Here is a 57,671-nt window from a genome sequence, read left to right on the forward strand (position 1 = left end):
ACCGGATAACCGGTCTGCTCCCCGATCACCTCCACCACCACGTCCGACACCGCGGACCGGTCAAGCCCCGCGGCGACCACCCCTGACGCGGGTGTGGCGGCACCGAGCGGCCCGGCGGACTGCCCGCCCGTCTCCGCCGGGGTCCGCCGGGCGACGATCCAGTCGACGATGCCACGCACCGTCTTCACCGCCGCGAGCTCCTCGACGATCTCCTCATCCAGCTCCCCGGAACCGGCATCCACCAGACCGAGACGCCCGGCGAGCTCGCCCAGCACCTCCGTCCGCTTGATCGAGTCGATCGACAGATCAGCCTCGAGATCCAGATCCGGTTCCAGCATCTCCACCGGATAACCGGTCTGCTCCCCGATCACCTCCACCACCACGTCCGACACCGCGGACCGGTCAAGCCCCGCGGCGACCGGCACCGGCTGTGGTGCCGGCCCGGCGGGTCCCCCTGGCAGGACGGCGGGAACGGCGCCGGCGGCCGGTGCGACGCCGCCGGCGGCCGGTTCGGCCTGGGGGGGCGTCGGCGTCGGCACGGGATGCGCGACGCCGTTGCTGGCCACCGCTGCGGCACGACCACCGTGGGTGGGCTGCTCGACCCGCTCGACGACGGTCGGTCGCGCCCGGACCGCGGGCTCCGCCGGCCGGTCGACGGCACCGGACGAGGCCGGGGCGTAACCCAGGTAACCGAGGATGACATCACGCTGCGCGGCGACCAGTTCCCGGGTCGTACGCAGAAAGTCCAGCACTACGGCCTCCACCGGACCGCCACCTCCAAGCTCGGGCAGGCCGGCGGCGAGCGCCGCCGATTCGTCGGTCTGGTCTGTGGTCACGAACAGCTCGCCGGTCACGAACAGCTCGCCGGTCATGGCCTGATCGGCCGGGATGGCCTGCGCTGTGGGCCCGGCCGGCTCCGGTACGGCAGCCGCCGCGCGCGCCGGGCGGGGACCGAGCGGCATCGACGGTCCGCTGCCGTTCGCCGTCGCGGCGACCCCGCCCGCGGCGAACGTCCGGACCGGCGGTGCCCCGCCGGAAGGGGGCTGCGGGAGCTCGGCCGGCAGGCCGGCGGCCGAGCCGCCCGACGCCACCGTGTCGGCCGGCACTCCCGTGTCGATCAGCGCGGCGGCACCGACCAGCGGAGCGATCTCCACCGGCTCACCCACGGCTGTCCGCTCGGCCGGTGCGCCCAGCGTGGTCAGCCGGCGCGGCGGCCGCAGGCCGCCGGGCAGGACGGAGCCGTCGGCCGTGCGGACGTAGGCGCCGTCGAGCAGCCAGCCGGGCTGGCGCGGGACGTCCTGGGCGCTGACCACCTGGGCGTCACGCCCGGTGAACAGCGGTGCCGTGTCGACGGTGATGCCGATCGCGGCGAGCTCCGCGAGCGCGAGCAGCAGCCGGCGCAACCCGAGTTCGCCGGCGACGTCGGTCGCGACGACCCGGTGCGGCCGCGCGCCGAGGATCTTGCCCACCAGCTGGGCGAGGACCCGGCCGGGGCCGGCCTCGACGAAGGTGCGCACGCCGGCGGCGTACATCGCCTCGATCTGCTCGACGAACCGCACCGGCGCGGCGACCTGACCGGCGAGCGTCGCGCGCACCGCGGCGGGCGACATGGGATACGGCGCCGCGGTCGTGTTCGACCACACCGTCAGCTCCGGGGCGGCGACGGGCAGCGCGGCCAACCGCTCGGCCAGCGTGTCCGCTGCGGCGGCCACCACCGGGCTGTGGAACGCGCAGGCCACGGGGATCCGTCGGGCGGTCAGGCCGGCGGCGTCCAGCGTCGCCATCGCCGTGGTGACCGCCTGCGTCGGGCCCGAGATCACGCTCTGGCGGGGGGCGTTGTGGTTGGCGACGACCACGCCGGCCTCCTCGCCGAGCGCCGCGAGTGCCTCCCGCACCCGCTCGATCGGCGCCGACACGGCGGCCATCGCGCCCGGGTCGTCCCCTGCCGCGGCGAGGATCGCGGCGGCCCGTGCCTCGCTGAGCCCGACCAGGTCGGCGCGGTCGAGCGCGCCGGCGGCGCACAGGGCGACCAGCTCGCCGTACGAATGCCCGGCGACGTGGTCGGGCCGCACGCCGAAGGTGGCGAGCAGGTCGTGCATGGCGAGGCCGCCGAGGCCGAGAGTCGGCTGCGCGGCCCGGGTGTCGGTGATCGCCGCCGCCTGCGCGGCCCGGTCCGCGGCGGTGAACGCGGCCGGCGGGAACATCGTGTCGACCCACTGGGGGGCCAGGTCGAGCACGGCCCGCAGCCGCGGGAACGCGACGAACAGGTCGGCCAGCATCCCGGGCCGCTGACTGCCCTGGCCGGGGAACAGGAACGCGGTCGAACCCGCTGCCGTCGCGCCGGCACCGGCACCGGCACCGGCACCGGCGTCGGCGTCGGCGTCGCGGACGAACAGTCCGGCGGGCGGGTTCGGCTGAAAGGTGCGGGCCGCCTCGATCGCGGCGGGCAGACTGTCGAGATCGTCGACGACGAACGCGACCTGCACCGCTCCCCCACCCGCGGCGCAGGTGGTCCGGGCCAGGTCCCGCAGCCGGTACGGCCGCCCGGCGCCGTCGTTCGCGGTGCCGAGCGCGGCGAGCCGGTCCAGCGCCCGCCCGGCGGCCGCCCGGTCGGTGCCGCGCACGGTGAACAACTCGGCCGGCCAGCGGTCGAGGGCGTGCGCCGGCTCCGGACCGCCGTCGTAGGCGGAGAGCACGACGTGGAAGTTCGTGCCGCCGAACCCGAACGCGGAGACGCCGGCGTGCCGCTGGGAGCGCGGCGCCGCCCACGGCTTGGCGCTCTCGTCGAAGTAGAACGGGCTGGTCTCGGCGTCCCAGTATGCGTTCGGGGTGTCGATGTGCAGGGTCGGTGGGCGCACGCCGGTCTCGACCGCCCGGGCCATCTTGATCAGCCCAGCCAGGCCGGCGGCGCACTTGGTGTGGCCGATCTGCGATTTCACGGAGCCCACCGCGCAGGCGCCGGGGTCCGCGCCGTTCGCGGTGAACATCTCGGTGAGGGTGGCGAGCTCGGTGCGGTCACCGACGACGGTCCCGGTGGCGTGCGCCTCCAGCAGGCCGATGTCGGCCGGGGTGACCCCGGCCCGCGCGTAGGCCCGTTCCAGGGCCCGGACCTGGCCCTCCTTGCGCGGCGCGGTCAGCCCGAGGGCGCGGCCGTCGGACGAACCGGCGACGGCGCGGATGACGGCGTGGATGCGGTCGCCGTCGCGCTCGGCGTCGGCGAGCCGCTTGAGCACGACGACGGCGACGCCCTCCCCGAGGCTCGTGCCGTCGGCGCCCGCGTCGAAGCTGCGGCAGCGGCCCTGCGGCGACAACGCGTGCACGGAGGAGAACAGCAGGAAGTCGTGGGCGCCGGCGTGGGTGTCGACTCCGCCGCAGAGCACGAGGTCGGAGTTGCCGGTGAGCAGTTCCTTGCAGCCGGCGTCGAGGGCAGCCAGCGACGACGCACAGGCCGCGTCGACGGTGAAGTTCACCCCGCCGAGGTCGAGGCGGTTCGCGACCCGCCCGGCGATGACGTTCGCGAGCATGCCGGGGAAGGAGTCCTCGTCCAGTTCCGGCAGAAACTCGTCGAGCTCCGCGGGCAGCGATCCGAACAGTCCGGGCCACAACGAGCGCAGGCCGTAGGCGCCGGAGAGGTCTGTGCCGGCCTCGGTGCCGAACACGACGGACGCCCGGGACCGGTCGAACGACCGGCCGTCGTCGCCCTTGCGCGCCGTGTCGTAGCCGGCGTGGCGCAGCGCGCGGGCGGCGACCTCCAGGGCGAGCAGCTGGCTGGTCTCGATGCTGCGCAGCGAGCGCGGCGGGATGCCGTAGGACAGCGCGTCGAACGGGATCCGCGGCAGGTAACCGCCCCACTTCGACGGGGTGAACTTCCCGGCGTCCTTGACCACCGCGTCAGCGCGGTAGTAGATCTCCGGGTCCCACCGGTCGGCCGGCACCTCGCGGATCGCGTCGGTGCCGGCGACGATGTTGGCCCAGAACTCGTCGAGGTCAGGCGCATCCGGGAAGATCGCCGACATCCCGACGATCGCGATGTCGAGGCCGCGCCCGCCGGAGTCCGCCGGGGCCGGTTCGCGCACCGCGGCCGGTCCCGGCGCGGGGGCCGGCCGGGTGCCGGCGGTGGTCGGCCCGGCCGCGAGGCCAAGCTGCCCGGCGCGCTCGGCGAGCCGGTCGGTGGCGCCGGCGGTGACCTCGCCGTGCAGGTCGGCGACCGTGGTGCGGGCGGACCGCAGCGCCGCCACCTGGCCGATCATGAACATGCCGTCGCGCGCCTGCGCCTCGGGCGGGACTGCGACGACCTGCGCACCGTCGCGGCGCAGGCCCTTGCTGGCGACCCGCAGCCGGCCGAGGTTCAGCGACTCCAGCTCCGCCCACATCTGCTTGCGGCCGGTGCCGGCGGCGAGCAGGTCGCGCCGGCGGTCGAGGAACGTGTGGACGTAGGCGGACTCGACGCACCGGGTGGCGTGCCCGGGCGAGGTCTCCAACAGCACGGTGCGCTCGCAGTCCAGCGCGGCCTGCTGGAAACCGGGCTGGATCGCGCCGCTCGCGACGGCCTCGTCGGTGAACAGGTAGGCGGTGCCCATCAGCACGCCGACGTGGGCACCCCGCTCGGCCAGCGGCGCCGCCGCGGCCGCGACCATCGCCGCGGACCGGGCGTCGTGGATGCCGCCGGCGAACAGCAGGTGCAGGCCGGCGAAGAAGTCCGGGCCGGCCGCGGCGGTCGCGCCGTAGGCGAGCAGGCCGTCGATCTGGGCCTGCCACAGCGGGAAGCTGGCCCGCGGCCCGACATGGCCGCCGCACTCGCGGCCCTCGAAGACGAACTTGCGGGCACCGTCGGCGAGGAACCGGCCGAGCAGCCCGGGCGAGGGCACGTGCAGGAACGTGTCGATCCCGGCGTCCTCCAACGGCGCGGCCTGCGCCGGGCGCCCGCCGGCGATGATCGCGCACGGCGGGCCCACCTCCCGCACGGCCGCCATCTGCTCGGCCCGCAGCTCCGGCGGGGCGAAGCCGAGGATGCCGACGCCCCACGGCGCGTCGCCGAGCAGCGCCGCGGTCTCGCGTAGCAGGTCGCGGCTGTCGTCGCCGCTCAGCAGGGCGAGCGCGAGGAACGGCAGGCCGCCGCCGGCCGCGACGGCGTGGGCGAACTCGGCGCGGTCGCTCACCCGCGTCATCGGGCCCTGCGCGACGGGATGGCGCAGGCCTCGGGCGGCGGCAAAGGACGAACCGACCGCGAGCGGTTGGACCTGGGCAGCGGCGGTGATCCCGGCGCGGATTCCCTGGCGCACCGCCCGGACGACGCCGGCGGCGTTGACGTGGCGGTCTGCCAGCTCGGCGGCGAACGCGCCGTCCTGACCGATGGGCAGGAACTGCCGGGTGAGGTCGCGGGCGCCGAGCTGGGCGGCGACGGCGGCGAACGCGCCGGGCGCGCTGTCGGTGGTGGGGGCGTCGAGGCTGCCGTCCGAGGCGATCTCGCCGCCGGTGGCCCGCAGGTCGTCACCGGCGGGCCGGTCGCTCTGCCCGGCGAGGGCGGCGATGGGCAGGTCGGGACGACTGTAGAGCCGGTGGCCCGCGTGCAGGACGGTCTCACTGCCGTCCATGGCCCGGATCGCGGCCGCGACCTGCTCGGGCAGCTCCATCTCCCGGACCAGCGCGAGCTGGGTGTCGAGCACGACCCCGGTCGCTCCACCGGCGACGGCCGCGGCGGCGGTCGCCGGCCCGCTCCCGCCGGCGGCGAACACCGGCCCCAGGTCCCCCGCGCCGGTACGTGGCTCGGCGGCGAGAAGGTGCTGCAGCAGGGTGAACGTGGTCAGGTCGCCGACCGCGCCACCGGACTCGTTGCCGCGCGCGATCAGGCCGACCGCACCGGCCGTGACGGCGTCCCGCGCCTCGGCGACCGAGGTCACCTCCACCCACACCCGCCGGCCAGCGCGGACCAGCTCGGCGGCGGACCATGGCGACCGGACAGCGGGCGACCGGACAGCGGGCGACCGGGCGGCGAGGACGACCAGGTCGACCGACGCGGGCAGCTCGGCGGGGCTCACCGGGCAGCCGGCACCGGCCCGCACGCCGAAGCTCCCGCGGGTCCAGCGGGCCGCGTCGCGCAGCGCCTCCCGGGCCTCGCGCGCCGACCGGCCGAGGTCGAGCACACCCACCCCGCCCGCCCGCACGACCGCCGCGACGAGCGCGGGGGCAGGCTGCGCGAACGGTGTGATCACGACGACCAGCTCAGGGGCGTCGAGCGCTGCGGGCCAGACGGGCCCGTCGGGCCCGATCGACGCGCCGACGGGCGGCGGGCACAGGGCGGTGGTCATGAGCAGGTCCTCCTGGCAGGTCGTGACCCGGGGAAGCGTGGCGAGCAGGGAGTACTGGTCCGGTTCAGTGGGCCTACCGGGATCGGTTTCCTGATCGACCGGCCGGTCGGCCACGCCGCTCGACCCGCCCCTCGGACGTCACACGGCCAGATCCAGAACAAGGGTCTCACCCACCAGACCAACGTGATGAACACGTTTCGAACGACAGGATCGCCCACATCAACAGTGATCTCCTGGCCGGCGCCGCCGGGCGACATGACGTACCGGGGAAGCTGTATCTGCACTGACTACGCGGAAAACGAACGGACCCCCAGCAACTCTCGTAGAATCGACGTGACCAGTCGCGCCGAGGCACTGCCCGGCATAGCCGACTCGACATCGTCAACGTGCGCGGAATTCTAGTCCGCCCGCTTCTGATCACTGCATGGTGGCAGACGATAGACGTGATCGCATAGTCCCCAGAGCACCGTCGCCGACAGGGTGGCCAGGTAGAGACGCCATCCGTCCAACGGATAGCCCACCTCCGGACATCACCGCCGATGTCGCGGATCGGGATTACGCAGAGCCCGCACGGATGCGCACCGGGCGACGTCATCAATCCGGCCACCTATCGCCCGCGTCACGAATTGGCATCGTCCACGAAGCGGTATCCCGGCCTCGCCGGTCGCGACGGTTCCATTCAACTTTCTCGCAATAAAGCGACAATGGACAGCGCAGAATTCTTTCCTCGGCGTCGAACTGGCGCCCGGCCGGCCAGGGAAATCGAGGCCGGATGTCGCGCGCCACAGGGGAGCCAGCCGACGACCGCGGACCGCCCGGAATGTGATCGAGCTACCGCCGGCGGGTCAGTCACCGACGGCCGGGCGGACCTCGCCGGGTCCACCCAGTTGGCAGGGCCGCAGTCAACCTAGTCACAGCATGCCATCGATCGCAAGCAGGTCCGACCGGAAATCCGGGAACGATACCCATCCAAACACCCAGCAGGATTGGCTGGTCACCACGGGCATCGGCCATCGTCGCCGTAGCCAGCAAATTCTTCATTTGTTAGAAACATACCAAAAGGTAAAATTGCATGCAACCGAGACAGGATGCCCGCTGGTCCGACCAGACCAGCAACCACGACGTCGAGTGAGGATCCGCTACTGTTTGTCAACAATCGGGCGTTCCGCGGGGATTCGGGCGCGCGGTAGCCGCGGAGCGGGACGGGTCGGGGCACGAGCCGGGATTTCCCCGGCCTCGCGGCCGAGCTCGACCATCCGGCCAAAGCGGGACGCGCAATGCGGGTGGTGGGCGGGCCGGGCCGCCGTCAACGCGGTTGATCCGCGGACCGGCCCGGCCACGCCGGTAAACACAGAACGAACGCCGGCGCCGGGGGCGCCGGCGTTCGCGAAGGAGCGCGGCCGGGGCGGCGAAACCAGCCTGCGGCTCGCCGCCCGCGGCGAGCCGGCCGGAACGCCGCGGGCGTCGGCCTCGCGGGACGCGAAGGTCCCGACACTGGCGGGCCGACGGCGGAATCGCTTCGACGCCATCGGCGCTCCCCTGGTGGGGGCTTGGCCCGAGACCAGGTCAGATCGATATCTCGTCCGGAGGGGGCGCGCCGATCGCGGGCGCGCGAGGCGTGGGCGCGGCGACCGCGCCCCAGGCAGTCAGGGTCGCGGCGGGCTCGGCGGCGCGAACGCGCTGGTCTCCCGCTGCCATGCGATGGCGAGCTGGGTGCGGTTCGTGCATCCCGTTGCCACGAGGGCGTGGGTCAGATGGTGCTTGACAGTGTCGATACTGATGCACAGCGCCTCGGCGACCTGGCGGTTCGACCGGCCCTCGGCGACGAGTCGGACAACGTCCCGCTCGCGGGCGGACAGCCGGCCCGCGACCGACGGACCCGGGTCGGTCCGGATGTAGAAGCGCAGCAGGTTACCCAGATGCCGACCAAGCACAGCGCCGACGGCGCGGTCACGCGGGCCGAACGCACCCGGACGCGAGTCGAGCAGCGAGATCAGCGCGCCAACGTTCGACGGGCCGAACAGCCGAACGAGCAGCTTGGCGTGGATGCCGTGGGCGCGCAGGAAACGCTCCAGCCGCATCCGCACCTCGGGCCGGTCCGGCACCCCGAGGTCGTCGAGGGTGGCCAGGCCGCGCTCGCGGACCGAACGCAGGCTCTCCGGGTTGCTCAGCGCCTCAAGCTCCCGGTAACGCTCCATGTACGGACCGGCGAGGCGCAGCGCCAGGCCCCGGCCGGTGGGACGGGCGTCCTGGAACGCCGTCTCGATGGAGGAGCCCAGGAAGAAGGCCGAGTGCCGGTAGCCGAGGTGGCGAGCCATGCCGTCGAGGGCCAGTTCGCGGAAGGATGCCAGCGAGCTGGCCCGCTCACAGTCCTCCACCACGCGCAGGATGCCGCGCAGTTCGGCGGCGCCCAGCGCGAGGTCGCGCGGCATCGGCGCGCCGACCCGGCCCGCCTGCTGCAGGGCGGGCCTCGCGGCGCCGGGCACCGTGCGGGCGCCGCCGGGAACCTCGCCTCGACCCACCGGCGGTCCCGCGAGGGGCGCCGCGGCGCGGCCGTGGGAGAGCTGGCGCGCGGCGGCGCTGCCCATTCCGGTGCTCGGTGCGGGGTGCCGTGGGGCCGCGTGGTGCGGTGTGTTCGGCGGTGCTGGGGAACTTGCCGAGGCGCGCCTGGCCATCCCACCGACCACACCCAGGTCCGTGGATGTGTCCACGGTCACGCCGATTCGCGGCCGATGGGGTATCTCCTCGCCGATAGCATCGGTCGAGCGGGGAACTCGGTCGGTCACGCGTGCCTCCGGGGGGTCAGACTCAGAATCGCACCGGACGGTGGCCCGGTTGCGACTACATCACCGGGTGAATTTCCGGTGAAGCTGGACATGTTCGGCAAGCGTAGGGCCCGCCTACCTTGCTACGCCAGCGCTAGCTCACGCCCCTCACTCCCTCGCCCAGCAAACCCACCTTGTTTCGGGAGAAACAGGCCCCCAACCGGCCATATCTTCCGCAACTGGGCGTTCTGGCACGCGGTTCATGCACTCGGAGTGACCTTTACCTCTCGAATCGCTACCCCCTACGGGCTACCTCCTGGGGAGAGGTCAGACCGTCCCTGGCGCGCTCGCGCCACCGTCCACGGCCGTCGGCGCCATTCCACGACCACGGACGTGACACCCGCGAGCCGGTTCCGGAACAGTCACTCATCCACCAAGAGTGAGCAAAACGCCACGAACGTGCATCCCAGCATGGACAGCCATCACCGAGGGTATTAACCAGCGAGACCTTCCGCATCGAGCAGGGCCGCACCCACCGGCGCCCGGAGGCCCGCCGGATCCACGGGTGCATGTCCGGTCTCGCGCCACCGATGTCCTCTCCCCCGGCCGGCCGGCCATCGCGCCACTGGCCACGGGACGAACGAGGTGAAGCAACGATGACTCTGGGACTGTCGGTCTTTCTCGTCGTTCTCGGCGCAACCCTCCGGTACGCCCTCACCTGGCGGGTGGCCGGGGTGGATCTCCCCGTCCTCGGGCTGATCCTGATCGTCGCCGGGATCGTCACCTCGGTGATCTGCGTGCTGCGGGCGGTGCTCCCGTTCTCGCCGACGGGCCGGGGATCGTCCCGCGCGGGAGTGGTCTGGCCCCCGGCCGCGCCGCGCGCACCCGCCTCGGAACCCGCACGGCGGCCGACCGTGCCGCTGGGCGGTCCACCGGATCCGGCGGACCATCCCTACGCCGCACTCGAGAAGCAGGTGTTCGGCGAGCCGGCGAGCGCCGGAAGCCCACCGGGCGGCGGTCCCGATCCCGGCGATCCCGAGCTCGACGCCGGCCGGGACGGCTGGGACGGTTGATCCGCCGCCTCCGGCCGGCGTCGCACTCCCGGTCAGAGCAGATGAAGTTCCCGGGCGCGGTGCACGGCGTCGCGGCGGCGCGGCACGTCGAGCTTGCGGTAGATGCTCTTCAGATGCGTCTTGACGGTGTTCACGGAGACATAGAGCTCCGCGGCGATCTCCGCGGTCGTCAGCATCGTCGGGAGGTAGCTGAGCACCGCGAGTTCCCGGTCGCTGAGCCGGTCGCCCGCGGCCGCCCCGCCGCGGCGCCGCCGCGCGGGCGCCGCGCCCGCCGCACGCGACGCCGGAGGGGACGGGAAGGCATCGGACGCCGGAGGAGACCGGAAGGCGTCGTCGGCCGCCCGCGCCGGCAGCCCGGGCACCTGCCCAGGGCGGCCACCCGGCGCGGCCGGCACCCGGGCCCGGTGACGCCAGTCGACCGACCCACCGGGTCCACCCGTCCCCGGGCCGCCGCGCCGGCGCACGTCCAGCGGGCCGCCCGGCCTTCCTGCCGCGACCGGTCTCGATAGCCAGGCCCCCGCAGCCTGCGCGCCGGCGGGCTGCGCGCCGGCGGGCTGCGCGCCGGTGGACGGTGGCCGGGTGGGCGCCGGCACTCTGACCCCGGCGCCAAACCCCCCGTTCCCGGGACCGGGACCGGCACCGGCACCGGCACCGGCTGCCGGGACAAGGCCAGGACCACGGGCGGCCGTCGCCGGTTCCGGCCGCACAGCCCGGCCGGCGCCGGCGGCGGCGCGCAGGTCGGCGATGAACCGCGGATGCGCGGCCCTCAGGCCGGGATGCGCGTCGAGCAGGGCCATCACCTCGTCGCCGAGGTCAAGGAAAGGACTGGCCAGCCCCTCTTCCTCGGCCAGCGCGAGGGCGCGCGCCAGCAGACCGGTCGCCCGCGCATGATCGTCGCGGCGCGCCGCGACGATCGCCGCGAGCGCGCACGCGGCCCCCCCCGGACCGCGGCCACCGTCGGCGCGCCGCAGCGCCGCCCCCGCGGATTCCGCCGCGTCGGGATCGGCGCAGGCAAGCGCGGCCCGCGCCGCGGCGAGGGTGACGATGTGATCCAGTCGGCGGGCGTCGGTGGGGCGGGCGTCGGTGGGGCGGGCGAGCGCCTGCCGGGCCGCCTGCGCGTTTCCCGCGGCCAGCAGCAGGTCGACCTCGGCCGCCTGCCACAGCGACAGGCACAGGGGTGGTCCGGCGGGCCGGCCGTGGGCGCCGAGCAGCCGCCGGGCGGCGCGCACGTCGTCCGCGGCGCCCCGTCGGGCGCGCACGCGGGCCTGGCCCACCGTGACGAGGTCGAGGAGGTAGGGCGGTTGCCCGTCGCCGCAGCCGGCACGGGCCGCCCGCAACTGCTCCGCGGCCAGGTCGCCGTCGGCGCGGCCGAACGCGACCAGCGCAAGGGCAAGGCGCGCCTCGACCGGTCCGGCCGGAGTCGGCGACGCCGCCGCGCCCCCGGCGGCCAGCACGGCCGAGGCGGTCGACTCGGCCAGCCGCAGCCGCCCCCGCAGGGCCTGGACCAGGGCAAGTGCGCCACCTGCCGCCATCTCGATCGTCGCGGAGCGGGCCACTCGCGCCGCATCGAGGGAGGTGATCAGCGCCTCCACCGCCGCCTCGTACCGGCCCAGCAGCAGCTCCCCGCGCCCCCGGCCGCACCAGGCCAGTGCGGCGACGAGGTCGCCATCCGGCGCGTCGGTGACGGGTCGCCGGCCATCGATCTCACCCGGCGCCGCGCGGAGGTCCCGCCGCAGCCCGGCCGCCGCCTCGGGCGCCGCCCGGAGCAGTCGCCGGGCGACGGTCAGCATCTCCTCGGCCGCGCCGCGCAGCTCCGCCCGGCGCAGCTCCAACAGATCGGCCTGCACGGTCAGTGACCGGCGCCGAGTGGCGGCGGCCGCCGGGATCGCGGCCCGCGCCGCCTCCAGACATCTGGTCGCCTTCGCCACCCGGCCGTGTCGCAGATGCCCGGCGGCGGCGGCGAGCGAGCACTCCGGCGCCCCGGCGGTCGGGGACGTCGGCATCGCTGCCAGCATCGAGTCGACCCGCGACCCGCCGCCGAACAGCGTGTCGAGCATCCCCACCCCCGCGGCGAGCAGGCAGGACGCGTACCACCAGTCGCCGGCGGAGGCGGCGTGGCGCACCGCGTCCGCGGGCCGGCTGTGCGCGGCGAACCACAGGGCGGCGCGCAGGTGCAGCTCGTCGACGTCCTCGGCGCGGTCCCGGGCGAGATCCGCCCGCAGCATCGCGGCGAACGGACGGTGGTAACGGAACCAGCGGCCGTCGTCGAGCGGGATCACGGATCCGTCCCGTTCCGCGAACGCCGTGAGCAGGTCGGCACCGCTGGTGGCCACCGGCCCGACTTCCCGGCCTGCCGGGGACGACCGGTCGCGACCGCCGGGCGCAGGCCCGCCAAGCTGGACGGGCTCACCGACCACCGCGTCGGCCAGCGAGCCGGTGACCCGGTCCAGCAGGCTCGTGCGCAGCAGGAACCGGCGGACGACGGGAGGGTGGCGGCTCAGCAGCTCAGCCCGCAGGAAGTCGGTGATCTCGGGCACGGCGACGAGCGCCGAGGCCGGCACCGCGGGGCTCGCGCCGTCCGCCGCCGGTTCCACCTGCGTGCCACGGGCCGCCGCGGCCACCGCGAGCCGCACACCGGTCGGCCAGCCCTCCGTCACGTGCAGCAGGTCGTCGGCCAGCGACCGGGCGGCGGGCACCGTGTGCGCCCGCAGGAGCTCCGCGATCTCGGGGCCGGTGAACGCCAGCGCCCCCGGGCCGATCTCGGTAAGCCGGCCGCCGGCCCGCAGCCGGTGCAGCGCCACCGGCACCGCCCGGCCCGCGAGGATCGTGCTCAGCCGGTCACCGGCCTCGTTGACCAGCAGCTCCAGGCCGTCGAGGTCGGCGCGTCGGCGGAGCAGGTGCACGTCGTCGAGGATGAGGGCGACCGGGCCGGCCAGGTCGGCGAGCAGGTTGGCGAGCTGCCGGTAGGAATGGTCGGGAGGCGCGGTGCGCTCGGCCGGGCCCGCGTGGGGCGGCTCGGCCGGGTCGGGCACGCCGGGTTCCGCGGGGATCTGGCGACCGTCGGGAGCGCTGTCCGCGAGCAGGATCCCGGCGTGAACCAGGCTGTGGACCAGCTGTGGCCACAGTGGCAGTGCCGGGTCGACCCGGATCCAGCCGAGGGAGCCGGCGGGCCGACTGCCCGCCCAGGCCGCGAGCAGCGCGGTCTTGCCCCAGCCGGCCGGGGCCCGCAGGACGGTGAGCGGTCGGGTGGCCGCGTCGTCGAGGGCCGCCCGCAACCGGGGCCGGTCGAGGAACCCGGACGGGACCGGCGGAACGACGAAACGTCCGCGCACCAGCGGGAGGTCCGCGGCCCCGCCCGGCGCGTGCGGCGGCGGGGGCTCGACCAGGTGGGAACGAGACGGGACAGCCCCGGACACCGGCGACTGTTCGTCGAGCATTCCACACCACCCCCACGGCACGCTTGCCTTCGGTAGTGGTACAGCTACTCAGGCGTACGAGCAACCCGGGGAGGCCTGGCGGCGCGAGCCGTCGTGACCGGTCACCGGGCCAGCCGGGCGGATCCGGACGACTTGCCGAGGCCCCCGGCAGGGCAGCGCCGGACAGCGGGCCGCGACGATCAGCCCGGTTCGCCCCGGCGGCTGGGCCTGGAGGCCCGCAGCACGGATCCGGCGGTCGCGATGAACAACACGTCAAAGCCCATCTGCACGGTGACGACCACCCGGGCGGCCTGCCCCACCGCATGGACGTCGCCGAACCCGACGGTCGTCAGCACCGCCATCGTGAAGTACAGGGCGTCGGTCCGGGTGCGGATGCCCGATATCTCACCGCCGTAGTGCCCCAGCGAGTAATAGGTGGTGGCAAACAGCAGCACAGTCAGGCAGACACCGACGAACAGCCGGGCGCTGGCGTTGCGGTAGGGCGTGCCATGCCGGCTGGCGCCCACCTGACGGGCGAACAGCCAGCCGAGCAGAGCAAGGCCCACGACCAGCAGGACGAGCCGGGCGGCCAGCGCCACTCCCCAGCTGCCCTCGTAAATCGGCAGGCAGTAGAACACGGCGATGGTGGCGGCGATCGTCGCCAGCACGGCGGCGATTCCATGGCCTGGACCGGGTTGCTGGTCGGCCCGCGCCCGCGACGGAGACGAGGCGCCGGGCGGTCCCGGGGGGTGCGCCCCGGGAGGCTGGTCCGGCGGCGGGCCGACCGGTGGCGTCACACCGGTCATGGCAGCCTCCCGGCCCGGCCCGGCCTCAGGCCGCGCAGTCCGAGCAGACCACGCGCCGTTGGTCCGCCAGCTGACTGCGGTGCTGTACCAGGAAGCACCGGGTGCAGGTGAACTCGTCCGCCTGCCGCGGAAGCACCCGCAACGCCAGTTCCTCGTCCCTGACCTCCGCGTCGGGCAGGTCGAGTTCGGCCTCGAGAGCGTCCATGTCGTCGCCGAGATCCGCTGCCGCGCCCGCGCGCTGCGCCTTCAGCGTCTCGAGACTCTGCTCCTGAAGCTCGTCCTCCTCGACATCCGCGCTTCGCCGAGCGTCGAAGTCCCGCGCCACGTGTCTCCTTCCCTTTCTCTACCGTCGCTCGCCCATTGGCTGTGTCAGCCGACGGGTACCTGTGTCAACCGATGGGTACCTGCCCACCGCTGAACGTGGGGAGCCATTCGGTTCAGCACCCCAGGACATCGGTCGGCTACGTTACGCATTACCCCGGGGATGAGGATGGAACGTCCTATGTCCGCATTCCCCGGTGTCTCCGCCACTTCCAAGGGTCCGGCCGTAACGCGGATCTCCAAAGCCGAGCGAAGGATACGGGTCTCAACCCCGTCAGGCCAGGCAGGGGACTGGTCGGCGCGGTGTCTCTCCCACCACATTCACGACCGGATGCCACGACCCGGGCGGGTCACCCGTATCTCGATCGATGCGGCACCGTACACCATTCGGTGACAGGGCGACACCGGGTGGTCGGCCGAGCCGATCCTTGCCGGGCGCGCTCGCGGAAGGGGGGCGCCCGGACCCGGGCGCGCAGCTCAGAGGTAGAGGCCGGTGAGACCGTCGTCCAGCCGCTCGGCCGCGACGGCGTGCACGTCCCGCTCGCGGAGCAGGACGTAGGTGGTCGAGTGCAGCTCGACCTCGGCGCGTTCCTCCGGGTCGAACAACACCCGGTCACCGATCTGGATCGTCCGCACGGCGGTGCCGACTGCCACCACGTCCGCCCAGGACAGCCGTTTGCCCATGTGAGCGGTCGGCGGGATGACGATGCCCGCCTTCGACCGGCGATCCACGGCGTCCTCACACGGTTCGACCAGCACCCGGTCGTGCAGAAGCCTGATCGGTAGCCCGCCGGTCTGGGTGACACCCACACGCGTGTCCGCCCCAACCGCGCTGCCGACTCCCTGGACACCGTCGGACACAACACTCACAGGGCGGACCCTACCCGGCCCGGCACCGCACCGGGCTCCCCTGGGGGGAGGTCCCTCGCCGCCGGCCGCTGCGGCCACCGGGCGGCGTCGGGCGTTTTCCCGCATCCGATCGCCACGGTCAGTCAGGTCGGCGGAGTGGGTTGCCACAACCGTCTCGGGTTGACCTCGCCGGATGATTGACCACTGGTAGCGAGGCAACCTCGAATCCAGTCGTAGTCGCTATCCCCACAGACCGCACTGAACCCTCCCGGAGGGGGAATGGTCTCCCAACGGGGTATAAGCTGCCGCCCATCGCCGCCCGGGCTGGCGCTGACGGGCGGCGCGAGGTGGCACCTCTCGTTCGTCCGTTGGCGCCGAGGAAACCGTAGGCACGTAACGAACTCAGGGATGGGGCGCCACCATGGCATTGCGCATCAGTGTCGATCTCGATGGTCTGCGATGGGCCGATCTGTTCCGCTTCGTCGATCTTGCCCGCAACGGTGGGATCAGCGCCGACGATCAGGTCGACGTCATCACCTACGGCAGCGACCCGATGTCGGTCAGCCTCTCCGCCCGTATCTACCCGGCGTCCGAGGGCCTGCTGTCCGCAGAGCAGCCGGACCCGTCCGGCAGCGCGCCGCTCTCGCTCGCTCCCGGCGTCAGCTCCGCGAACGGCGCGGGCTACGGCTACGACGCGGGCGCCGCCGAGCGCAGCCAGTCCGCCAACGGCGCGCACTACCCTTCCTTCGACAACGGCCAGGACCGCGCCCCCGCGTCCGGCGCCCCCGGCATGCCGCCCTACGGCCCGGGACCGGGTTACGACAGCCCGGGCGATCGCGGCGTCCCGCCGGCCGCGGGCGGCCACTACCCGCCGTTCGACGGCCAGCCCGACCGGATGCCACCGAACGGCGGGGGGCAGTTCGCCGGCTTCGAGCCGTTCGACCGCCCCGCGCCCGGCAAGGACCCCGGCGGCGCCGCCGGGGGGGTCGAAAGTCCTTACATCGAGGAGTTCGCCCGCCTTCAGGAGGGTCTGATGCGTCAGGTGCGCCGCACCGACGAAGTCCGGCCGGACCGCGCCTGAACAGCGATTCGCGTCACCCCCGGGTGCAGGGTCTGTCAGTGCGAAGAGGCGGGGTCATCCGGCCGGCGACCAGCCCCTGGGCCCGCACGCTCACCGCAGGTGAGAGGTACGGGACCCTCGGCGCCAGCAGCGGGCTTACCCCGGACGCGGAACGTGAGATCGCCGTGACGAGCTCCTCCTTCGTTCTACGCCGTTCCCCCCTTCTCGGCCGCTATGGTGCATGCTGCCTGTGATGGACAATCCGCGCCTTGCCGGCGTCGAGCAATATCACGGGCGACTGTGCTCGGAGCTCGACGTCATCGCGCGTGGGCCGGTACTGGTCGGCCCGAAGATCATCGAGCATATTCATTCACTGATCTCACTCATTGATCTGCATCAGCCGAACGAGTTTGATCTCTGCCTGGGCTGCGACCGTCTCTGGCCGTGCGCCTCGATCATCGCGATCACCGGAATCTCCGCGGATGCCGCCGACGAGATCGCCCACGCGGACGAGATCGGCCACGCGGACCCGGAGGCCGACCTCGCCGAGGATCCCCTCAGCGGCGCCCTGGCCGTCCCCACCGGCCAGCTCCCGCCCGCGACCGCGCCAGTCCAGCCCCTGCCGGCTGACCAGCCCCCGCCGCTCAGCCAGCCCCCGCCGCTCAGCCAGCCCCCGCCGCTCAGCCAGCCCCCGCCGCTCAGCCAGCCGATGGCGGCACCTCGGCAGGCCCAGCCCACGTACGCCGAGCAGCGCGGCTCGGATCAGCACCGCGGCGAGCTCCAGCGGCACCCGGCTCAGGCGTACCAGGACCAGACCTACGCAGCGGACCGGGCCTACCAGGACGAGGACAGCCAGCGTTTCCAGGAGCGGGCGTTCCAGGACCGCGGGTACCAGGCTGGCGAGGACCAGCGCCTGCAGGAGCGGGAGCGGGCCCGCCCGGACCGCTCCCGGCAGGAGCAGGCGTACCGCGAGCAGGCCTACCGGGAGCAGGCATTCCGGGATCAGGCGTATGCCGACCACGGGACCGAGAGTCGCGACGCCGAGGATCGCCCTCGCCGCGACCAGCCCGCGCGCGACCAGCCGTCCCGGGACGAGCACTACGTCGACCCCCGCCACGAGGCGCGCCGGCTCCGGCCGGAGGCACCGCGCTCCGGCGGCCAGGACCAGGCCGACCACCGGCCGGCGCGCGAGACCGGACGCCACGCGCCACGACCCGCCTTCCCCCCGCCGGGTGTCCCCCGGCATGCTCCCGCACGCCCGGCGTCGACGCCCGAACGCGACGCGGGCTATCCGCCCGCCGCGCAGGCTCCGGCATCGCCCGGCGGCGGCCCGCGGCCCGGCAGGCCGGTTCCGCAGCTGCCCGGGGTCGCGCCGCCCGCCCCCCGGCCGGCGGCGAACGGCCGGGACGACCGCCACGCCGACCGGCGACCCGTGGGCAACACGCCGGCGGAGTCGGACGGCCCCCGGCAGAACGGCAGACCGCCGGCATACCCGCCGCCGCACCCGGTGAGCGCGGGCCTGCCCGGTGTCGGGCCGGTGAACCGGACGCCGCTGCCCCAGTCCCAGTACCCACCCGGGGTCTCGGTGCCGGTCTCACGACCGGCGCCGCCGGTTTCCGGACCGGTCGAGCTGACCGGCCCGGCGGAGCTGGCCGCCGCGCGGGTCGGTGACACCTGGCCGGGGCAGCAGCGGGCGACCCAGGCCCGCGCCGGCGACGGCCGCCCAGCGGCTGGCGGCCCGCCCTCGGCGAACGATCGGTCGCGGGACCGAGAGGGCGTGCCTCCGCGTGTCCCGGCCGCCGAACGCGGCGGCCGGGACTGGCCCGGGCCCGGCGGTTCGGGTGCCGACGGACCGGATGCCGACGGACCGAGGCGGCCCGCGGACGGCGCCGGCAGGGCGCCCGATCGGCCCGCCCCGCGCCCACAGGGATGGCCTGACCCCCGCGCGCCCCGCGGCCGGGCGGACAGCCCGCCGCCCGGGGGGCGTGGCGATGGCGGCGAGCGGCCAGCGGCGAATCCCGGGCGGGGTTCGTATGGCCCGATCGGGGCAGGCGGAACGGGAATTCCGAATGTTCCGCACCGGGCGGCGGACCCCCGCGGGGTGCGCCCCGCGGGGCCCGCGAGACCCGGTAACGGGCTCTCCGCCGAGGCCGCGTCGATCGACCAGGAGCAGGTCGACGAGGTCACTCGGGCGTGGCTGGAGCGCCGCGGCTCCGTCCTCGACGGCATTGATGTCATCTGACCGGTCGGCGTCAGCTGATCGGTTGACCGCGTCGGGTCAGCACTGATCAGCACGCACCGGTCGGCCGGCGCTGGTCGGCCGCTGCCCGGCTGCCCGCCCGCAACGTGCCGACGCGGCCGCCGCGACCGCGCCACGCCGATCGGTGTGGGGTCCGCCCGGCGCGCCGCGGCCACGGTCGGCGCCCCGGCGCGGTATCCAGAGGCCGCGCGTCGTGGCAGAGGGACGACCCGCGGCCACGCAGGGTGCAGGTTTGAGGTGGCGGGCGGGGTGGCAGGTACGCGTCGCCGGGCAGCTCGCTCGGCGCGGGGACGCCGGACCTCCGAGGGCGCCCCGCTGGAGCCCACGGAAGGTGAGGCGTGGCAGGAGTACTGACCGCACGCTTCGACCTGCCCGCCGATGCCCGCACCGCCGGACGGGCCCGCCGCCTGGTCGCCGAACTGCTCGCCGCGTGGCACCGTCCGGAGACCGTCGAGGTGGCGAAGCTGCTCGTCAGCGAGGTCGTGACGAACGCCGTGAGATTCGTCGGCGACCGCGGCGCGCTGTGCCTGAGCGTCGCCCTGAACGTCGACCGCATCCGCATCGCCGTCGACGACGGCAGTTCGTTGCGTCCGGCGCTGCGGCCCGCGGGTGAGGACGACGAGTCGGGCCGGGGCATGCACCTCGTCGCCGCCCTGGCACTGCAGTGGGGCGTCGTCGACATCAAGGACGAGCAGGGACCGGGCAAGCAGGTCTGGTTCGACCTGCCCCGCCAGCCAGACCCACCCCGACAGGAGGGTTCCCTGGAAGCCACCTACGGTATCTGACCGGTCAACGCCCGATGTTCCCCGACCCGAGCCGACCCCCGTGGGAGGCCGCCGACATGTCGGAAAGGCAGGTCAGCCGCGTGCGGCGCGGTCTGGCCGCCGCCGTGGGCCGCCGCGACCGAGCCGGGCGGCGCACTTGGTTTGTCCGGAACACCGCGCCTGGACCGACGACGGACAGCTCACCCCACCGGAGCCTTCATACGCCGTTCAGGCAACTCGCGTACCGTGACGGACGTCTCTCCCACCATGAGTGGGACCACGGCTCCGGCCCAACGGGGGTTGTCATCGAGATCCCGGTCCTGCTCGGCCCGGACGACGCCATCCCATCCACGATCGGGGCGGCGCCCAGGCAGGCGGCCGTGACGGCGCCTGCGGCGCGGCTCGTCGACGAGGCCGATCCGCATCGTCACGTCTTCGTCGAACCACTGTCCCTCGCGCCCGGGCGGTCGCGCCCGCAGCGGCGGTCGATCGCCTGCGCCATCGTCGTCGCCGTCCTGCTCGCCGCGCTGGCGGTGCGTTTCCGCGGGGACGCGGCCTCCCGGCTGTCCGGGGTGCCCGCTCCCCGCTGGCACTGGCTGGCCGCCTGCGCGGGCTGCGCGGTGGTGTTCTACATCGCCAACGGGGTGTCCATGCGGGCGGCCAGCGGGCTGCGGCTGGAGCTGCGCACGGTGACGAGTGTCCAGGTCGCGGCGGCCGCCACGAACCGGATCGTCCCCATCGGTCTCGGCGCGATCGCGGTCCATCTCCGGTTCCTCCAGAAGCGCGGCCTGACCCGCCCGGCGGCGCTCGCGGCCATCGCGTCGATCAAGGGCGCCGGCGCCGTGAGCCATCTGCTCGGCCTGGTCATCGTGGCAGGCACCCTCAGCGACACCGGGATCGGCGCCGCCGTGATCAGCCCGATGCGGTCCACCGTCCACGACCTCGGCGCGGGGCCGGTCGTGCTCGGCTGCGTGGTCGTCGGGGCACTCGGCACCGGCACCCTTGCGCATCCGCGGGTGCGGGCGGTGACCCGGCCGGCGACGCGGGTGTTCCGCGCCCACCTGTCGGTCCTCGCGCACTCGCCGGCCCGCACGGCGGTCCTGCTGCTGTCCCAGGCGGGTACCCGGCTGTGCCAGATCCTCGCGCTCGCCTGCTCGGTGTGGGCGTTCGGCGCCAGCATGACGCTGATGTCCGTGGCGACCGTCTACCTGGTCGGCTCGATGGTGGCCGGCGCGGCGCCCACCGCCGGTGGCGTCGGCGCGCTGGAACCGGCGCTGGCGTTCGGCCTGGCGGCCGCCGGCGGCAGTGCCGCGGCCATGCTCGCCGCCGTGCTGGTCTACCGGGTGATCAGCTTCTGGCTGCCCGTCGTCCCGGGCGTGTTCTTCCTGGCCAACCTCCGCCGCACCGGCAACCTGTGACGTCCGGCCGGCCGCTCAGGCCGGCAGGTTGAGGGCCTCGATCACCGCGGCCTCGTGTTCGTGGCCGAGCACCGACACGCTGCCGGCCGCGAGGGTGACGTGGACGCCGGCGCGCGGCGCCAGCCCGAGCCAGCGGGCGATGAGCACCCGCAACAAGTGGCCGTGCCCGACGAGGGCCACGTCGCCACGTTCCAGCGCCGGACGCAGCCGCGCGAGCACCGCGTCGGCGCGGGCCCCGACCTGCTCGGCGCTCTCGCCGCCGGGAACCGGCGCGGTCCACACCGTCCAGCCGGGCATCGTCTCGCGGATCGTTGCCGTGGTGATGCCCTCGTAGTCGCCGTAGTCCCATTCGGCAAGATCGTCCCAGACAACCCGTTCGACCGCCGGCGGGGCGGCCAGCCCGGCCAGGTCGGCGGTATGCGTGGCGCGGCGCCGCGGGCTGGTCGCCACCAGCTCGAACGACCATTTCGCCAGCCGTTCGGCCTGACCGGCGGCCTGCCGCTCGCCCTCGGCCGTCAGCGGGACGTCGGTGCGACCGGTGTGCCGGCCGTCGCGGCTCCACTCCGTCTCGCCGTGCCGCAGGAGCACCAGCCGACCGGGCGGGACGGCCCCGCTCATCCGCGCGACCGCTCAGCCACGGCGCGATGCCCGGCGCCGCCGGCGCACCCCGCCGGCGAGGAGCAGCAGCCCACCGCCGACGATGGCGACCCGGTCCCAGCGGACGACGCGCACGAGCGCGGAGGTCGCCCCGCCGGCGCCGGCGGGCAGGGCCGGTGGCAGGACGCCATCGCGGAGCGCCGGCCCGCCGCCCTCGCCCGCCGTCAGTTCCCCCAGGCCTGGTCCGGGCCCGAGGCCGAGTGCCGGGCCGTAGCGCGCGCGCAGTTCGGCGGCACGGACGCGGAGCTGGACCTGGGTCCGTTCGGCGATCCGGCGCGGGGAGACGATCTCCGAGATGGCGTCGATCGTCTCGGCGAGCTCGGCGCGGGTCTCCTCGATCTGCCGCTGGATCACGGCCGGGTCCTGCGGCACGGATGTCGCCCTCTCGTCCGGTGCGGACGCCGCGCCGCGGACATCCCACGTAGGGTGCGGCCGGCCTGCTCCGATCGTGCCAGACCGGCCACCGCCCGGCGAGGCAATACCACCGGTGGGGCGGGGGGACGTACCTCTCATCCCGCCGGATCGGGCCGGTATCCGCGCCGGCGCCGGGTCGCCACGGCCGCGACGACGGGCCCGCGGGGCCGGCCGTTAGGCTGAAGGCTGTGCATGGCGGCCGGCGCGGGTCCGTCCTGGGCGTGCCCCGTCCCGGGCTGGCCGGTCGTGCGCCGCCGCACCGCGGCGCCCGTCCGGGCCCCCCCGCGAGGATGACGCGAGCGGCGTCGGCACGCCGGGCCGGCTGGCGCGGCGCCGGTGCTGGCGCGGCCTTCGCCGTGCCGGCCGTCGCTCTCGCCCTGCTGGCCCATCTGCCCTTCGCCGGCCGGCTTCCCCCGGCGCCCTGGCTGCTCGGTGTCGCGCTCGCCGCCGTGGTGCTGGCCGCGGCCGCCGATGGTCTGCGCGCGGCCCTCGTGACCCGCCGCGGCGGCCGGACGCCCGCCTGGGGTGTCGGTGGCCCGCGCTCGTTCGCCGGGCTGCTCGCCACGCAGGGGCTGCTGCACGGCGCCCTCGCCGCCCAGGGGGCCGTGGCGGGCCGACGCCAGGCCGCCAGCGGCGACGGCGCGCGCCTCGACGCCCTGGTCAATGCGCTGCTCTGCCACAGCCGTCCGGCCCGGCTTCCCGGCGGGCTCGACCCGGCGCTGGTGGCGGCGGCGCGCCGTGCCGTCACCCGCACGGCACCCGGCTCCGGCTCGGGCGGTCGGACCGCCGGAGCGCACGGTGCGCTCGGCGGGTTCGCCGTCGTACTCCCCTCCGGGCCTGCCTCCTCCACCGTTGCCGTGGCGGTTGCGATGCCGCTGGCCCACGCCGTGGCCGCCGCGCTGACCTTCTGGTGGACGCGGCGCGGCGCCTCACTGCTGGCCGGCGCCGTTCGGCTGCTGGCCGCCCGCCGCCGCCGACACCCGGCACGACCGCCGACCCGCGCGGTGGCGCCGCCGGCCCGTCCGGGGCGGCACGAGCCGGCCGCCGCCCGGCTGCGGCTGACGATGCTGCGCCACGCCGTCGCCCGCCGCGGGCCGCCCGGTGCCGGGCCCGGCACCACCCGGCACCAGGCCGCGGCCCGTCAGCTCGCCGTGGCCCGACTCTCCATCACGACTTCGTCACTCCTCGACCATGCCTGGTGAGGGGTGCTCCCGCGCGCCCCGCCGCGCCTGCTCCCGGAGCGTCATGTCCTCGACCCGATCCTGCCGCGGGCGGACCGCCCGATCACGGCGGTTCCCCGCCCCACGCCAGCCCATGGCGTACACCGCCGACCTCGCCGCCGGGCCCGTCCCGTCCGCTCCGCCCACGTTCCGGTTTCCGACCCCCGCGACCATCGCCGAGTGGCGTCGGCAGTCCCGGCTGTCCGCCGTCCGCCGACGCGCCGGCCGGCTGGTCACCCTCGCCGGCTCGGCCCTGGCCGCGTCGTCCCTTGTCCTGCTCAGCGCCTGCGCGGGCACGGGGACGAACAACAGCGGCGTGGGGGTGGTCGACGCCGGCGAGTCCGACGACGGCGGCCTGCACGGCACCGTCCCGGCCAAGCGGACGGTCAAGCCCGCGCTGAACCTCACCGACGTCAACGGTGCCCCGTTCGACCTGCGAGCCCGCACCAAGGGCAAGATCACCCTGGTGTTCTTCGGGTACACGACGTGCCCGGATGTCTGCCCGACGACGATGGCCGATCTCGCGGCCGCCCTGAGCGAGGTCAAACCGGACGTCCGCTCCCAGATCGCCGTCGTCTTCGTGACGACCGACCCAGATCGGGATACCGGGCCGGTTCTCACTCGTTGGCTCGGACAGTTCGACTCCAGCTTCATCGGGGTCCGCGGCACCTTCGACCGGATCCAGGCCGACGCCGACGCCCTCGGTGTCCCCCTGTCCAGGCCGGAGGTCCAGGCCGACGGCTCCGTCCTGGTCACCCACGGTTCCCAGGTGATTGCCTTCTCCCGGGACGACCGGGTCCGCGCGCTGTACCTCGCGGGCACGAGCGTCCAGGACTACATCGATGACCTGCCCAAACTGACCGCCGAGCGGTCCGGAGAACAGCCGACATGAACACGATCGCCCACCGCCTGAGCACGCCGACGCAGCCGACGAGCCGCGTCGTGTCCACCGTGCTCCGGCTCGTGCTCGGCGCGGTGTGGCTCGCCGCCGGGCTGCTGAAGGTCAACGATCCCGACGGCATGCTCAGGTCGGCGCGGGCGTTCCGGATCCTGCCCGAGGCGCTGGTGCAGCCGGTCGCCTATGCCGTCCCGTTCCTGGAGATCGCCCTCGGCCTACTGCTGATCGTCGGGCTCGCCGTGCGGGTCACCGCGATCGTGTCGGCGCTGATGTTCGCGACCTACATCGCCGCCATCGCCTCGGCGGCGGCCCGCGGGCTGCGCATCGACTGCGGCTGCTTCTCCTCCGGCGGCGACCTCACGGCCGACGCGCCCACGCATTACACCTCCGAGCTGATCCGCGACAGCCTCCTGCTGGCCGCGGCAGCTCTGCTCGCCTGGCGGCCCGCCGGCTACCTCAGCGCGGACCGCCTCCTCGACCGCCCGGGCGACCACGAGTCACCGGCGGACGACCGTTTCGGGAGTGACACAGATGGCCTCGAAGACTAAGTCAGGCGCCGGGAACGGCGCCGGGCGCGGGAACGGAACCGGTGGCCGCGCCGGCAGCGGTGGGTCCGGCGCCACCGGCGGCGGGGGCCGCCCACCCGAGCGCCGCACCAGCAGCGCCGACGAGCGCCGGGCCAGGGCGGCGGCCGCCCGGGCCACCGCGGCGGCCCAGGAACGGCGTCGGCGCAACCTCGTCATCGCCGGGGTCGTGGTCGTCGTGCTCGTCATCGCGGGTGTGATCGGCTTCGTCGTGCAGAACTCCCGCGAGGACTCGACGCCGGTCGTCCTGCCGGCCACGGCAACCGGCACCGACCACGGCATCGTGGTCGGCAAGGCGTCCGCCCCCGTCACCGTGGACATGTACGAGGACTTTCAGTGCCCGATCTGCGGCGAGTTGGAGAAGACCACCGGGCCGACCATCAACACGCTCCTCGACCAGGGCAAGATTAAGATCACCTATCATATGATGATCTTCCTGGGCCCGGAGTCGAAGCGCGCCGCCAACGCCGCCGCCGCCGCGGCGAACGAGGGCAGGTTCCGCGAGCTGCATTCCGTCCTCTACGCCAACCAGCCCGAGGAGAAGACCGGCGGGTACACCAACGCCCAGCTGATCACGTTCGGCGCCAAGGCCGGCCTGACCTCCCAGGCGTACAAGGACGCCGTGAACAACGGCACCTACGACGGCTACGCCACCAAGGTCGACAGCGACGCGTCGAAGGCCGGCGTGACCGGCACGCCGACGGTGTTCGTCGACGGCAGGCAGCTCTCCCAGGACCAGCTCACCCCGGCCGGCTTCACCGCCGCCGTCAACGCCGCGAGCTGACCCCGACGCGAGCTGACCCCGCCGCGCGGGACGGCCGACCACGCACCCAGGTTTGCCGTCCCGCGACGGTCAGGACTAGCTTGTCAGCCCATGACTGAGACTGCCGGCGCCGCCCGTCTCGCCCCCGGCGACCCCGCGCCCACGTTCACCCTGCCCGACGCCGACGGCAACGAGATCTCGCTGGCGTCGTTCAAGGGCCGCCGCGTGGTCGTGTACTTCTACCCGGCCGCGTCCACGCCCGGCTGCACCAAGCAGGCCTGCGACTTCCGCGACAGCCTCGCGCAGCTGAACGACGCCGGTATCGACGTGCTCGGCATCTCCCCCGACAAGCCGGCGAAGCTGGCGAAGTTCCGGGACTCCGAGGCGCTGACGTTCCCGCTGCTGTCCGACCCGGACCGCGCGGTGCTGCGGGCGTACGGCGCGTTCGGCGAGAAGACGATGTACGGCAAGAAGACCGTCGGCGTGATCCGCTCGACGTTCGTGATCGACGCGGACGGCGCGATCGAGGTCGCCCAGTACAACGTGCGCGCCACCGGCCACGTCGCCAAGCTCCTGCGCGACCTGGATCTCGCCACCGCCTGACCCGCCGGGGCCGCGCCTGGCTGTCGAGGCACGGCCAGGCCGTTGGCGACCACGGCGATCAGCTCGCGGGGCGCAGGTCCCAGCGCAGCAGCACGTTCCCCGGCTGGCCCGGGTCGACGAGCACCGGGATGCGCCGCGGCCGGCCCGACGAGCTGACGGCCACCGTTTCGAGGTCGACGTTCGAGTCGGGCACCACCGCGCTGCGGACCACCAGGTACGTGTCCCCGCTCGCCCGGCGAACGAGCAGGCGCATCTCGGCGACGGCCCGCCCGTTCACCCGCGCCCCGGTGTCCCGCAGCGCGTCGACGGTGGCGGTGGTCGCCAGACCACCGTGGATGAGCGTCAGCGCCTCGTTCCGTTCGAGCAACGCCCGCTCGGCGGCGGTGGCGTCCTCGGTGGAGCCGTCTCGCTCAGTGGGGATGGCGCGGCCGGTGGAAGCAGCGGGCCCGGTGGGGGTGACAGCGCCCGCGGGCTTGTCCGGCTCCCGGACCTCCAGGTTTGTCATGTGCGTCGTCTCCAAGTCGTCCTCGCGCGTTTCGGCGCGGGCACCAGCCTGCCGCCGGCGGCCCGTCCGTGCGGGTCGGGCTGCCGACAACGGAACCGCCATGCCTGTCGGTTGGGCGACCGCCGGGTCGACGAGGCGGCGCGGCACGAACACTGCGACGCGTTCCTACGTGTCCGGTTCCCGACTCCTCAAACCCCAAGGGACAAACTAGAACACATATGACCAATCCGACGTCACAGCGTCACCACCGCTCAACGCTTCGGAGAACCTCCCAGCCCCGCCCACCGCACCCCTCGCTACGCTGGAGGCCACGCGGGAGTGGCGGAATGGCAGACGCAGCAGGTTTAGGTCCTGCCGCCCTAGGGCGTGGGGGTTCAAATCCCCCCTCCCGCACCCCCTGCAATTCGGCCCGTTTCCCTTGTGTCGCAGTGGGTTTCGCCCCCTGATGGCCCGGTCGTGGGCGGCCAGCGACGGCCATGTGCGGCCATCGTTGACCAGGGTCCGTGACCGAGTCGTGTCCGAGGACTGCCTCATGATCATCTTTTCGGCGTAGCCAGGAACCTGGCGCGGTCGTGCGCATACCGGCCGCCTACACACTCCGCGTACTCCGTCATCAACATGTGAACCGGCGCGAGACCGCAGCCGGCGCGCCGGGCCGCCGTCGAGATCCGTCCAGACGTACTGCTCGGGATCAGAGCAGCCGGAGCCGAACCCGCAACTGCATGGCGGCCTGCCCAGCTCGGCGGAACTACAGGACGGCGCGCGCCCGGCGCCGCGAACCGTCAACGCACCGTGCCGAGGCGCAGCAGCCGGATCGAGTCGGCGGTCACCGGGGTGTGGCAGTGCGCGCAGGCGAGCTCCGGGTGCAGCTCGGCGCCGCAGTCGTGGACCCACCTCGTCGGTCCGGGACCCTCGGTGACGTACCGGTCGCCCCACTCCATCAGCGCGAGCAGGACCGGGGCCAGCGCCCGGCCGGCCTCGGTGGGGACGTACTCGTGGCGCGGCGGGCGCTGTTCGTACTGCTCCCGGGTGAGCACGCCATGGTCGACGAGGGCGCGCAGGCGCGCCGCGAGGATGTCGCGGCTGGCGCCGGTGTTGCGGGCGATCTGGTCGAACCGGCGCTCGCCGAGCAGCACTTCGCGCAGCACGAGCAGACTCCACCGCTCGCCGATGACGGCCAGCGCGTTCGCGATCGAGCATTCCCGCCCGGCACCCGCCATGGCTCGCACCTCCTCCGCCACGCGCTGCCGCGCAGGTTAGTCCGGATATCCAACCTACGGTTGACCCTGCTACGGCGGCACCTCGATAGTCAGTTGGATATTCCAACTAACTGAGTCTCCGACGGGAGCAGGCGCATGGACAAGCGGGGCGAGCAGAACGACGGAAACGAGCGGGACGAGCAGGACGGCCCGGGCGGGCGAGGCGGGCGAGGCGGGCGAGGCGGGCGAGGCGGGCGTCGAGGGTCGGGGCCGTTGCCGGCGCGACTGTCCGCCCATCCGTCGGTCCGCGCGGTGCTGGCCCGCCGGTCCCCAGACGCCGGCGACGACGCGGCGAAGCGGCGGCCCGAGGTGATCGACGCCGGCTGGTTGCGGGAGGTCGCGCTGCGCGCCGGCGCGGACGACGTGGCCGCGGTGCCACTGGACCGCCCCGGGCTCGAGTCCGAGCGGCCGCACGTCGAGCGGGCGCTACCCGGGACGCGCAGCCTCGTCTGCCTGGTCGTGCGGATGAACCGGGACAACGTGCGCTCCCCGGAACGCAGCGTCGCCAACCAGGAGTTCCACCAGAGCGGCGAGCTCCTCAACGCGGCCGCGCGCCGGATCGTCCGGGCACTGCAGGACGCCGGCCACCGGGCGATCAACCCGTCGGCGACCTTCCCCATGGAGATGGACCGCTACCCGGGCCGGATCTGGGTCGTCGCGCACAAGACCGTCGCCGTCGCCGCCGGGCTCGGCGCGATCGGCCTGCACCGCAACGTCATCCACCCGCGGTTCGGCAACTTCGTCCTGCTCGCCACCCTTCTCGTCGATGCCGAGGTCAGCGAGCACGGCGAGCCGATCGATTACAACCCGTGCGTGGAGTGCAAGCTGTGCGTCGCGGCCTGCCCGGTCGGCGCGATCGCCAAGGACGGCGCCTTCGACCACCTGGCCTGCTTCACGCACAACTACCGCGAGTTCATGGGCGGCTTCACCGACTGGGCCGAGACCATCGCGGACAGCGCGGACGGCGCGGACTTCCGGGCGCGGGTCAGCGACGCGGAGAACTCGTCGATGTGGCAGAGCCTGTCGTTCCGGGCCAACTACAAGGCCGCGTACTGCATGGCGGTGTGCCCGGCCGGCGAGGACGTCCTCGAGCCGTACCTCACCGATCGCCAGGAGTTCATGGCCCAGGTGCTGCGCCCGCTGCAGGACAAGGTCGAGCCGCTCTACGTCACCGCCGGCTCGCCGGCCGCCGCCTACGCCCGCCGCCGCTTCCCGCACAAGGAGCTCCGGCTCGTGGGCGACGCCGGCCGCTCGCGCCGCCCGGGCGACCACGGCGACCAGGACACCTGGCACCTTCGTGGGTGAACACGATGCAACCCTTACCCAGAATTAGTACGGACAGATACGTACATATCGCATCGCAAGGGAATATGGGATGTACCCGACCAGCACGGTGATGCTGGCCTGAAATCGAGGAGCAAATTTCCCCGTGAAGGTTCTCGACACCTGGCGAAAGCGCGCCATCGCCGCCACGACGGCCGCTTTGGCCTGCCTCGGCGGCGGCCTCTTCGTCACCGCCGGAACGGCATATGCGGCGACCTGTTCGGACGCCGACGTGGCTTTCGTCCGCGGCAGCACGGAGCTTCCCGGCCCGGGGCTCGTGGGCACCCCGTTCACCAACGCGGTGATGCAGAACCTGCCCGGAAGGACCGTGACCACCTACGGGGTTGACCACGCCGCGAACATCCAGCAGACCTCGGCCGGACCTGGCGCCACGGACATGACCCGCCACGTGACATCGGTGGCCGCCACCTGCCCCAACACCAAGTTCATGCTGGGCGGACACACCCAGGGCGCCAGCGTCACCGACATCTCGATCGGCATTCCCACCTTCCTCGGCACCGGCGCGAGGATCCCGACCAACCTGGCATCGCGCGTCTCGGCGGTCGTGGTTTTCGGACATCCGCTGGCGCTCACCGGCGGAAAAATCACCTCAGCCAGCCAGCTTTACGGTCCGAAGGCCAAGGAGTTCTGCGAGCCGGGTGACCCGGTGTGCGCCAACCGATTCAACGGCATCGCACATCTGCTGCACGCCTTCGACGGCAGCGCCACGGACGGCGGCAGGTTCGCGGCGAGCAAGGTGCTCGGCCAGTGACGAACGCCGAGTGACTCTCACCCAGTGACGGCCGCACCTCCGGCGCACTGAAGGCAACCCGGATAGTTCGAGAACGGACGAGCTACCCGGGTTTGGCGTGCCGCAAGTAAAAAGCCCTAGAATGCGCGCATGAGCACCGAGAACGCGGAGAACGCGGACCGCCGCCCGGTCCGCAAGGGCTCCGGCAGCGGCCGACTCACCTGTCTCGGGCCGGTACCGGACCCGCCGATCGATCGGGTGACCAGCGCGGCGGCGGTAGTGATCACCGACTACGGCCGGCTTGTCCTCGCGGAGCTCGACCGCGGCCCGGACATCCCCGGCGGCCATGTGCGGCGCGACGAGAACTCGGTGGACGAGACGGTCCGGCGGGAGGCATGGGAGGAGATCCGCGCCCGGCTCGGTGAGCTGCGCCCCGTCGAGGTCATCGAGTCGGACCACTTCGGCCCGGACGACCTCACCTACATGGTGATCCGGGCCGCCCGGGTCACCGAGCTCGCCCCGTGGGTGACAACCCACGAGTCCGCCGGTCGGCTGGTCATCCCGCCGGAGGACTTCCTCCGGCGTTACCGCGGGAACGACCCCGCGCTGATGCGCCACCTCGTCACCGCCGCCCTCGCCGTCGTGGCGGCCCGTCCCTGATCAGCGGTGCGCCTACGATAGGTAATCGTATGATCGCTTGGCGACGATTCCCTGGCTGCGACGGGAGCACCACCATGACGATCGGATTCATCGGCCTGGGTGGGATGGGCGCGGCGATCGCCCGCAACCTGTTGGACGCCGGCCACGAGCTGCTGGTCTGGAACCGCTCCCCCGAGCCCATCGCCCGGCTGGCCGACCTCGGCGCCGTCCCGGCCAGCATCGGCGAGGCGTTCGCCACCGGTGTCGTGCTCAGCATGCTCGCCGACGACAACGCCGTGACCGAGCGTCTGCTGGACCCCGCGGTGCTCGAGGCAGCGCCAGCCGGTGCCCTGCACGTGAACATGGCGACGATCAGCCCCGCCCTCGCCGCGCGGGCCGCCGCCGCGCACGCCGACCATGGCCTGCGCTACCTCGCCGCGCCGGTCTTCGGCCGCACCGACGCGGCCGCCGCCGGCAACCTCACCATCGTCACCGCCGGCGACGCCGCCGCCATCGCCGAGGTGCGGCCGCTGTTCGACGTGGCCGGCCGGCGCACCTGGACCGTCGGCGACCGGCCCGAGCAGGCGAACCTGGTGAAGATCTTCGGCAACTACCTCATCGCGTGTTCCATCGAGGCGATGGCCGAGGCGACCACGGTGATCGAGGCCGACGGGCTCGATCCGACGATGTTCATCGAGGTGCTGACGGAGGGCCTGTTCACCGGCCCCGTCTTCGCCGGCTACGGCGGCATGATCGGGCGGCGGAACTACGAGCCGGTGAACTTCCGGCTGCCCCTGGGCTTCAAGGACGTCCAGCTGGCGCTCAGCGCCGGGCAGGAACGCAACGTGCCGCTGCCGTTCGGCTCGGTCCTGCGCGATGCCTTCGTCGACGCCCTGGCCCACGGGCAGGCGGAGCAGGACTGGGCGGCGGTGGCCGAGACCGCGCGGCGCCGCGCCGGCCTCGCCTGAGCAGAAGCCGTCCCAGGATGCGGTGTCCCACCGCACCGCGCCGCAGGCTGATCGCATGACCCATCCCGTCGGCCTGACCGTGGCCGTGACGTTCGCGGTGTTGGTGGTGACCCTGAGCCTGGGCCACAAGCTCGCCGACCACGTGCTGGGTCAGACCGACGCCCAGGCCCGGCTGAAGGCCGCGCCGGGGCGGGCGGGCTGGGCGGCGCTGGCGCGGCATCTGGTCGCGTACCACGCGGTGCTCGTCACCATGGTCGCGGTCGCGCTGGGCGCACTGGGTCTGTCACTGTCCGTCCTCGGCGCCGCCGCGGGGCTGACCGTGTCGGTGTTCAGCCACGCGCTGTGGGACCGGCGCCGGGCCGTGCGCTGGTTGCTGGTCCGCACGGGCAGTGGGGACTTCGCCGACCTCGCCGATCACGGACTCAACGGCATGTACCTGGCCGACCAGTCCCTGCACGGCGCCTCGCTGTGGCTCGCGGCGCTGGTGGCCGTGCTGCTCTGAACCGGCCGTGCTGCTCTGCACCGGCCGTGCTGCTCTGCACCGGCCTGTCGTGCGGTGCTGAACTAGCCGTGCCGTGCCGTGCCTGGCCAGGAGAGCTGGCGGCGAACTACCTGCTCGGCCGGGCGCGCGACCACTGGGGGCCGCGGCCGCGGGGAGCGACGCTCCACGAGATGTTGTCGTCGCCGCCGGAGCCCTCCCAGCGGTCGTCGTCGGCGCTGTCCGCACCGTCGGGACCGGCATAGTCCCAACTCGAGGACCATTCGTCCGCATTCGGATCGGCGGGCGCATCGGCACCCGACCAGTCAGTCCCGCTCCGGACGAAGCCGATCGGGCGGCCAACCTGCGGATTCACGAGCCAGGCAGTGATGGTTACCCCCACGAGGACGGGATGGACGTGGACCGGCATCGGGCCGCGGTGCCCGGGGCCACCCGGGTACCAGGCGGCCCACTCTCCAATAGCGCCGGTACCTTCATACCGCCGACGCCCCGCCGACAACCTCGATCGACGCCAACCTGACAGTGGGCGAGACCGGTTTGGCGGCCCTCATCCCGCTTGTCGACCCGCCTGCGCGTCCGTGACTAGCCCGGACGCGCCGCCGACGGCCTGGCAGCCGGCTGCGGCCCCCTGGCCCGACGGTGCCAGCCGGGACACCCGCATGGATGACCCGACCGGACGCCGCCGAGACCGAGGAGCGACTGGGCATCGCGAGTCGGGGACGGATGGCGACCCGGACACCACAGCCGCATCTTCAACCTACCTGTTCGATAGCTTGTAGTCACTGATCGATTACAGGCAGTTCTAGCGTACACCCTGTTTGCGCGCCCTGAGCCTGTATGCCGCCGCTCTCAGTTCGGCCACTTCGTGGACACCACGGGATCTTCGTGAGCCTTCGGTCGGCGATGGCCCGACCACACATCGTCCGGACCCGGCGCATCCCGCGACGACCAACACGTGACGACCGGCGGTCGAGCCGGCCAGGTACTACGCAAAGCAGGCAGATCGGTAGTACTGGCGACTTGTGGCCAGTGTCCGGCATTGGACAAAGGTTTCGTGATGACAGCCACAGGGTGAGCAGCGGGTTTCCGGCTTAGTCTGATCGCTCATGAGCGGCGCGCCAGTAGGGGTGTTCGACAGCGGAGTAGGCGGACTGACGGTCGCCCGCGCGATTCTCGACCAGCTTCCGCACGAACCCCTCCTCTATCTCGGTGACACCGGGCGAGCACCATACGGACCGCGCCCGATCGCCGAAGTGCGGCGTTTTGCTCTTGAATGCCTCGATCGTCTGGTCGCGGAGGGGGTGAAACTGCTCGTCATCGCCTGCAACACCGCCAGCGCCGCGTGCCTGCGCGATGCCCGGGAGCGCTACGACGTCCCCGTCGTCGAAGTGATCATGCCGGCCACCCGGCGCGCGGCGGCCGCCACCCGCAGTGGCCGCGTCGGCGTCATCGGGACGGTGGCCACGATCGGCAGCCGCGCCTACGAGGACGCCTTCACCGCCGCCTCCGGAGTGAGTCTCACCACCGTGGCCTGTCCGGCGTTCGTGGACTTCGTGGAGCGGGGTATCACCTCGGGACGCCAGCTGTTGGGACTGGCAGAGGCCTACCTCGCACCGTTGCAGGAAGCCGGGGTTGACACGGTCATTCTTGGATGTACGCATTATCCTCTGTTGACCGGCGTCATCGGCCTCGTGATGGGAGAGGGCGTGACGCTGGTGAGCAGCGCTGAGGAGACCGCGAAGGACACCTACCGGGTACTGGCGCGGGACAGCCTGTTCCGGGACCCCGCGCTCGCGCCACCCAGCCACCAGTTCCTGATAACGGGTGATCCCGCTCTGTTCACTCGGGTGGGGCGCAGGTTCCTCGGCCCCGAACTTGCCCGGGTCTCGCCGGTGGCGGCCCACGCGGCGCCGGCCGGTTCCCCGACCCCAGCCGTCTGGCCCGCTCGATCCGCGGCGGACCCTGTCCCTCACCCGCAAGATCCCGACCAGCAGAGCCCGGTGGTGCCACGGTGAAACTGACGATTCTCGGCTGTTCCGGCACATACCCCGGCCCGGCCTCCGCCTGCTCGTCCTACCTGGTGGAGTCCGAGGGTTTCCGGCTCGTCGTCGACGCGGGCAACGGTTCGATGGGTGAGCTGCAGCGCCACTGCGACCTGCGCGACATCGACGCAGTCCTGCTCAGTCACCTGCACGGCGACCACTGCCTGGACCTGGTGGCGAACTCCTACGCGCGGCGCTACCACCCCGAGGGCATGCCGCCCAAGCTCCCGGTCTACGGGCCGATCAACACCCAGGAGCGGCTGTGCGGCGCCTTCGAGAAGTGGCCGGAGGACAGCCTGGCGGACATCTACGACTTCCGTACCATCGGCGCCGGCTGCCTGCACCTGGGACCGTTCCGCATCGACCTGACCCGGGTCGCCCATCCCATCGAGGCCTACGGCGCGCGTATCACCGCTGGCGACCGGGTGCTCACGTACTCGGGTGACACCGGGGCGTGCGAACGGCTTGTCCGGCTCGCCCAGGACAGCGACCTGTTCCTCTGCGAAGCGTCCTTCCTCGACTACGAGGACAATCCCCCCGATCTGCACCTCACCGGCCGGGAGGCCGGCGAGCACGCGCGCCGCGCCGACGTCGGCCACCTCGTCCTGACCCATCTCGTCCCCTGGGGCAACGCCGTCCGCTCGGAGGAGGAGGCCGCCGGCGCGTTCGACAGCCAGCTGACCATCGCCACCCCGGGCGCGGTCTTCGAGGTGTGACTCTGCCAGCCGGACGTGGACCAGCCGGACGTGGACCAGCCGGACGTGGACCAGCCGGACGTGGACCAGCCGTCGGGGACGGCCGATAGGGTCGCGGGGTGACACGAGTCGATGGCAGAAAGCCGGACGAACTGCGGCCGGTGACGATCCAGCGGGGCTGGCAGGAGCACGCCGAGGGATCCGCGCTGATCAGCGCGGGGCGGACCAGGGTGCTGTGCGCCGCGTCCGTGACCACCGGGGTCCCGCGTTGGCGCAAGGGCAGCGGCCTCGGGTGGGTGACCGCCGAGTACTCCATGCTGCCGCGGGCCACGAACACCCGCAACGACCGCGAGTCCGTGCGCGGCAAGGTCGGCGGGCGCACCCACGAGATCTCCCGGCTGATCGGGCGCAGCCTGCGGGCCTGCATCGACCTCAAGGCGCTCGGTGAGAACACCATCGCCATCGACTGCGACGTGCTGCTCGCCGACGGCGGCACCCGCACCGCCGCGATCACCGGCGCCTACGTCGCGCTCGTCGACGCCACCCGCTGGCTGAACCGGCCCGCCGCGATCACCACCAGCATCGCCGCGGTCAGCGTCGGCGTCGTCGGTGGCGAGCCGATGCTCGACCTCGCCTACACCGAGGACTCCACCGCCGACACCGACATGAACGTCGTGTGCACCGGCGCGGACGGCTTCGTGGAGGTGCAGGGCACCGCCGAGGGCGCCCCGTTCGACCGGATGATGCTCGAGCGCCTGCTCGACCTCGCCGTGCACGGCTGTGCCCAGCTCACCGCCATCCAGGTCGAGGCCCTGCGCGGCCCGGCACCGGCCGGCCCGCCCCGCGCGGAGGGGGCCCGGTGAGCACGGCGAAGATCGTCCTCGCCACCCGCAACGAGGCCAAGCTCACCGAGCTGCGCCGCATCCTGGCCGCCAGCGACCTCGCGATCGAGCTGGTCGGCCTGCCGGACGGCGAGGAGGTGGCCGAGACCGGCACCACCTTCGCGGAGAACGCCCTGATCAAGGCGCGGGCGGCCGTCGAGGCGACCGGGCTGCCCGCGGTGGCCGACGACTCCGGCCTCGCCGTCGACGAGCTCGCCGGGATGCCCGGCATCCGCTCGGCGCGCTGGTCGGGCCGCCGCGACGGCACCCGCGAGCAGCGCGACGAGGCGAACAACGCCCTACTGCTCGCCCAGCTCGACGACGTGCCCGCCGAGCGCCGGGGCGCGGCGTTCGTCTGCGCCGTCGCCCTGGTCACCCCGGAAGGGGTCGAACGGGTCGCCCATGGCAAGCTGCGCGGCGCGCTGCTGAACGCGCCGCGCGGGCAGAACGGCTTCGGCTACGACCCGCTGTTCCTCGCGGACGGCCAGACCGGCACCAACGCGGAACTGACCGCGGCCGAGAAGGACGCGATCAGCCACCGCGGCCGCGCCTTCCGCGAGCTCGCCGTCGTCATCGGCCAGGTCCTCGTCCCCTGAGAACCTGGCCGGCGCCCCGGCCGGCAGCCGGCGAACTGTGCCCCCGGGAAGCTGTACCCCGGGAAACCGCCCCCCGGGAAGCTATGCCCAGAGCTGGCCTTCGAGGGCGGCCTCCGCCTCCTCGAGGGTGCCCGCGTAGGCGCCGGTGGACAGGTACTTCCAGCCACCGTCGCAGACGATGAGGGCGATCTCCGCCGGCCGCCCGTCGCGGACGGCCCGCTCCGCCAGCCCCATCGCGGCGTGCAGGATCGCGCCGGTGGAGATCCCCGCGAAGATGCCCTCCTCCTGGACAAGCTCGCGGGTGCGCCGCAGCGCCTCCCGCGGGCCGACCGAGTAGCGCGACGTCAGCACCGCCGGGTCGTACAGCTCGGGCACGAAGCCCTCGTCGATGTTGCGCAGGCCGTAGACGAGCTCGCCGTAACGCGGCTCGGCGGCGACGATCGAGATCCCGGGCACCCGCTCCCGCAGGAAGCGGCCGGTGCCCATGAGCGTCCCGGTGGTGCCGAGGCCGGCGACGAAGTGGGTGATGTTCGGCAGGTCGTCGAGAATCTCCGGGCCGGTGGTCTCGTAATGGGCCTGGGCGTTGGCCGGGTTGCCGTACTGGTAGAGCATCACCCAGTCCGGGTTCTCGGCGGCCAGGCGCTTCGCGACGGCGACCGCCTCGTTCGACCCCCCGGCCGCCGGCGAGTACCTGATCTCGGCGCCCCACATCTGCAGGAGCTGGCGGCGCTCGATCGAGGTGTTCTCCGGCATCACGCAGACCAGCCGGTAGCCCCGCTGGCGGCACACCATCGCCAGCGAGATCCCGGTGTTGCCCGAGGTGGGCTCGAGCACGGTCGCCCCGGGGGTGAGCACGCCCCGCTTCTCGCCGTCAGCGATCATCCACAGCGCCGCCCGGTCCTTGATGGAACCGGTCGGGTTGTCCTGTTCGAGTTTCGCCCACAGCCGGACCTCCGGCGACGGGGACAGCCGCGGAAGCCCGACCAGCGGGGTCCGGCCGACCGAGTCGGCCAGGGAGTCGAATCGCATGCGTCGGACCTGCCGCTTCTTTCAGACCCGGGCGTCGGCGCTACCACCGGCGACCGCGGGCAGGATGGTGACCTCGTCGCCGTCGCCCAGCTTGGCGTCGAGGCCGCCGAGGAAACGCACATCTTCGTCGTTGATGTAGATGTTGACGAAGCGGTGCAGCTCGGTGCCGTCGTCGCCGGTCACCAGCCGGCCGCGCAGGCCGTCGTAGCGGCTGTCGAGGTCGAGAAAGAGGGCGGCGACCGTGTCACCGGTGCCCTCGACCAGCTTCGCGCCTCCCGTATAGGTACGCAGGATCGTCGGCACACGGACCTGGACTGCCATTGGTGCTCCTTTCAAGGATGCCGCCGGTCAGGTCTGACCGGCGCACTGCCCGGCTGGGCGGAGTGGTGCGGCACGCGAGACGATGGTGGCGGATACCGGGCCCGCATGCCCAGGATGCCCCGCGGCGAGGCAGCTGTCCGGCCATCGGCCGGGCGGGCCTGCCGCGGCTCCGCCGAGCTGCAACGCCCCTGGAGGTCAGACGATTTCCACCGGCTCCTCGGTGACCGCTCCGTCGACGATCCGGAACGACCGGAACTCGGTGCTGTCGGGTTCCCGGGTGGAGGCCAGCACGTAGTGGGCGCCCGGCTCGCCGGCGAGCGAGATGTCCGTACGGGAGGGATAGGCCTCCGTAGCGGTGTGCGAGTGGTAGATCACGACGGGCTCCTCGTCGCGGTCGTCCATCTCCCGCCACACGCGCAGCTGCTCGGTCGCGTCGAAGCGGTAGAAGGTCGGCGAGCGCTCGGCGTTCTCCATCGCGATGAACCGCTCCGGCCGGTCCGAGCCGGCCGGGCCGGCGACGACGCCACACGCCTCGTCGGGGTGGTCACGGCGGGCATGGGCGACGATCGCCTCGTAGCAGGCACGGTCGATACGCAGCACAGGCACACCGTACGACGCGGACAGGCGGATCCGGGCGGCTCTTTCGAGACGGCCGTCAGTCCAGGGCCCGGGTGAGGTCGTCCAGCAGCTCGGTCAGGAAGGCGTACACCGCCACCAGCGGGCGGCGTGGGTCGTCGGGCTCGAGATGTTCGAGCTCGGTGGTCGAGTCGTCGTCGGTGAGCGCGAGCCGGGTACCGAGGACGAGACGCAGGTCGTTCAGGGTGGTCAGCCAGTCCTGGGCCGCGGCCTCGTCGAGCACGCGCGCCCGGCCCGGGGCGGGCACGGCGGCCAGGACCCGGCGGGCGGCCTCCCGCTTGCGGGCCAGCAGGTCGTCGGTCCGACGGCGGCGGAAGTCACCGGAGGCCATCGGATCGTCGGGATACGGGTCCGGTAGCAGCCGGGCCAGGGCCGGGTCGTCCGGCGGCGGAGGCGCGGTGTCGCGCAGCCCGACCAACGCCTCCAGCGGGTCCTCGACCGGCGGCGCCTCGAGCAGCGCGTCGATCTGGCCGACCAGTTCGGACAGCAGCGTCGCCTCGAGCTCGGGCAGCCTCAGCTCGATCCCGGCACGGGTGCGACGGAAACCGTCAGCGGCCACGTCCTCGCGTCCTTCCTCGCTGGGACATACCCCGCCGCAGACCCATGCCCCGCTGGGACACACGGCGGCAGGCATGCCGGTCGCGGGGCGACCGCCGCCAGCCTAGTGCAGTCGGTGGCCGACGCCCCGACACCATCCGGGCCCCAAATGCGGAGAGTAGCCAATCGGCCCGGCGACGACGGCCGGAGCGCGGGGCCGACTACCCCCCTTTGGGGGTGACAGGGTGCCTACCCCCCCCGAAAGGGGTGGCACCACGGAACTAGAAAAACCGAGATGCCCTCACCACACAGCATTACCTCACGAACATCACGGATAACCATACGTGACCAAGGTCGACTCGTCGAGGGCCGCCAGCCGAAATCCCGGAATATTCCACCGCACCAGTCGAATCAGTCGGCGAGCCGCGCAAAACCAGCCACCATTCACCAGCGCCAGCCCATCGCCGGTCCCACAACAGAAGTACACTCGGTCACCGGACGATAAACAGGCGTCGCCAGCGGCATGACAACGGCCCGCGGAACAGCCAAGAAAACACCGGCCCGGAAACCCCGGGAAAGCCTTTCCGTACCCGCCACCGAAACGACCGGCGGAACAGCGCCAGTCGCCTGCGCTCAATGCGGCGCGGCGGGGGGCGGACGATTCCGGCGAGTGCGGGTCAGGTCGTGTCCGGCCGATCATGGTAGGGGCATCCGGACACCGAGCCCCCAAAGCGACCAGATCAACCTGCTAGTCCTGGGCGATGGTGGCCCACAGGCCGTAGGCATGCAGCCGCTCGGCATCGGCCTCCATCTCCTCCCGGGTCCCGGTCGCGACCGAGGCTCGGCCCTTGTGATGGACGTCGAGCATGAGCTCGGTGGCCTTCGGCTTGCTGTAGCCGAACAGCTTCTGGAACACGTAGGTCACGTAGGACATGAGGTTGATCGGGTCGTTCCAGACGATCGTGACCCAGGGCCGATCGTCGTCGACGGCCTCGTCGACCTCCTCCACGTCGAGGGGCGACACCGATGCGACAGACACGAGACCCATTGTTGCGCGTCCGCCGCCCGGCAACGCAGTCAGACGGACCGGCGCAGCAGCGGCGGGTGCAGCGCGGTGGCCGGACCCCGCCGGTACAGCTCGGCCGGCCGGCCACCACCGCGCGGCGGGGTCCGCCGGCCCAGCGGCACGACGAAGCCGGGGGTGGACAGCACCTTGCGGCGGAAGTTCGGCGCGTCCAGCGCCACCCCCCACGCGGCCTCGTAGACCCGCCGCAGGTCGGCGAGGGTGAACTGGACCTCGCAGAACGCCGCGGCGAGCGGCGTGTACTCGAGCTTCGCCCGCGCCCGCTCCACGCCGTCCGCGACGATCCGCCGCTGGTCGACGGCGACGCCCTCGCCGTCCGGCGCGGTCGGCTCCTCGACCGGCCACCATCGCGGCAGCGGGCCGGGCCGGCTCGGCGGCGGCGGCAGGTTCGGCAGCAGGGCCAGGTAGGCGACACTGACGCCGGGTGCCCGCGCGCCCTGCCAGGGCCCCCCGTAGGTCCGGAGCTGTTCCAGATGGCCCGTGGCCGTGACGCCGGTCTCCGCCGCGAGCTGGCGCGCGGCGCAGGTGTCGAGGTCCTGGTCACCGTCGACGAAGCCACCGGGCAGCGCCCAGTCCAGCGGTGACGGGTCGTCGTCCCGGCGGACCACCAGCACCCGCAGCCGGCCGGCGCGCAGCGTCAGCAGGACGAGGTCCACGGTCACGGCGACGACGGGCGGCACACCTCCAGTCTGGCCATCGCGACCGGCTCCGGAGCCGGCGGGTCTCAGTGCCGGGTGGTGTGCACCACAGGCAGGCAGGGCTGGCCGAAGCGGACGTCGCGGGCCGTCGGCGGGAGGGCCGCGAACGCCCGGGCGTGATGCTCACGGGCCCGGCGGGTGCCCGCCGCCCCGGTCAGCCCGTCGTCGACGGCCCTGCCGTCGATCATGATCGGACGCAGCAGCTCGCGGTCGGCGCCGGCGACCGGCACGGGCGCGGCGGGGGCGGGTGCGGCGGCACCGGGCAGGACGACGTCCGCGACGGCCCGGCCGCTGGGGTCATGGCGGCGCACGACCCGCTTGCGGCCACCGCGGGAGCTCTTGCCCACCGACCGCTTCGCCACGGCGGCGCCGTCGACCTCGACAAGCTTGTAGACGAAGCCCGCCGTGGGCGCGCCCGACCCGGTGACCAGGCTGGTGCCGACCCCGTAGCCGTCGACGGGCGAGCTGGCGAGCCGCGAGATCGCGTGCTCGTCGAGATCGCCGGTCACGATGATCCGGGTGCCGGTGGCACCGAGGGCGTCGAGCTGGGCGCGGCCGGCCGTGGCCTGCGCGGACAGGTCGCCGCTGTCGATCCGGATGGCGCCGAGCCCGGGGCCGGCGGCGGCCACCGCCGCGGCGATGCCCGCGGGGACGTCATAGGTGTCCACCAGCAGCGTCGTGTCGGCCCCCAGGGCGGCGACCTGGGCCGCGAACGCGTCGGCCTCGCTGGCGTGCGCCAGGGTGAACGCGTGGGCGCTGGTGCCGACGCTGGGGACCTCGAACGTCCGCGCCGCCTCCAGGTTGGAGGTCGCGGTGAAGCCGGCGAGATAGGCCGCGCGGGCGGCGGCGACGGCGGCCGCCTCGTGGGTCCGCCGGGAACCCATCTCCAGGCATGGACGCCCGTCCGCGGCGACGACCATCCGCGCGGCGGCCGCGGCGATGGCACTGTCGTGGTTGAGCACGGACAGCACGAGCGTCTCCAGCAGGACGGCCTGCGCGAACGTGCCCTCGACGGCGAGGACCGGCGTGCCGGCGAAGAAGGGCTCGCCCTCGGCGAAGGCGTGGATGTCCCCGCGGAACCGGTAGTCACCGAGCCAGTCCGCGGTGGCGTCGTCGACGGCGCCCGTGGCACGCAGCGCGCTGGTCTCGGCCGGGCCGAAGCGGAAGTCGGCGAGGGCCGCGAGCAGCCGGCCACTGCCGGCGAACACACCGAAGCGACGACCGGGCGGGAGGGAGCGAGTGAAGACCTCGAAGACCACGTGTCGATCTGCCGCACCTGACCGCAGCGCGGCCCGCAGCATCGTCAACTCATAGTGATCGGTCATAAGGGCCGTGGACACCCGGAACACGGTAGGGACGACTACGGCCAGATGCGCGTCAACCACGCCCCCGTCGGCCAACCGGCGGGCCGGGGTTCGCGGAACCGGCCGCGTGTTGGTCCAGCGGTGAGACGGCGGTCCTCCCCCATGATGGCTCTCACCACCCGCCCGGCCCCACCGTCAGCACGACAGCCGTTCAGCACGCGAAGCCAGCCGGATTTCCGCCACCACGAGACGACCGGGAGTGCCGCGACGTGACGACGCCCGTGATCGCGGAGTACCACGTGCCGGCGGTCATTGACCGGGACCACAACTGCCGCGCCGGGTCACTATGCGATCGTCTTCCTCGTGGACCACAGCAATGCGGGTATCTTCCTCGTCGTGGTGGGTGGCGCGCTGCTCGCGCTGCTGGTGTTCGGCTCTCGCGCGGGACGCGGTATCGGCCGGGATGTCTGGAGCCGGATCCGCTTCTTTCGTTGGATACTCGTGGCCATCATCATCGTGATCATCTGGGACCTACACGACGGGCTGCCCAACCAATGAAGGCGCAACTGTGGACATCGCCTCCGAATAACCCATGGCAATGGAGATGTTGCACAACGGAGTGGTCGATTTATGCCAGTGCGCTCCTAGATGCCCGGCTAGTTATGCTCACTTCGCGTAACACGGTTGCCGGACGAGAGGACAGCGGGTGACTGGTCAAACCTGGCTCTGGACGCCGCCGCGGGCCACTCCAGCCAGTGTCGGCGTCGGCCAGCTCCTGAAGGCCTACCGGCAGGCGCACGGCCTGACCCAACAGCAGCTCGCCGACCGGCTGGGCTTCGACCAGTCCTATGTGTCGAAGGTCGAGAGCGGCCGCCGGGCCATCCACGACATCTCCACCCTGCGTCACATCGCCCGCAACCTCGCGCTGTCCCCCGAGGACGTGGGGCTCGCGCCGGGAGCGATGGCCGACCGGCGCCGCGACGCCGGCCCGCGCAGCGCCGCGGCCGAACAGGTCGCCGCCAGCCAGCGCGCCTGGCGGTTGACCCGCGACCACCTCAACCACCACCGCATCAGCCTGGCGCGCGCCGCCGTGCGGCTGTACCCGGAGTCCGACCGGCTCGGCAGCGGGCTGCTCGCCCGGCCGGGCTGGGTCTGGGACCGGCCCGTCGACATCGACGAGGTCAACCTGCGCTGGAACGACCAGGTCGCCCCGCCACTACTCAAGGGGGACGAGCCGGAGACGGCCGGCAGCCGGCCGCTGCACGGCGGGGGCAACCCGCAGGCCCGCTACCAGCGCTACACCCGGGCGATGCGCGACCTGGACCGCCCGACGCTGTTCGAGAACCGGCTGAGCTTCCGGCTGCTGGGCATCAGCGGCGACGGCGGCGCGCCGGCCTCGCCCGACAACCGGCCGACCCTGAGCTTCGGCCACACGACGTACTTCGACGCGGTCGACGTCTGCGAGACCGTCGCGCACGAGGCCGCCGCCGCGATGGCCGGCTCCGGGCTGTCGTGGCCGGCGCTGCCGTTCCGGGCCCGCATCGGCAACCCGTTCGACTTCGGCCGCCGGGTGGCGCTGCCGTCCGTCAACACCTTGACGATCCGGCATGACCGCAACGGTCAGGCGAGCTTCTTCCTGCACCGGCGCAGCGCCGGATCGGTCGCGACCGCGGGCGGCGTCTACCACGTCATTCCGGCCGGGGTGTTCCAGCCGTCCGGGATCACCGCGACCCACCACAAGGCCGACTTCGACCTGTGGCGCAACATCATGCGGGAGCTCAGCGAGGAGCTGCTCGGCAATCCCGAGCACGACGGCAGCTCGTCCAGCGCGATCGACTACGCGACCGACGAGCCGTTCCGTTCGTTCGAGGAGGCGCGCCGCGCTGGCACCGTGCGCGTGTCGTACTTCGGCATCGGCCTCGACGCGTTGACCTTGTTCGGCGAGATACTCACAGTTGTGGTCATCGACGCCGACGCCTTCGACAAGTTGTTCGGCGGCATGGTGCAGAGCAACACGGAGGGATCGGTCGTCACCGCTGGGCCGAACCGCGCGGTGACGGAGGGCATCCCGTTCACCCACACCGCCCTGCGGCGCCTCGTCGACACCGAACCGATCGCGCCGTCGGCGGCGGCCTGCCTGGAACTCGCGTGGCGCCACCGGGAGACTCTGCTGCCCGGCCTGCGCATGCGGACGGCGCACTGATCCGGGATATGCGCGTCCTGGTCACCGGTGCGTCCGGCTTCATCGGCAGCGTGGTTACGGACGCGCTCGCCGGTGCCGGTCACACGGTGACGGCGATGGTCCGCGACCGCTCGTCGGCGCCGGCCTTCGCGCCCGGCGTCGAGGTGGTGGCCGCGGATCTGCTCGAACCCGGGCAGCTCAGCGCGGCCGGGGTGGCCCGCGGGTTCGACGGGGTGTGCCACCTCGCGGCGCTGACCCGGGTGCGGGAGTCCCGCCTGGCGCCGCTGCGCTACTTCCAGGCGAACCTCTCGGGCACCGCCAACCTGCTGACCGCGCTGGAGGTCGGCACCGAGCGGACCGGGGTCGCCCCGGCGTTCGTGTTCGGCTCCAGCTGCGCGGTCTACGGCGACGTCGACCTCACCGGGGTGCCGGAGAGTCGCCGGCCGGACCCGTCCAACCCGTACGGGGCGTCCAAGCTCGCCGCCGAGCGGCTGCTCGGCCACCAGGCCGGCACCGGCCTGCTCGGCGTGGTCATCCTGCGGTCGTTCAACGTGGCGGGCGCGGTCGAGGGCCACTTCGACCACGACGACAGCCGGATCATCCCGGCGGCGATCGCGGTGGCGAGCGGCCGGCGGGACGTGTTCCGGGTGAACGGCGACGGGCAGGCGCTGCGGGAGTACGTCCACGTCGGGGACATGGCCACGGCCTACCTGCGGGCGTTGGACGGCGCCACGAGGGGGGGCTGCGCGGTCTACAACGTGGGCAGCGGCGTCGGGGTGAGCGTCCTGGACGTCCTCGCCGCGGTCGGCCGGGTCAGCGGCCGACCGGTGCGCCGGGAGAACTGCCCGCCGGTGGCGGAACCGAAGGCGCTCATCGGCGACAGCCGGCGCATCCGGGCGGAACTCGGCTGGAGCTCGCCGCGGTCGAGCATCGACCGGATCGTGGCCGACGCCTGGCACCACGGCCGGGCTGCCGGCGGGACCGGCGTGCCACCTCGGCAACGAAATGTACCGATCATCACCTGAGTTCCGCTCAGCACCGGGCCGCCGCGATACCCGCATCCGGGGCTACCGCACACCGTGGCCACCCCGTAGCCTGTAGCGAAATGTCATCCGACCCCTGAAGGGCTGGCTGTGATGGCGGTGGACCGACCCGTGGGCCTGCGGCCCTGCCACGTCTACGACTACGACGGCGACTACCTGGGCTCGTTCACCACCTGGTCGGCCGCGCACGAGTGGGCCCACCTGCAGGCGGCGATGGGCGGCGTGCAGGGGCCGCTGGAGATCGAGGACGAGCGGGTCGGGCAGCGCCGCCGGGTCTGGGTGGATCGCTGCGCCGAGAACCTGGAGAGCGCCACGCTCTGTGACGTACTCGACGGGCCGACCTTCATTCCCACCCAGCCGCGCCCCGCGGACTGACCCCATCCGGCCGGATCGGTCGGGACCAGCCCCCTGCCGCGCGGGGTCCGTCCGGCCCCCCGGCGGGTCCTCGAACCGGACTGCCCCCAGCCGCCGGCACCGGCGCCCACCAGGCCAGACGCGACATCCGCGACCGTCCTGGGTCGACATCCGCGCCCATTCGTTCCATGCTGTCCGCGAGCGGACATACCACTCGGTGTCGCCGCAGGTCGCCTATTCTCAGACAACGGATGCGACGAAGCCTCCCGTGCCGCCGGAGCTCGCCGAGAACATCCTTGGGCCACCCGACAGCACACCTGTGCAGCTCCGCGCACTAATCTGACGCTGTCGTGCCGAGGACTCATGTCCCGGACGGGCACCACGTGGGGCGGTGCCCGCGCGACCGATGACGAGACGCTCCTGGGGGAGACGAAAGTGGACGAGCAGACCGCTGGGACCGGTAACCCGCGGCCCACCTCGCGCCTGGTGGTCGACGTGGTGCGCGCGCTGCGTGGATGGGTGGTGGCGGCGGCCGGCGGCGTACTGCTTCTCGGCTGCTACCTGGGGGTCTCGAAGCAGACGGATGTAGCCCTCCAGCTACCTTACGTGGTCTCAGGGGGCTTCGGAGGTCTCGCGCTTGTTCTGATCGGCAGCGCGCTGCTGGTCGCCGACCGCGTCGACGCCGCCCAGGCCGCGCAGGCCCGCACCAAGGGACAGATCGACGATCTGCACTCCCTGATCATCGCGGCGGCCACCGCCGGCATCGAGGATGAGCGCGCCGGCTCCCCCGCCCATGCCTCCTACCAGGGCCAGCAGCCGCCCGCGCAGGCGCCGAACTCGTACGTCAGCACGCCCGGCCATCGGGGGTGACCAGCGTCGACCTGGCGCTGGCCGGGATCTCTCTCGGCGCGATCGCCGCGCTGTCCGGGATCGGCCTGCTCGTCACCTACCGCACCAACGGCGTCCTGAACCTCGCCCAGGGCGGCATCGCCACCCTGGTCGCGTACGTGTTCCGCGAGATGGTCGTCGAGTGGAGCCTGCCGAAATGGCTGGCCGCCGTGATCGCGCTCGCGGTGGTGTCCCCCGGCATCGGGCTGCTGCTCGAACGGTTCGTCTTCCGGCCCCTGGCCCGCCGGCGGGCCTCGGCGGCCGAGTCACTCGTCGCCAGCCTGGGCGTGCTGGTGCTGATCCTCGGGATCGTCGCCGGCATCTGGGGCCTGGGCTCCCGCAGCGACGCGCCGAACATCTTCCCGAACTCCTCGGTGCGACTGTTCGGCGAGACCCGGATCGGCATCGACGCACTCGCCGAGCTGCTCATGGTCGTGGTGTTCACGATCATCATCGGGCTCATCGCCGCGCGCACGGCGTTCGGCCGCCAGATCCGGGCCGTCGTCGACGACCGGCAGCTCGCCGAGCTGTCCGGCGTCCCCGCGGACCGGGTCGCGGCCGCCGGCTGGGCTGCCGGCACCACCATGGCGGGCCTGACCGGCGTCCTGCTCGCTCCCCGCTTCCAGCTCACCCCGTACGGGCTGACCCTGCTGGTCCTGGAGACCTTCGCGGTGGTCGTGGCCGCCCGACTGGCGAGCATGCCGGTCGCCGTGCTCACCGCCCTCGGCATCGCCATCCTGCAGAGCGAACTCAAGCAGTTCACCCTGCACGGCGACGCCGGGCAGATCCTCACCGTGCTCCAGTCGAACCTGTTCATCGTCGCGCTGCTGGTCCTGCTGCTCGCCGTGCCGAAGCTGCGCGAGCTGGGCAGCGGTGACTCCGGCGCGACGGCGAGCTTCTCCAGCCGCGGCGCCCCGCCGTCGGGTCGGGTCAGCGGCGTCCGCTTCCGCCAGGACTACCTCGGCAAGCTCGGCGGATTCGCGCTGCTCCTCGCGCCGCTCACGTTCGCCCCGGCCGACCTGCGCTCGGCGTTCATGGTGCCGGCACTAGGTCTGATCTTCCTGTCGATGGTGATCGTCACCGGCTACAGCGGGCAGCTCTCGCTCGGCGTCGCCGGCTTCGCCGGCCTCGGCGCGCTGCTGTCCCTGAAGCTGGCCAACGGCAACCTGTTCGGCCTGCCGGCGATACCCGGCATCTGGTCGATGTTCCTCGGCGCCCTGCTCGTCGCCCCGGTCGGCCTGGTCACCGGGTATCCGGCGATCCGCCGCCGCGGGCTGACCCTGGCGCTCACGACCTTCGCGGTCGGCGCGGTCGTCAGCAGGTTCGTCTTCGAGCAGCCCACCTTCGCCAACGGCCTCTACCTGGACCCACTGAAACTGTTCGGCTGGGAGCTCTCGGAGAAGGCCTACTACGTCTTCGAGCTGGTCTGCCTCGGGATCGGCCTGCTCGTCGTCCGCAACCTGCACCACGGCCGCCTCGGCCGGGCGCTGCTGGCCGTGCGCGACGACTCCAGCGGCGCGGCGGCGGTCGGCGTCGACGTGCGCAACCTCAAGCTGCTGGCCTTCACCGTCTCGGCCGCCGTCGCCGGGCTCGGCGGGGCGCTGCTGGTGCACTCCAGCTACTCGTTCTCCCCCGACGACTTCGCGCCGCTGCAGAGCCTGCTGTGGTTCACCGCGGTCGTCGTCTTCGGTGCCGACAGCGCGGCCGGCGCGATCATGGCCGCCGCGTTCATCGTCACGATCGACGTGCTCGCGCCAGCGGGATCCTCGACGCTGGCGATCGGCATCCTCGCGCTGGCTCTCGGCTGGATGCCCGGCGGCCTCGCCTCCGCCGTGCGCGGCATGCTGCGGCTGTTCGCGCAGCACCTCGCCGACAGTTTCGTCGACCCGAACCAGCGCGCGCCCCGCCCGGTGCCGGTGCGTATCTCCGCCGGCGGCCACCTGCCGGCGACGACCGGCATCACCGGCGCCTCCGGCATTCCCGGCGGCGGCGCCACCCTCGGCGCGGCCCGCGCCGGCCACTACAGCCAGTGGCCGCTGGGCGCCCAGCGAGCGGCGCCGAGCTCCGACCCGCGGCTGACCCCGTTCGGTGCCGACCTGGTGAGCGTGGTCCAGCAGTACGCCGCGAGCCGCCAGCGGGCCGTGATCCGGCAGCCCGCCGCCCACAGCCAGGAGGGAACGCGATGAGCCGGGGCGTGCTGCAGGCCGTCGGCCTCGTCCGCCGCTACGGCGGGCTGACCGCCGTCGACCACGTCGACCTCGTCGCCCCGCCCGGCATGATCACCGGTCTGATCGGGCCGAACGGCGCCGGCAAGTCGACGCTGTTCAGCCTGCTGACCGGCGTCGAGCAGCCGGACGAGGGCCAGGTCATGCTCGGCACCACCGACATCACCACGATGCGCCCGGACATCCGCTCCCGGCGCGGGCTGGTCCAGACCTTCCAGGTGCCCTCGCTGTTCCCCACCCTCACCGTCGCCGACAACCTCCTCGTCGGCGCGGAGAACCGCCGCCGCGACTACGCCGGCGGCCTGCTCGGCCTGTCCGCGCAGGGCCGCGGGCGCATCAGCCGGTCCGCCGAGCGGGTACTCGAACGCCTGGGACTGGCCCCGAAGGGCCCGGTGATCCAGATCGTCGAAGAGGTGCTGGACTCCCTCGGCCTGTCCGACGTCCGCGACACCATCGCCGGCACGCTGCCGACCGGCGCCCTGCGGCTGGTGGAGTTCGCCCGCGCACTGTGCGCGCAGCCGGACATCCTGCTGCTCGACGAGCCGGCCAGCGGCCTCGACGCCGCCGAGACCGCCAAGCTCTCGGAGCTGCTGCGCCGCACGGCGGCCGACGGCGTCGGCATCCTCATCGTCGACCACGACGTCGACCTGGTGTTCTCCGTCGTCGACCAGGTCTACGCAATGGTCGGCGGCCGGGTCGTCGCCGCCGGCGACCCGGAGACGGTCCGCAACGACCCGACCGTGCGGTCGGTGTACCTGGCGCAGGCGCCGCTCGCCGCCGCCGGGCAGTCCGGGGAGGGCCGATGACCACGGCGACCGTCGAACTCCAGCTGTCCGGCGCCCGCGCCGGCTACGGCACCGTCGAGGTCCTGCACGGCCTCGACCTGGCCATCCCCGCTGGGAAGGTGACCGCGCTGCTCGGCACGAACGGCGCGGGCAAGTCCACCACGCTGCGCGTCCTTGCCGGTCTCATCCCGCTGCGCTCGGGCACCCTCACCTGGCGCGGCGAGGACATCACCCGGCTGTCCACCGTCGACCGCGCCCGGCGCGGTCTGATGCTCGTCCCCGACGAGCGCGCGGTGTTCGCCACCCTGTCGGTCCGCGACAACCTGCAGATCATCGCCGAGGCGAGCGGCCATCCCGACATCACCCCCGCGCTGGAGTCGTTCCCCCGCCTGCGGGAGCGCCTCGGCCAGCGGGCAGGGTCGATGTCCGGCGGTGAGCGGCGGATGCTGGCGCTGGCGCGGGCGCTGCTCGCCCGGCCCTCGGTGCTGATGGTCGACGAGCTGTCCCTCGGGCTGTCCCCGAAGGTCGCCGGCGACCTGTTCGGCTGGCTCGCCACGGTCGCCGCCTCCGGCACCACGGTGCTGCTCGCCGACCAGTACACCGAGCAGGCCCTCGCCATGGCCGACCAGGTCTACGTCCTGCACCGCGGCGAACGCTCCTTCGCCGGCACCCCCGCGCAGTTCGCCACCGCCTGAGCCCAACCCCGGCCCCACCCCGGCCGATCAAGGTGTTCCGCGGCGCACACGACAAGGCCCCGGCCGATCAAGGTGTTCCGCGGCGCACACGACAAGGCCCCGGCCAGGACCGGCGCCGAGGCGCGGTCCTGGCCGGGGCCTTGTGCCGGAGCGGCCGCTGTCAGCCGGCGGAGTAGGGCAGGTTCGGAACGTCGTAGCAGGTCGTGTTCATGTCCTTGACCTGGCTGACCCAACCGCCCTTGCCACCGTTCGCCGAGTCCTGCCAGCGAGTGATGTTCACGCAGTTGTGTTCCTGGGCCGGTGGCTGCGCCAGCGCCTTGAAGGTCCGGTTCGCCGAGATGAGCAACCCGTGGCCGTCATAGTCCTTGCCGCTGGTCATGTACGCCTCGACGCACTTGCGGGTGACGTCCACGCCGCAGGACCGGATGGCGTCGGTCAGCCACTGGGCTGACGCGTAGCCCTCCATCATCCACAGGTTCTCCTTGGCCACCTTGTCGGGCGAGGATGCCTGCAGAGCCTTCTGGTAGTCGGCCACCGCTGGAATGCTGGTGTCGTCATAGTTCGCCGACTGACTGCTCGAGTAAATCGTGTTACGGCAGTTCGGCGACGCGCTGTACACCTGGTCGATGTTGTTCGCCATGCCCTGCGCCGTGGCCACCTTCGCCTGCAGCGGCATCTTCTGGCTCTCGATGGCACCACACAGCTGCGCGTTGCCGCCGTCGTCCATCGCGTCGAAGACCACCTGCACGCCGCGCCGCTTCAGGTCGAGCACCGCGGAGTCCCAGCCCGGGGCACCCAGGTTGATCTCTTCCTGGACGACGGTGAAGCCTTCCTTCTGCAGGCCGTCCGCGATGGACTTGGCGTAGCGCTGCGACTGGGCGACGTTGTAGTACACGACCCCGGCCACGTTGGCGTGCAGGTTTTCCTTCAGCCACCGGTAGGTCTCGGTGCCCGCGTAGAGCGTGCCGTTGTAACCCGGACGGTCACCGGTGCGCGGGTAGTAGCTGCCGTAGATCGAGTAGAGGTGCGGGTACTGGTCGTACTCGGTGCCGACCGGCTGCCCACCGATGTCCGGCACAGACTTGGAGTTGATGTACTGCGCGCCGGCGTAGTTGAACGCGGTGACGCCGGCCAGCGCGAACACCTTGTCGTCGTCGACCAGCTTGTGGGCGCACTTGACGTTCTCGTCGCCGGAGCCCTTGTCGTCGCACTCGTCGAGGTTCACCGTGCGGCCGTTCACGCCGCCCGCCGCGTTGAGCGCCTTGAAGTATGCCCGTGCGCCGTACAACGACGCGGAGAACGTGTCGGGCCCGAACTGGCTGCTCAGGCCAGCGATCGTGCCAACCTTGATCTCGGTGGGGGTGACCCCGACGTCGGAGGCGGTGTTGTTCGACGCGCTTGACGCCGTAGAACTGGCGCCTGTTGTCGACCCGGTGCTACCAGCCCGGCTACCGCAGGCGACAAGCACAAGCGATGACAGGATGGCGACGGCGACGAGCGACTTCGCTCGCATGGACATGCTCTCCCCTGGTGTGTCGGTGGCACCCGACCGATACGGCTGGAGGTACGTGCCTGGGCGCGGTCAGCGCTGACGATGGCCGCGATGCCACCGAGAGCCACGCACAGTTACATCACCCTGCGTTGCGTACGAACATGCGGCGCCACCAGCTTCGACGCACCGGCGGCGTGCTGCCGCGTTCCACCGGTGTCTCCTGCGCGGACGGGATACTCCTTCCGTCCGCTCCGTCCTCACCCTCGGCCGCTTCCCCGCCGTCAGCCGAGCCGACTTCACTGTCGGTAGCCGAGGCCACAGCCTGGGATGGAGGCGACGCCGGCTGGCCCGCGCGCTGCGCGCCTACTCCGACCGCAGAGGAAACCGCCTCCGTCCCGGAAGGCTCGGCTACCGTACCGCCAGCGGGTTGCACCGGCACCATCGCATCACCGGCCGGGGCTACCGGCGGAATCGGGGCCGCTGGCGCCATCGTGGTGCCCAGCATCGCCATCGCCTCGTCGAGCGCGGCCAGTGCCTGACCGAGCGCGGCCACCGGGTCCTCGTCCGGCTCCGCTGCCTCGGTCGACGGCTCCGGACCGGCCGCTGGGGCCACCTCGGGCGCGATCTCGATCACCGGCTCCGACTCAGCCACCAGTGCCGGCATGATCTCGGTCACCGGCTCCGGTTCGATCGCCGCAGCCGGCTCTGTCGCCGCCTCGGGCTCGGGCTCGACCGCGGACACCGCCTCCGCCTCAGCCGCCACCGGCGACTCGACTTCGGCTTCCACCGTCGGCTCGATCACCGGCTCAGCCACCGCCTCCGGCTCAGCCACCTCCTCCGGCTCAGCCACCTCCTCCGGCTCGATCACCGGCTCGGGGGCGGCCTCGGCCGTGGCCGCCGGCTCCGCCGTCGGTGGGTCGCTCGGGGGCGCGGGGACGGAAGCAGGCTCGGCCGGCAAGGGTTCGACGGACGGCGCGACGACGGCGCCCACGCCGACAGCCGCGACCTCGGTCTCGGTCTCGGAGGCCGGAGGTGCGGAGGTCGATTCCGCGGCCGGCGCCAGCCGGTTGGTAATCAGACCGCCCGGGCCCGGCCTGCGGCGCAACTGTCCTGTTTGCGCGAGTCGCCGACAAGCCTGGTTCACCGAACCCCGGCTCGCGCCGATGGCAGCGGCCAGTCGGCCGTCGTCCAGCCCCTCAGGCACCTTGGCCAGCTGGTCGAGTATCCGGTCAGCAACAGTAGCCACAAAACCGGACGCTATACGCCATCTGGGAAACGACTGCTAGCGGGGTCGGTCCGCGTCGCCTTCGTGTCCAGATCGCTGCCGTTGGCAGTGATCTGGTGGTCCCGCCACGGCACACACGGCCGTTACCTACACGGACTCATCAAACACAGAGAGCTATATTGCGCCGAGAGTCGCCGAGTGGTCGAGGCCCGGACCCACCGGCCGTACTGCCGGCGGCGGCTGCCGTCCGGCCTGGCGCGCACGGAATGGGATGCCCGCATGTCCAACCGGCCACGACGGTCAACGCTCGCCACCGCCTTCAACCCGCGCCGTAACAGTTTCGGGTTTCTCCGCATCACGATGGCCCTCGCCGTGTTCGTCCAGCACGGCCTGATCGCCGGAGGCTTCGTCGGGGCGCCGCGGGCGTCCTCCCGGTTCGACCTGGCCGCGATCGCCGTGGACTGCTTCTTCGCCATCAGCGGGTTCCTCGTCACCCGCAGCCGGCTGAGCATCCGCTGGACCGCCCGGTTCCTGTGGCACCGGTTCCTGCGGATCCTGCCCGGCTTCTGGCTGTGCCTGGTCGTCGTGGCGATGGTGATCGCCCCACTCGGCTGGCAGCACCAGCACGGGACGCTGAGCGGGTACTTCGGCGCCCGACCGCACGGACCGTTCGCCTACGTGCTCACCAACAGCACGCTGCTGATGCACTTCTACGACATCGCGGGCACCCCGCGGGGAGTGCCGATCACCGCCCTCCCGAACGGGCCGGTGGCCTGGGACGGGTCACTGTGGAGCCTGTTCTGGGAGGCGCTGTGCTACCTCGGGCTTGCCGCGCTCGGCGCGGGCGGGCGGCTGCGCCGGCGGACCCGGCTGCTCACGGTGCTCACCGGGCTGCTGTCCGGCCTGTGGGTGCTCCGCTGGCTCTGCCCCGGGTCGCTTCCGACGCTGCTGGACAGCGACCTGGCCGGCGCCGCCGTCCGACTGGGCTCGATGTTCCTGGCCGGAGCGTTGCTGTGCGTGTACGCCGACCGGGTGCCCTACAACCGGCGGCTCGGGCCGGTCGCGATCGTGGCCGCGACGGCGGCGATCCTGCTGCTGCCCGACGCACACGCGCCGGCCAGCCTGCCGATCGCCTACTCCTGCGTGTGGCTCGCGATCCGCCTGCCGCTGCATCGGATCGGTGCCCGCAACGACCTTTCCTACGGCACCTACATCTACTCCGCGCCGGTCCAGCAGCTGCTGGCCGTGTACGGGCTGCACCGGGCGGGGATCGTGCCGTACTTCGCCGTGTCCCTGGCGGGCACCGTGATGCTGGCGGCGGTGAGCTGGCGGCTCCTCGAACAGCCGGCGCTACGGCGTAAGAACCAGGTCGTTCCCGGGCTGGCCAGACTTCGGTTCGTGCTCCGGCGGACCGGCGGGCGGCGGGCGGCGGCCCGTCCGCGTGTGGTCCCAGCGGCTGTTCCCCGGCAGCGGGATGTGCCGCATGCCCAGTCCCCGCACGCTCGTCTCGACGGCGCCCGGGACGGCGGGGTCGTCGTCGGCGAACAGCAACAGAGCGAGCAGGACCACCAGGAACAGGCCGGCCCGGTTCGCCGTGAACACCGGCAGGCCGATCGTCCCGAACAGGCACAGCACGGTGACCGACGTGGCGAACCGCCGCTGCTCCGGTGAGCGGACCTTCCGGACCCGCAGCCACGAGCTCGCAACGAGCACGAGCATCACGGCGAGCAGGCCGACGCCGAGCAGGCCGCCGACCACCACGGCCTCCGCCCAGCCACTGTCGTAGGGGACGGCGAGGCCGCCGACGCCGTAACCGAGCCAGGGACGGGTGTCCAGCACGTAGCCCCAGGCCCGCGCGGAGGCGCCGACGGAGTGGAACCGGTCGGCGGTGTACTGGGCGAACAGGCCGCTCGAACCCGCGCCGGGAATGAGCATCCGCAGCATCCAGGAGCCGTTCCAGTGGGTCAGCCCGGCCTGCCCGGCCCCGATCGCCGCGGCCGCGAGCCCGCCGCCGACGATGAGCAGGCGGCGCAGCGGCCGGCCGAGCCGAATAGCCTGCCACGCCGCCATCGGGACGCCGCACAGCAGGAAGATCTTGGAGACGCAGAGCACCCCACCGAGCAGCAGCGGGGCGGCGGCGACGCCGAGCAGCACCGGCTTGTCGCCGCGCCCGGACCGGCCGTACAGGTACACCGCCGCGAACAGCGCGAGGGAGTAGGCGACGCCGGCCTCCACCGGCTGGTTGAAGATGCCGGAGAGCCGGCCGTTGTTGAGGGCGAGCACCGCGACGCTCTGCCCGTCCAGCGCGACGCCGCCCCAGAACGCCCCGAGTATCCCGGAGAGGTCGGTGAACAGACCCATAGCGGCGACGCCGGCGTTCAGCACCATCAACACGACGAAAATCCGGCAGAACCGGTCGAGAGCGGCGGTGCGGGTGTAGCCCGCGGCCAACCACCGACCGACCATGAACAGCACCGCCGCCGGGTAGACGTAGTTGTCCATTCCGGCCAGCGTGGAGCCGGACTGAAAGTCACCCAGCACCGTTACACCGATCCCGTCAAGGATGACGTAGACGGCGAAGGACGACCAGGTCACAGCAAACAGAAGGTGCCTGGGACCCATCCCGCGAAAGGGGTGACCGAAGGGCATGGAAAGGAGCATTCCACCGTAGACGACTACCTGCTCCGTGCGAATACCGCTCACCACGTAAGGCCCAAAACCGGCCACCACGGCCAAGGTCAGCCAAAGCTTCGCGGTTAGCGTCGGAGCCCTATTCTCAGGTGGGTACACCGCCGCATCATGACACGGCTAATGCCATTCTCCACGATTTTCTGGCCGCGGCCGGCGCGACGGTCGCGGGGTCTGGCCCCCGCCGTGCCGGTCCCCGTGGCGCTTAGCCCGGCCGCGCCTGGGAAGGTGCAGGACCGAGGCGTACCGGGAACGGCCCGGGACGCACCGATATGGGAGGCCGCCATGACACAGCCAGCCTCGGATTCCGGGTCGTGGGACCAGGACGAGTCGCCGTTGGAACCCGCCGAGATGCTTGACGGCGACGAGCTCGGCTCGACCGACGCCGGTCGTGACCCGCTCGGCGACAGCTGGGACGCGCCGGACCGGCCCAGCAGATCCGTGCAGTACCCCACCACCCCGCGGGAGGAGCGGCAGGGGGCGACCTTCGACCGGCTGCTCTCGGCGGAACTGCCCGACACCGACCCCTACCTGGAGGCGGAACGCCGGGAGACCGGCCAGGTCCTCGAGGCGGACGCCTTCGGTGAGGGATCCACGGCGGCCACCGACGATGACGGCGGACGTCGACGCGCCCGCAGCGACCGTGACGGCGAGAGCGGCTGGGCCGAGGCCGCGGAGCACAGCGCCCTGCATCTCGAGTGAGCCGGTCCGCGCGAATGACTACGCTGCAGGCGTGGCAGTCACGCGTCTGACGGGCGTTTCGCCGGCACCGCGGGTCTGGTCGCCGCGAGCCCGCCTCGCCGGCTTCGCCGCCGTCGGCGCGCTCGCGGGGGCCGCGGCGCTGCGGGTGTACCTGGTCGATCCGGCGCATCCCGGGCACTATCCGAGCTGCCCGTTCCGCTGGGCGACCTCGCTGGACTGCCCGGGCTGCGGCACGCTGCGCGCGCTGCACCAGGCGCTGCACGGACACGTGGGTGAAGCGGCGAACTACAACCTGTTCTTCGTCGTCGCCGCCCCCATCCTGGCCGTCGGCTGGGTGGTGGCGATCGCCCGGGCCGCCGGTTGGCGCCGTCCGCTGCCGCGCGTCCCCCCACGGCTGCTGCCGGCGATCCCGGTGCTGGTCATCGCCTTCTGGGTGCTGCGGAACCTGCCGCTGCCCGGCTGCACGTGGCTGGCGTCCTGACCGTTGCGGTCAGCGCCGGCCCAGCAGGTAGCAGGCAATGGCGGCGGTCGCGGCGACGTTCAGCGAATCGACGCCGTGCGCCATCGGGATGCGCACCCGGGCGCCGGCCGCCGACTGGGCCGCAGCGGACAGCCCGGGGCCCTCGGTGCCGAGCAACAGCGCGACCCGGGCCGGCGGGCCCGCCCCGGCGTCGACCCGGGCGGCGAAACTGGCAAGATCGTCGGCGTCGGCCGCCGGCGTCAGCGCGAGCACGGTGAACCCGGCCGCGGGCAGGTCGTCCAGCGCGGCCGGCCACGGGTCGAGCCGCGCGTAGGGCACGGCGAACACCTCGCCCATCGACACCCGCACGGACCGCCGGTACAGCGGGTCGGCGCAGCGCGGGCTGAGCAGCACCGCGTCCATGCCGAGCCCCGCCGCCGAACGGAAGATCGCCCCGAGGTTGGTGTGGCTGACGATGTCCTCGCAGATCAGGATCCGGCGCGCGGTGGCGAGCAGGTCCGCGGCGGTCCGCGGCGGCCGTCGACACATCGACGCCAGTGCCCCGCGGTGCACCTCGAAGCCGGTGATGGCGGCGAGCACGTCGGCGCCGGCGACGTAGATCGGCACGTCGGCGGGCAGGCCCGCGGGAACGGCGGCAAGCCGGGCCGGTGCGACCAGGACGCTGCGTGGCCGGTAGCCGGCCCGCAGGGCACGGACGATGACCCGCTCGCCCTCGGCGATGAACAGGCCGTCGGCCGGTTCGCGGCGGCGGCGCAGCGCGACGTCGGTGAGCGCGACGAAGTCGTCGACCCGCGGATCGGCCGCATCGTCGATCGCGATCGTCCGGTCGACCGCCCCGTCCGGGTCGCGGGGCAGGTCAGCGGGCATGACGGAACCTCCGTGGACGGACGACGTGACCCGTGCGAAACGCGTGGAACGCAGAATCGGCCGTCATGACCACGCCATCTCCCGGTCCGGCACCCGCC

At 72.9% G+C, this 57,671-nt stretch carries 51 protein-coding genes and 1 tRNA gene (1 of these 52 only partly in view); 32 read left to right on the forward strand and 20 right to left on the reverse strand.

Features of this window, described 5'->3' with window-relative positions:
• On the reverse strand, positions 1 to 6,308 hold a 6,308-nt coding region (locus MXD60_RS01620; protein WP_248816974.1), incomplete at its 3' end, for a type I polyketide synthase.
• 1,646 nt (positions 6,309 to 7,954) lie between these two features.
• Entirely contained in the window at positions 7,955 to 8,896 is a 942-nt protein-coding gene (locus MXD60_RS01625; RefSeq protein WP_518467158.1) for a helix-turn-helix transcriptional regulator, read from the reverse strand.
• Positions 8,897 to 9,729: 833 nt separating this feature from the next.
• Between MXD60_RS01625 and MXD60_RS01630 the strand changes: the two genes are divergently transcribed.
• Positions 9,730 to 10,146, forward strand: a complete 417-nt coding sequence (locus tag MXD60_RS01630) for a hypothetical protein (protein WP_248816975.1) — start codon at positions 9,730 to 9,732, stop codon at positions 10,144 to 10,146.
• A gap of 32 nt (positions 10,147 to 10,178) precedes the next feature.
• Here the strand turns inward: MXD60_RS01630 and MXD60_RS01635 are convergent, their stop codons facing one another.
• From MXD60_RS01635 to MXD60_RS01650, 4 genes are all read right to left on the reverse strand, one after another.
• On the reverse strand, positions 10,179 to 13,583 hold the full coding sequence (locus tag MXD60_RS01635) for a LuxR family transcriptional regulator (protein WP_248816977.1): 3,405 nt from the start codon (positions 13,581 to 13,583) through the stop codon (positions 10,179 to 10,181).
• Between the two features lie 179 nt (positions 13,584 to 13,762).
• Positions 13,763 to 14,368 carry a potassium channel family protein gene (locus MXD60_RS01640; RefSeq protein ID WP_248816978.1) on the reverse strand — a complete coding sequence of 202 codons (606 nt, stop codon included), beginning with the start codon at positions 14,366 to 14,368 and terminating at the stop codon, positions 13,763 to 13,765.
• 25 nt (positions 14,369 to 14,393) lie between these two features.
• Positions 14,394 to 14,693, reverse strand: coding sequence for a DUF4193 family protein (locus MXD60_RS01645; RefSeq protein WP_248816979.1), 300 nt, complete (start codon positions 14,691 to 14,693; stop codon positions 14,394 to 14,396).
• A gap of 473 nt (positions 14,694 to 15,166) precedes the next feature.
• Entirely contained in the window at positions 15,167 to 15,559 is a 393-nt protein-coding gene (locus MXD60_RS01650; RefSeq protein WP_248816980.1) for a GroES family chaperonin, read from the reverse strand.
• A 400-nt stretch (positions 15,560 to 15,959) separates the two neighbouring features.
• On the opposite strand from MXD60_RS01650, the gene MXD60_RS01655 reads away from it, so the two are divergent.
• The 4 genes from MXD60_RS01655 (at position 15,960) to MXD60_RS01670 (ending at position 21,040) form a co-directional block, all read left to right on the forward strand.
• Positions 15,960 to 16,619, forward strand: coding sequence for a hypothetical protein (locus MXD60_RS01655; RefSeq protein ID WP_248816981.1), 660 nt, complete (start codon positions 15,960 to 15,962; stop codon positions 16,617 to 16,619).
• A 232-nt stretch (positions 16,620 to 16,851) separates the two neighbouring features.
• Positions 16,852 to 18,840, forward strand: a complete 1,989-nt coding sequence (locus MXD60_RS01660) for a hypothetical protein (protein ID WP_248816982.1) — start codon at positions 16,852 to 16,854, stop codon at positions 18,838 to 18,840.
• Positions 18,841 to 19,196: 356 nt separating this feature from the next.
• Positions 19,197 to 19,643: an ATP-binding protein gene (locus MXD60_RS01665; protein WP_248816983.1), complete on the forward strand. Its 447-nt coding sequence runs from the start codon at positions 19,197 to 19,199 to the stop codon at positions 19,641 to 19,643.
• Positions 19,644 to 20,002: 359 nt separating this feature from the next.
• Positions 20,003 to 21,040: a lysylphosphatidylglycerol synthase transmembrane domain-containing protein gene (locus MXD60_RS01670; RefSeq protein ID WP_248816984.1), complete on the forward strand. Its 1,038-nt coding sequence runs from the start codon at positions 20,003 to 20,005 to the stop codon at positions 21,038 to 21,040.
• A gap of 15 nt (positions 21,041 to 21,055) precedes the next feature.
• On the opposite strand, the gene MXD60_RS01675 is transcribed toward MXD60_RS01670, so the two are convergent.
• Together MXD60_RS01675 and MXD60_RS01680 are read right to left on the reverse strand one after the other, a co-directional pair.
• On the reverse strand, positions 21,056 to 21,658 hold the full coding sequence (locus MXD60_RS01675; protein WP_248816986.1) for a histidine phosphatase family protein: 603 nt from the start codon (positions 21,656 to 21,658) through the stop codon (positions 21,056 to 21,058).
• 12 nt (positions 21,659 to 21,670) lie between these two features.
• Positions 21,671 to 22,069: a DUF3618 domain-containing protein gene (locus tag MXD60_RS01680; protein ID WP_248816988.1), complete on the reverse strand. Its 399-nt coding sequence runs from the start codon at positions 22,067 to 22,069 to the stop codon at positions 21,671 to 21,673.
• Between the two features lie 332 nt (positions 22,070 to 22,401).
• On the opposite strand from MXD60_RS01680, the gene MXD60_RS01685 reads away from it, so the two are divergent.
• The 5 genes from MXD60_RS01685 to bcp all read left to right on the forward strand — a co-directional run bounded on the left by MXD60_RS01685 (position 22,402) and on the right by bcp (position 26,179).
• Complete coding sequence (locus MXD60_RS01685; RefSeq protein WP_248816990.1) at positions 22,402 to 23,313, forward strand: hypothetical protein; 912 nt, start codon at positions 22,402 to 22,404, stop codon at positions 23,311 to 23,313.
• A gap of 112 nt (positions 23,314 to 23,425) precedes the next feature.
• Positions 23,426 to 24,223 (forward strand): SCO family protein, encoded by a 798-nt coding sequence (locus MXD60_RS01690; protein WP_248816991.1) that lies wholly within the window; start codon positions 23,426 to 23,428, stop codon positions 24,221 to 24,223.
• On the forward strand, positions 24,220 to 24,777 hold the full coding sequence (locus tag MXD60_RS01695; RefSeq protein WP_248816992.1) for a DoxX family protein: 558 nt from the start codon (positions 24,220 to 24,222) through the stop codon (positions 24,775 to 24,777). The genes MXD60_RS01690 and MXD60_RS01695 overlap by 4 nt, the downstream gene beginning before the upstream one ends.
• A complete protein-coding gene (locus MXD60_RS01700) occupies positions 24,761 to 25,597 on the forward strand; it encodes a DsbA family protein (protein ID WP_248816993.1) in 837 nt (278 codons plus the stop codon). Before MXD60_RS01695 ends, MXD60_RS01700 begins: the two co-directional genes overlap by 17 nt.
• A 90-nt stretch (positions 25,598 to 25,687) precedes the next feature.
• Positions 25,688 to 26,179, forward strand: coding sequence for a thioredoxin-dependent thiol peroxidase (gene bcp / locus MXD60_RS01705; RefSeq protein WP_248816994.1), 492 nt, complete (start codon positions 25,688 to 25,690; stop codon positions 26,177 to 26,179).
• A 58-nt stretch (positions 26,180 to 26,237) separates the two neighbouring features.
• Here the strand turns inward: bcp and MXD60_RS01710 are convergent, their stop codons facing one another.
• The gene (locus tag MXD60_RS01710) at positions 26,238 to 26,684 is read right to left on the reverse strand and encodes a hypothetical protein (RefSeq protein WP_248816995.1); all 447 of its coding nucleotides are present in this window, start codon (positions 26,682 to 26,684) and stop codon (positions 26,238 to 26,240) included.
• A 312-nt stretch (positions 26,685 to 26,996) separates the two neighbouring features.
• Here MXD60_RS01710 and MXD60_RS01715 point away from each other — a divergent pair.
• A tRNA-Leu gene (locus tag MXD60_RS01715) sits at positions 26,997 to 27,077 on the forward strand.
• Positions 27,078 to 27,466: 389 nt separating this feature from the next.
• On the opposite strand, the gene MXD60_RS01720 is transcribed toward MXD60_RS01715, so the two are convergent.
• The gene (locus MXD60_RS01720) at positions 27,467 to 27,904 is read right to left on the reverse strand and encodes a winged helix-turn-helix transcriptional regulator (protein WP_248816996.1); all 438 of its coding nucleotides are present in this window, start codon (positions 27,902 to 27,904) and stop codon (positions 27,467 to 27,469) included.
• A gap of 135 nt (positions 27,905 to 28,039) precedes the next feature.
• On the opposite strand from MXD60_RS01720, the gene MXD60_RS01725 reads away from it, so the two are divergent.
• The 9 genes from MXD60_RS01725 to rdgB all read left to right on the forward strand — a co-directional run bounded on the left by MXD60_RS01725 (position 28,040) and on the right by rdgB (position 36,337).
• Positions 28,040 to 29,248, forward strand: a complete 1,209-nt coding sequence (locus MXD60_RS01725) for a 4Fe-4S binding protein (protein ID WP_248816997.1) — start codon at positions 28,040 to 28,042, stop codon at positions 29,246 to 29,248.
• Positions 29,249 to 29,372: 124 nt separating this feature from the next.
• A complete protein-coding gene (locus MXD60_RS01730) occupies positions 29,373 to 30,038 on the forward strand; it encodes a cutinase family protein (protein ID WP_248816999.1) in 666 nt (221 codons plus the stop codon).
• A 129-nt stretch (positions 30,039 to 30,167) separates the two neighbouring features.
• A complete protein-coding gene (locus tag MXD60_RS01735; RefSeq protein WP_248817001.1) occupies positions 30,168 to 30,677 on the forward strand; it encodes an NUDIX hydrolase in 510 nt (169 codons plus the stop codon).
• Positions 30,678 to 30,751: 74 nt separating this feature from the next.
• Entirely contained in the window at positions 30,752 to 31,624 is an 873-nt protein-coding gene (locus MXD60_RS01740; RefSeq protein WP_248817003.1) for an NAD(P)-dependent oxidoreductase, read from the forward strand.
• Between the two features lie 55 nt (positions 31,625 to 31,679).
• The gene (locus MXD60_RS01745; RefSeq protein WP_248817005.1) at positions 31,680 to 32,126 is read left to right on the forward strand and encodes a DUF3307 domain-containing protein; all 447 of its coding nucleotides are present in this window, start codon (positions 31,680 to 31,682) and stop codon (positions 32,124 to 32,126) included.
• A 1,103-nt stretch (positions 32,127 to 33,229) separates the two neighbouring features.
• Positions 33,230 to 34,138 (forward strand): glutamate racemase, encoded by a 909-nt coding sequence (gene murI / locus MXD60_RS01750; RefSeq protein ID WP_248817007.1) that lies wholly within the window; start codon positions 33,230 to 33,232, stop codon positions 34,136 to 34,138.
• A complete protein-coding gene (locus MXD60_RS01755) occupies positions 34,135 to 34,881 on the forward strand; it encodes an MBL fold metallo-hydrolase (protein WP_248817009.1) in 747 nt (248 codons plus the stop codon). The genes murI and MXD60_RS01755 overlap by 4 nt, the downstream gene beginning before the upstream one ends.
• Positions 34,882 to 34,979: 98 nt before the next feature.
• Complete coding sequence (gene rph / locus MXD60_RS01760; protein WP_248817010.1) at positions 34,980 to 35,723, forward strand: ribonuclease PH; 744 nt, start codon at positions 34,980 to 34,982, stop codon at positions 35,721 to 35,723.
• A complete protein-coding gene (rdgB, locus tag MXD60_RS01765) occupies positions 35,720 to 36,337 on the forward strand; it encodes an RdgB/HAM1 family non-canonical purine NTP pyrophosphatase (protein WP_248817012.1) in 618 nt (205 codons plus the stop codon). Before rph ends, rdgB begins: the two co-directional genes overlap by 4 nt.
• An 81-nt stretch (positions 36,338 to 36,418) precedes the next feature.
• Here the strand turns inward: rdgB and MXD60_RS01770 are convergent, their stop codons facing one another.
• The 7 genes from MXD60_RS01770 to MXD60_RS01800 all read right to left on the reverse strand — a co-directional run bounded on the left by MXD60_RS01770 (position 36,419) and on the right by MXD60_RS01800 (position 41,967).
• Positions 36,419 to 37,366, reverse strand: a complete 948-nt coding sequence (locus MXD60_RS01770) for a PLP-dependent cysteine synthase family protein (RefSeq protein WP_248817014.1) — start codon at positions 37,364 to 37,366, stop codon at positions 36,419 to 36,421.
• Between the two features lie 21 nt (positions 37,367 to 37,387).
• Positions 37,388 to 37,687, reverse strand: coding sequence for a MoaD/ThiS family protein (locus MXD60_RS01775; protein ID WP_248817016.1), 300 nt, complete (start codon positions 37,685 to 37,687; stop codon positions 37,388 to 37,390).
• A gap of 195 nt (positions 37,688 to 37,882) precedes the next feature.
• The gene (locus MXD60_RS01780) at positions 37,883 to 38,287 is read right to left on the reverse strand and encodes a M67 family metallopeptidase (RefSeq protein ID WP_248817018.1); all 405 of its coding nucleotides are present in this window, start codon (positions 38,285 to 38,287) and stop codon (positions 37,883 to 37,885) included.
• A 55-nt stretch (positions 38,288 to 38,342) separates the two neighbouring features.
• The gene (locus MXD60_RS01785) at positions 38,343 to 38,882 is read right to left on the reverse strand and encodes a DUF2017 domain-containing protein (protein ID WP_248817021.1); all 540 of its coding nucleotides are present in this window, start codon (positions 38,880 to 38,882) and stop codon (positions 38,343 to 38,345) included.
• A 726-nt stretch (positions 38,883 to 39,608) separates the two neighbouring features.
• Entirely contained in the window at positions 39,609 to 39,899 is a 291-nt protein-coding gene (gene clpS, locus MXD60_RS01790) for an ATP-dependent Clp protease adapter ClpS (RefSeq protein ID WP_308222335.1), read from the reverse strand.
• A gap of 38 nt (positions 39,900 to 39,937) precedes the next feature.
• The gene (locus MXD60_RS01795; RefSeq protein WP_248817023.1) at positions 39,938 to 40,624 is read right to left on the reverse strand and encodes an NUDIX hydrolase; all 687 of its coding nucleotides are present in this window, start codon (positions 40,622 to 40,624) and stop codon (positions 39,938 to 39,940) included.
• Between the two features lie 44 nt (positions 40,625 to 40,668).
• Positions 40,669 to 41,967: a nicotinate phosphoribosyltransferase gene (locus MXD60_RS01800; protein WP_248817119.1), complete on the reverse strand. Its 1,299-nt coding sequence runs from the start codon at positions 41,965 to 41,967 to the stop codon at positions 40,669 to 40,671.
• A 291-nt stretch (positions 41,968 to 42,258) separates the two neighbouring features.
• On the opposite strand from MXD60_RS01800, the gene MXD60_RS01805 reads away from it, so the two are divergent.
• The 8 genes from MXD60_RS01805 (at position 42,259) to MXD60_RS01840 (ending at position 50,118) form a co-directional block, all read left to right on the forward strand.
• Positions 42,259 to 42,504 carry a hypothetical protein gene (locus tag MXD60_RS01805; protein ID WP_248817024.1) on the forward strand — a complete coding sequence of 82 codons (246 nt, stop codon included), beginning with the start codon at positions 42,259 to 42,261 and terminating at the stop codon, positions 42,502 to 42,504.
• Between the two features lie 148 nt (positions 42,505 to 42,652).
• Entirely contained in the window at positions 42,653 to 44,149 is a 1,497-nt protein-coding gene (gene relB, locus MXD60_RS01810; RefSeq protein ID WP_248817025.1) for a type II toxin-antitoxin system RelB family anti-toxin, read from the forward strand.
• Between the two features lie 8 nt (positions 44,150 to 44,157).
• Complete coding sequence (locus MXD60_RS01815; protein ID WP_248817026.1) at positions 44,158 to 45,153, forward strand: NAD-dependent epimerase/dehydratase family protein; 996 nt, start codon at positions 44,158 to 44,160, stop codon at positions 45,151 to 45,153.
• A 111-nt stretch (positions 45,154 to 45,264) separates the two neighbouring features.
• Complete coding sequence (locus MXD60_RS01820; RefSeq protein WP_248817027.1) at positions 45,265 to 45,546, forward strand: hypothetical protein; 282 nt, start codon at positions 45,265 to 45,267, stop codon at positions 45,544 to 45,546.
• A 414-nt stretch (positions 45,547 to 45,960) separates the two neighbouring features.
• Positions 45,961 to 46,395, forward strand: a complete 435-nt coding sequence (locus tag MXD60_RS01825; protein ID WP_248817028.1) for a transporter — start codon at positions 45,961 to 45,963, stop codon at positions 46,393 to 46,395.
• On the forward strand, positions 46,392 to 48,599 hold the full coding sequence (locus MXD60_RS01830) for an ABC transporter permease (RefSeq protein ID WP_248817030.1): 2,208 nt from the start codon (positions 46,392 to 46,394) through the stop codon (positions 48,597 to 48,599). The genes MXD60_RS01825 and MXD60_RS01830 overlap by 4 nt, the downstream gene beginning before the upstream one ends.
• On the forward strand, positions 48,596 to 49,444 hold the full coding sequence (locus tag MXD60_RS01835; RefSeq protein ID WP_248817032.1) for an ABC transporter ATP-binding protein: 849 nt from the start codon (positions 48,596 to 48,598) through the stop codon (positions 49,442 to 49,444). Before MXD60_RS01830 ends, MXD60_RS01835 begins: the two co-directional genes overlap by 4 nt.
• Positions 49,441 to 50,118 carry an ABC transporter ATP-binding protein gene (locus MXD60_RS01840; RefSeq protein ID WP_248817034.1) on the forward strand — a complete coding sequence of 226 codons (678 nt, stop codon included), beginning with the start codon at positions 49,441 to 49,443 and terminating at the stop codon, positions 50,116 to 50,118. Before MXD60_RS01835 ends, MXD60_RS01840 begins: the two co-directional genes overlap by 4 nt.
• Positions 50,119 to 50,278: 160 nt before the next feature.
• Here the strand turns inward: MXD60_RS01840 and MXD60_RS01845 are convergent, their stop codons facing one another.
• Positions 50,279 to 51,631 carry an ABC transporter substrate-binding protein gene (locus MXD60_RS01845; protein ID WP_248817121.1) on the reverse strand — a complete coding sequence of 451 codons (1,353 nt, stop codon included), beginning with the start codon at positions 51,629 to 51,631 and terminating at the stop codon, positions 50,279 to 50,281.
• Between the two features lie 118 nt (positions 51,632 to 51,749).
• Positions 51,750 to 52,478: a hypothetical protein gene (locus tag MXD60_RS01850; protein WP_248817035.1), complete on the reverse strand. Its 729-nt coding sequence runs from the start codon at positions 52,476 to 52,478 to the stop codon at positions 51,750 to 51,752.
• Positions 52,479 to 53,114: 636 nt separating this feature from the next.
• Between MXD60_RS01850 and MXD60_RS01855 the strand changes: the two genes are divergently transcribed.
• The 3 genes from MXD60_RS01855 to MXD60_RS01865 all read left to right on the forward strand — a co-directional run bounded on the left by MXD60_RS01855 (position 53,115) and on the right by MXD60_RS01865 (position 56,706).
• A complete protein-coding gene (locus MXD60_RS01855; protein ID WP_248817036.1) occupies positions 53,115 to 54,506 on the forward strand; it encodes an acyltransferase family protein in 1,392 nt (463 codons plus the stop codon).
• Positions 54,507 to 55,808: 1,302 nt separating this feature from the next.
• Positions 55,809 to 56,225, forward strand: coding sequence for a hypothetical protein (locus tag MXD60_RS01860; protein ID WP_248817037.1), 417 nt, complete (start codon positions 55,809 to 55,811; stop codon positions 56,223 to 56,225).
• Positions 56,226 to 56,256: 31 nt separating this feature from the next.
• Positions 56,257 to 56,706 carry a DUF2752 domain-containing protein gene (locus MXD60_RS01865; protein WP_248817038.1) on the forward strand — a complete coding sequence of 150 codons (450 nt, stop codon included), beginning with the start codon at positions 56,257 to 56,259 and terminating at the stop codon, positions 56,704 to 56,706.
• A 9-nt stretch (positions 56,707 to 56,715) separates the two neighbouring features.
• Here the strand turns inward: MXD60_RS01865 and MXD60_RS01870 are convergent, their stop codons facing one another.
• Complete coding sequence (locus MXD60_RS01870) at positions 56,716 to 57,573, reverse strand: TrmH family RNA methyltransferase (protein WP_248817039.1); 858 nt, start codon at positions 57,571 to 57,573, stop codon at positions 56,716 to 56,718.
• A gap of 65 nt (positions 57,574 to 57,638) precedes the next feature.
• Between MXD60_RS01870 and MXD60_RS01875 the strand changes: the two genes are divergently transcribed.
• Positions 57,639 to 57,671: the start of an 8-oxoguanine deaminase gene (locus MXD60_RS01875; RefSeq protein ID WP_248817040.1), read on the forward strand. Its footprint extends 1,452 nt past the window's final position; only the first 33 of its 1,485 coding nucleotides appear in the window; its start codon is at positions 57,639 to 57,641; its stop codon lies beyond the right edge, outside the window.

Source organism: Frankia sp. AgB32 (assembly GCF_023243045.1).
Taxonomy (GTDB): domain Bacteria; phylum Actinomycetota; class Actinomycetes; order Frankiales; family Frankiaceae; genus Frankia.

Coding starts and splice junctions, on each gene's coding strand:
- MXD60_RS01625 (WP_518467158.1), bottom strand. CDS start 8,896: ATGGGCAGCGCCGCCGCGCGCCAGCTCTCCCACGGCCGCGCCGCGGCG.
- MXD60_RS01630 (WP_248816975.1), top strand. CDS start 9,730: ATGACTCTGGGACTGTCGGTCTTTCTCGTCGTTCTCGGCGCAACCCTC.
- MXD60_RS01635 (WP_248816977.1), bottom strand. CDS start 13,583: ATGCTCGACGAACAGTCGCCGGTGTCCGGGGCTGTCCCGTCTCGTTCC.
- MXD60_RS01640 (WP_248816978.1), bottom strand. CDS start 14,368: ATGACCGGTGTGACGCCACCGGTCGGCCCGCCGCCGGACCAGCCTCCC.
- MXD60_RS01655 (WP_248816981.1), top strand. CDS start 15,960: ATGGCATTGCGCATCAGTGTCGATCTCGATGGTCTGCGATGGGCCGAT.
- MXD60_RS01660 (WP_248816982.1), top strand. CDS start 16,852: ATGGACAATCCGCGCCTTGCCGGCGTCGAGCAATATCACGGGCGACTG.
- MXD60_RS01675 (WP_248816986.1), bottom strand. CDS start 21,658: ATGAGCGGGGCCGTCCCGCCCGGTCGGCTGGTGCTCCTGCGGCACGGC.
- MXD60_RS01685 (WP_248816990.1), top strand. CDS start 22,402: ATGACGCGAGCGGCGTCGGCACGCCGGGCCGGCTGGCGCGGCGCCGGT.
- MXD60_RS01690 (WP_248816991.1), top strand. CDS start 23,426: ATGGCGTACACCGCCGACCTCGCCGCCGGGCCCGTCCCGTCCGCTCCG.
- MXD60_RS01695 (WP_248816992.1), top strand. CDS start 24,220: ATGAACACGATCGCCCACCGCCTGAGCACGCCGACGCAGCCGACGAGC.
- MXD60_RS01700 (WP_248816993.1), top strand. CDS start 24,761: ATGGCCTCGAAGACTAAGTCAGGCGCCGGGAACGGCGCCGGGCGCGGG.
- bcp (WP_248816994.1), top strand. CDS start 25,688: ATGACTGAGACTGCCGGCGCCGCCCGTCTCGCCCCCGGCGACCCCGCG.
- MXD60_RS01710 (WP_248816995.1), bottom strand. CDS start 26,684: ATGACAAACCTGGAGGTCCGGGAGCCGGACAAGCCCGCGGGCGCTGTC.
- MXD60_RS01720 (WP_248816996.1), bottom strand. CDS start 27,904: ATGGCGGGTGCCGGGCGGGAATGCTCGATCGCGAACGCGCTGGCCGTC.
- MXD60_RS01725 (WP_248816997.1), top strand. CDS start 28,040: ATGGACAAGCGGGGCGAGCAGAACGACGGAAACGAGCGGGACGAGCAG.
- MXD60_RS01735 (WP_248817001.1), top strand. CDS start 30,168: ATGAGCACCGAGAACGCGGAGAACGCGGACCGCCGCCCGGTCCGCAAG.
- MXD60_RS01740 (WP_248817003.1), top strand. CDS start 30,752: ATGACGATCGGATTCATCGGCCTGGGTGGGATGGGCGCGGCGATCGCC.
- MXD60_RS01745 (WP_248817005.1), top strand. CDS start 31,680: ATGACCCATCCCGTCGGCCTGACCGTGGCCGTGACGTTCGCGGTGTTG.
- murI (WP_248817007.1), top strand. CDS start 33,230: ATGAGCGGCGCGCCAGTAGGGGTGTTCGACAGCGGAGTAGGCGGACTG.
- MXD60_RS01770 (WP_248817014.1), bottom strand. CDS start 37,366: ATGCGATTCGACTCCCTGGCCGACTCGGTCGGCCGGACCCCGCTGGTC.
- MXD60_RS01775 (WP_248817016.1), bottom strand. CDS start 37,687: ATGGCAGTCCAGGTCCGTGTGCCGACGATCCTGCGTACCTATACGGGA.
- MXD60_RS01800 (WP_248817119.1), bottom strand. CDS start 41,967: ATGACCGATCACTATGAGTTGACGATGCTGCGGGCCGCGCTGCGGTCA.
- MXD60_RS01815 (WP_248817026.1), top strand. CDS start 44,158: ATGCGCGTCCTGGTCACCGGTGCGTCCGGCTTCATCGGCAGCGTGGTT.
- MXD60_RS01820 (WP_248817027.1), top strand. CDS start 45,265: ATGGCGGTGGACCGACCCGTGGGCCTGCGGCCCTGCCACGTCTACGAC.
- MXD60_RS01835 (WP_248817032.1), top strand. CDS start 48,596: ATGAGCCGGGGCGTGCTGCAGGCCGTCGGCCTCGTCCGCCGCTACGGC.
- MXD60_RS01840 (WP_248817034.1), top strand. CDS start 49,441: ATGACCACGGCGACCGTCGAACTCCAGCTGTCCGGCGCCCGCGCCGGC.
- MXD60_RS01845 (WP_248817121.1), bottom strand. CDS start 51,631: ATGCGAGCGAAGTCGCTCGTCGCCGTCGCCATCCTGTCATCGCTTGTG.
- MXD60_RS01855 (WP_248817036.1), top strand. CDS start 53,115: ATGTCCAACCGGCCACGACGGTCAACGCTCGCCACCGCCTTCAACCCG.
- MXD60_RS01860 (WP_248817037.1), top strand. CDS start 55,809: ATGACACAGCCAGCCTCGGATTCCGGGTCGTGGGACCAGGACGAGTCG.
- MXD60_RS01870 (WP_248817039.1), bottom strand. CDS start 57,573: ATGCCCGCTGACCTGCCCCGCGACCCGGACGGGGCGGTCGACCGGACG.